A 57,671-nucleotide genomic window follows, 5' to 3' on the forward strand; every position below is an offset into this window, starting at 1 on the left:
AGCATTTGTTGGTACCGGCGGGAGCCTTCTGGATGTATCAGTTTTGGACACGACGGTATTAGATCTACAGGCATTGACATTAACAGGTGACTTAACAGCGACAGGCGCAGGCTTGACGCAGAGTGGTTCATTAGCGGTAACAGGAACAACAGATATAACCGCCGGAGCGGGAAATAACATTACTTTAACAACTGCTACAAATGATTTTACCGGTGGAGTGAGAATAGTAAGTGGAAATGATGTAGGCATTACAGACACAAATGCTTTGGTATTGGGGAATGCAAACGGTGTGAGTGCAGTAAGCGGAGATCTGATAGCTGTTGCCAGCGGTGCTATAACACAAAGCGGAGCATATTCTGTAACAGGAACAACAGATGTAACAGCCGGAGCGGGAAATAACATTACTTTAACAACTGCTACAAATGATTTTACCGGTGGAGTGAGAATAGTAAGCGGGAATGATGTGAGCCTTCGCGATACTGATGCAATGGACTTAGGCTCTTCAACAATATCAGGGACCCTAACATTGCAAACGGGTGGAGACCTGACGCAAAGCGGCGCTTTAACAGTAACTGGTACGACAAGCATCACTGCAGGCGCAAACGATGTAACATTTTCTAACACCAGTAATGATTTCACAGGAGCAGTAACTGTTGTCTCCGTAAAAGACTTAAGCCTGATAGACGCTAATGCAATGAGCTTGGGCGCTGTCACATCAACAGGAACAGTTGATGTTGCTACCCTAACCGGTGATTTAACACTTACCGGTGCCATTAATACTACCGACGCTACCGCAAGCGCTGTAAAACTTAATGCAGGCAAAAGTACGGCTGTTGGTATCTCAACCGGAGGCAGTATAATTATTAATGGAGGTGCTGTTGCTGTTGGTGTCGGAGGGCGGGCTACATTTTATACAGGAAGCGTTAGCGGCAGCACAGGCCTGACAGCTTGTGTCGGATCAGGCAGCGGTAGATTTCGTTATAATAGCGATGAAATAGTGACCAATTATACTACCGCATTAGGAACAGGCGATTATGCTATATATAGAGAAGAACCTACAGCAACCGTTACGGCTAAAGATGAAACTTTTACGTATAGCGGAGTTCCGTATTCCGGAGGAAACGGTGTTACAAAAAGCGGACTTGTTAATGGAGACACATCGACCATAACATTCAGTGGAACACTTACTTATTCCGGAACATCTCAGGGAGCCACAAGTGAGGGAACATATACGATTATTCCTAGTGGATATACTTCACTTTTGGGATACGGCATAGCTTATGTTAATGGAACCTTGACGATTAAATACAAAGCAGTCCCAAGCGGTGTAACCAGCACTGAATTCAATAAAGCCAAAAACGTCGTCGCATCATTATACAACACTATCTCATCTTTATACAGCGTTCAGTGGTGTATCAACGGAACACAGGAAGGCATGTTGCTCTTTAATACCGAACAATCCGAAGATTCTACAAAAGAGATTTATAATGAAGGACCTTTCTCCGGCAGCAATTCTATAGAAGCTATTTCCTCATATCGACTTATTATAGATAGGTTGAAACCATAATAGAGTGGAAACAGCAATTATTTAAAGAATATCCCGATTTATCGGGATATAACACTCAAATAAATTTACTTTTCCCAACGCTATTTAAGGTTAATATAATCCTAGTAAATCGGTGGATTTTATAATGTTTAAAATTCTAAGATTTTCTATGTTTCTTGCCTGTATTATATTTTCTCTTTTTATCTTATCAGGTAATTCATCCTCTTGGGTTTTCTCCCAAAGCGAGCTACCATTTGGAAGGCGGTCCATACCGAACCCAAATACTATTTCATATATTGAAACATTTTCGGATTTTTTAAGATCTTAAAAAAGTTTTTAGCCATAAAGCCCATCATCATCAGACCAATTTGCATATTATTGCCATAAAAGAACGTAGGATAGTTAAGAGGTCGAAAGATCTCAAAATATTTTGTTAATGTTTCCGCATCCATTGTTATCGGATACATCATCATTTTAGCTACCTGGTTTACGGCGGTTTCAATGTCTTTATTAATGAAATGAGAAACGTTATTGAGCGATTCTTTTGAAAAATCATTTCTATCAAACGCTTTTTTGAGCTCTTTTCCGGCATAGATACCGTTTGCCAGTGAGTTGATATTGCCTAATTGTGCGCCTGCTACCCAGGTGTCACCGATTGCCACGGCACCGTCTACTGCATTGTCCTTACAGAGGTCACGCACTCTTAATCGTGTGCCTTTTTGAGTTATAAATTTCAATGAGTCCGGATTATTTCCAAAGTATTTTTTCACGCGAGAATCACTTTCGATAAATACTTTCAGGTAATGATCCATCGGTTTCTTTAATGAGTAGTATTTCGTGTTTGAATAGAGTACCAGAGACATTTCAACATTGTTTGCAATACCGATACCTGCAACAGCCGGGGGAAAATCTTCATCAAGCTTTAGATCTCCCATTACGAAACTGTAACCGCTTTTGAGGCCTTGTGGTTTTTCGAAAACGAACGTTTGATATTGTACATACCCTTGCGCGTTCTTGTTTACCGGTATTTTGGCTTTTTCAGAGAGGTTTGCCAGTATGCCATCAGCAGTAACGACCACCTTTGAGTGCACATTGGTGCCATCCAAAAGAATGCCTCCGACGATTTTCCCGTCATCATAGATAAAGTCTTTTACTTTAGTATTGTAAAAGAGGTGGGCGCCGCTATTTTGCGCCTCATCAGCAAGTTGGTGTACGAGTGCGTCTTTTGAAGCTACATAACCCGTCATTCCTTTTTTAAACGTATCATCAAAGCAGTATCCGTCGGGTCCGTCCGCTGTCAGCCATTCCATTTTTGAATGTATAAAGTCATCTTTGAGCTTAAACTCAATTTCCGGAAACTCTAAAAAGCCTTCAGTTTTCTTCATGGTTGTTGCACCCGGAAAACTGAAGAGTATACCACCGTCAGCATGATGTGAAACATTCCTGTTTGGTAATCGTTCAAACACTGCAGTATTGAGACCCTCTCTTGCGCAGCTAATGGCTGCACCCAGACCTGCAGGTCCCGCACCGACAATAATAACGTCGTATTCAGGCTCTATGGTTTGGTTCTGTTCAGTCTGGATCTCATCTTCCTTCATATTGGGGAGAGGAGCTTTTTTGTTAAATACCGCATTAGATTCACACACGTCTTCGCAACCGTAACAACTCATACATCTATCATGGTCCGCTACGTACATTTTTTTGTTTTTACCGAGGGCCAATATCATCTGTGGGCACGTTTTTATACATGCTTTACATCCTGTACAGTTTTCAGATACGGTTACGATTGCCATGTGATACCTCCTTATGTTCTGATGCGAGCAGTTTATCCAAAAATAGACATAATGTATACCCATTTCCGGAGAGAGTTTTTTCGTAATGTGTGGGTGTAATAATGTGCATATTTTTTGCTTTGTAGGATGCATAGATAAGCTTATAATTAAATTGACCGTCATTTGCTATAAGGTTATATCTATTTAATGTTGGCAAATCTTTAGAGAGGTAAATATGGCAAAAGAAGAAGCTATTGATTGTGTAGAATGCGGAGCTAGGTGTTCTAAAGATGAGTGCTCTATTATTGACAATAAGACACTGTGTTACAGGTGTCTATTTGGGGATGTTTCTCCTGTTAGTTTCTATCCGATCGGTTTTGTTTTAAATGAACAGGACAGAGATAGCAGTGATTTTGGCTTGTCTAAAAAGGGCAATGTGTCTCGCATTGAGCTATTTGATTCGCAAAAGAGATTTATGTACAAACTGGAAGAAGAGAGTGGTCTTACGGTGGTGTATTATTTGCATAAGTCCCGAATGGTACGGTCGAAATTTAAACGTGGATATGATGGTAAAAAAGTGGGGGTATTCGCTTCACGTACGCCGGATAGGCTCTCAAGAATTGGTATTCAAGATGTTCAGCTTCTTGAAGTCAGTGGAACCATGTTGGTTGTTGAAGGGCTAGATGCGGTTAATGGTACGCCTGTATTAGATATTAAAATGAGATGGAAAAAGAAGTAACAGCTTTTCCTTTACATAAACACACTTTCAATGGATACAAAAGGAGTGCTGATGCATAAAACAGGATTGGCATTAGGAAGCGGCGCGGCTAGAGGGCTTGCTCATATCGGCGTTTTAAAGGCACTTCAAGAAGAAAATGTCGATATAGACATGATAGCCGGTTCGAGCATAGGGGCGCTTGTCGGTGCGTGCTATGCCACCTCTGGTGACATAACTTTTCTCGAAGAGATAGCGCTCAAGGTCGATTGGAAACAAATGTTCCGTCTTACGGATCCGAATTTTGCGTTCCTTTTCAGGGGAGCTATTCACGGAAAGAAGGTAAAAGAGCTATTAAAAAGCATCATTGGCGACATAGAATTCAAGGACCTGAAGATTCCGCTTTCGATTGTCGCGACCGACGCGAATACCTGCGAAGAGATCGTTATACACGAAGGGTCGGTTGTTGAAGCGGTGAGAGCCAGTATCTCTATTCCGGCAATATTCATGCCCGTAAAATATTCCGGCGGTGATGCACGTACGGGCGTAATAAAAGAGCGGTACCTGATCGACGGAGGGATTGTTAATCCGATACCGATAGATGTAGTTAAAGATATGGGCGCGACATTTGTTATTGCGTGTAATGTGATAAATGACCCAAAAACCCTCCCGATTCCGTTCAAGAAAAAAGAAACGATAAAGGTTCCGGTGGTGAAAAAGAAAAGCGACAGTGTCATATTTGAAAGAGTGAATAATGTGGTTATGAGCATCATGGAAGACAACGCCGATGCGGTCAGTGCTTTACAGGAAATTGTAGGTACACTCAAAAAGAAGCTTAATAGCAGGAAGCAGCCTCTTGAACCTCAAATGCCGAATATGTTCGAAACTATTGCCCGGACGATAATGGCAATGGAATATGAATTAGCAAAATCTAAGGTAAAGGACGCAGATATTGTTATAACTCCAGACACGTCTTTTGTCGCTCCGTTAGAGTTTTTCCGCGGTAAAGAAACTATTGCGCAAGGGTATACCGCTGCACGAAATATTCGGGACACTCTTTGTAAAATTTTATAATGCAAGTATATATAATTAAATAATCCTTCGTGCCGGTAAAAATAGGAATATTAGAAGAATAGCAAGGCGCGTTGGTAAAAGATAAAAACGGCATACCTGAAATCAGACTATGTAACTTTGAATTTCTCAAAAGAATATAGATTTGTTCAGTATACTTTATATATTTGTCTTTTACGTCATTCTTTACTGTGTTACCATCTCACTAGTTGTAAGTAACGGTTCATATTATATATACGGGGGTCATAATGAACAAAGTGCGACCATTTTTTAAGATACTACTTTTTATAGCCGTGATGTTCTATGTTGTTGCAACTGCGTATATGATGAGCGATCTTTATTTCAAGTTTGGTGAGATGGATCACGTTATGATGCATTTGAGACGAGCACACGTACAAAAGTAATGAGATCAAATTAAAGACGGCTCTATAAACTATCGGACCGTTTTTTTGTGTTTCGTTGTACAGCCATAATAATTTCTACTACGTGGGAACAATTTGTAAATATGCGATTTTTAGATCATTGTCCTTTTCGTATATCCTTTCAACCAAACAGTCTATATTTCAATGCTTTTTTAATTGCACTATCTTAATAATATAAAGGGGATATCATATGCTACATAAAAAACATAAAGCAAAAAAATCTGGATTGCAAGATGAGATGTTGTATCCGACATTCGGTTCACGCGAGTTGAGTGCGCCAGTGCCAAAATATACAATGCCAAAAAAAGAAATGACCTCACGTGATGCGTACCAGCTTGTACATGATGAACTCATGCTTGACGGCAATGCACGGCTCAATCTTGCAACATTCGTAACGACGTGGATGGATCCTGAAGCAAACAAATTGATGGCTGAAACATTTGATAAGAATATGATTGATAAAGACGAATATCCTCAAACCGCGGAGTTGGAAATGCGCTGTGTCAATATATTGGCGGATCTCTATAATGCGCCAAATGAAAAAGATGTGGTTGGCTGCTCTACAACGGGATCAAGTGAAGCTGTCATGCTTTGTGGTATGGCTTTTAAGTGGAAATGGAAAGAGCGGATGAAAAAGAAGGGTAAGCCTACAGATAAACCGAACTTGGTTATGGGTGTAGATGTCCAAATATGTTGGGATAAGTTTTGCCGTTATTGGGAAATCGAGCCACGGCTCATTCCTATGGAAAAAGGCCGTTATAGTATTACGCCGGAAGAAGTATTAAAAAGATGTGATGAAAATACGATTGGTGTTGCAGCAATATTAGGGACAACATTTACCGGTGAATATGAGCCCATTAAAAAAATAGATGATGCCCTCGATACATTTAATAAAAAAACAGGATACGATATACCTCTTCATGTTGATGCTGCAAGCGGAGGATTTATAGCTCCGTTCCTGCAGCCAAAACTTCAATGGGATTTTCGTTTAAAATGGGTTAAGTCAATCAATGTATCGGGACATAAATACGGTTTAGTGTATCCCGGTGTTGGTTGGGCTCTCTGGCGTGATAAAGCGGAGCTTCCGGAAGATCTTGTGTTTCATGTGAATTATCTTGGTGGTGATATGCCGACATTTGCGTTAAATTTTTCCAGACCGGGAAATCAAATCGTAGCTCAATACTACAATTTTTTGCGGTTAGGATTTGACGGGTATAAACGCATACAACAAGCGTCTCAAGACGTAGCGGTGTATTTATCGGGTAAAATTGAAAAACTTGGACCGTTTGAGTGTCTCACACGCGGTAAAGATATACCGGTTTTTGCATTTAAGATCAAAGACAAGGCAAAAGTAAATTATACGGTTTTTGATATATCAGAGATGTTGCGGCATCGTGGCTGGCTTGTCCCGGCATATACGTTGCCTGAAAATTGTGAGGATATGGCAGTGTTGCGTATTGTTGTTAAAGAAGGGTTTAGCCGTGATATGGCAGAGCTTTTACTTGAAGATATTAACCGTATTCTTGACCATTACAAAAACCAACCAGGGTATAAACCAACAACGAGAAAGACAAAAGGAAAAATACGCTGTTAAAGAGTAGTGTAATGAATAGTAAGGAGGGTGTATGAAAAAGTTAGTATTATTGTCTTCTTTATTTGTCTTGATGCTGTGCGGTTCTGCATATGCCTTTGGGCCAATACCACGTGTTGGAGCTGAAAATCAGGCGTTTCAAAAAAATTATGAGTTAAGACGGGAGAAAGAAAAAAGCAAGCCTTCTATTGAAATCCTGGATGAGAAGGAAGGTGCTGAGCCGAGAAACACCCTGTTTCAGCCAAATCGCGAAGAAAAACCAACGTCAGAGAAAAAGGCTGAGTAATAATGAATTCTTTTAAATGGTTTAAAGAGTATTATGTAACGATTCAACGTAGTCTGACACAGCACATGATACTTTTGATACTACTTGCATCAGGTGCGATATTTGCCACGAGCTATTTTTATGGTTCACGCATCGCTATTACTCATTTTTCTCAAAGTCACATAAAAAGTTCTCTAGATCAAACCGAAGCCGAGCTTAATCAATTATTTGATTCTGTGAAAAGGAATCTCTTTGTTGCTCGTGATTGGGCTCAAGAAGGGTTATTGGATCACAGTGATCCAAAAGCGCTCAACCTCTTGTTAATCCCTTTGCTGAAAGAAAACCCAAATGTATCTTCCATACTGTTTGCAGATGTAAAAGGAATAGAGTATTTGCTGCTCCGCGCAGATAAACTGTGGAAGAATCGCCTTACGAACATCCCAGAGAGAGGACAGCGAACACAATGGATGAGCTGGAAAGATGCTCAGACGTTACTTGATAAATGGGAAAAAGTTTTAGATTATGATCCTCGAAAACGACCATGGTTTAAGGGCGCATTGACTCTTACTGATGAAAATGAGATATATTGGACTGAGCCATATACTTTTTTCACTACACAAGAACCAGGTATTACAGCATCAACAATAGTGGGAGATGCGGATATTCAATATGTGGTGGCATATGATGTTCTGCTGCTTGATATATCAAAATTTACGACACAGTTTGCCATTAGCAAGCACGGTATGGCTTTTGTTACTACCGAAGACGGTAAAGTTATCGGTCTACCAAAAAGTGAACGTTTTGTTACTGATACACAGATAAAGCAGAAAGTATTCACGTCGTACCAGTCACTCGGTATAATGCCGCTCAAGAATCTTTTTGAAGCGCAACAAAAGCTTTTGCCGGCAGAGAAGGTTAAGCCATTTCATTTTACCAGCGAAGATGTGTCGTGGTGGGGCGGGAGCCGGGTATTTACCGTTGGGAATCTCAGGCTATTAATCGGTGTTGCTATGCCTGAAAAAGATATTTTGCCTTGGCTCTACAAACAGAGGATTATTATATTATTTATTATTGTTGTGACTATTGTCTTAGCAATATTTTTGGCCCGTTATGTTGCCCGTAATTACAGTCGGCCTCTTGAAATACTCGCCCAGGAGGCACGGCGTATCCGTGACCTTGATCTCGATAAAGATATGGCGCACATTAATACTCGTATTGTAGAGGTGAAGGAGCTCGTTGATACGCAGGCTCAGATGCTTTCAGCGCTACAATCTTTTTCAAAGTATGTTCCTCTTGAAGTGGTTAAACAACTAGTGAAAAAGGGTGAAGTTGCAAAAATAGGGGGTACCACAGAGGAGTTGACAGTACTCTTTACGGATATACAGGGATTTACCTCAATAGCTGAACAGATGTCTCCTGAAGGTATAACATCTCTCATGGAAGAATATTTTGAAAGCATGATCGAAGTGTTACGAAAACATAACGCGACAATCGATAAGTTTATAGGGGATGCCATAGTTGCTTTTTGGGGTGCGCCGCTTCCGGATATTCATCATGCACAGCACGCGGTATGCGCAGTATTGAACTGTCTTAAAGAATTAGAAGCTAATAATGTACGCTGGGTGCAAAAGGGGTTGCCGGCTTTGCCTACACGATTTGGTCTTGCAACAGGATCGATGACGGTCGGAAATGTTGGGGCACGTTCACGTTTAAGTTATACCGTTTTGGGTGATACGGTTAATTTATCAAGCCGTATTGAAGGATTGAATCGTTTTTATGGAACAGGCGCTCTTGCAGCAGAAACGGTAAAAAATAAGACAGGCGAAGAGTATGTCTGGAGATTGGTTGATACCGTTAACGTAAAAGGGAAAAAGAATGCGGTGAAAATATATGAGCCTATTGGTAGATCAGGCGACGTGTCCGAGGAGAGAATAGTATCTGTAAAGAAATATGAAGAAGCTTTGAGAATGTATTCTGATAAAAAATTTAAGAAAGCATCTGTTGTATTAGAAGAATTAATAAACAAAACCCCGAGTGATTCAGCGACAAAACGATTACTGCATTTATGTAGGCAATATCTTACCAATCCTCCGGACGATTCATGGTCCGGCATTACGCAATACAAAGATAAATAGTAATCTCCATGATTCGTTAGGGCTGATGAAATCAACTATATCGCAACATCTGGGGATTTTAAGAGCACAGGGAATTATTCATCCACAGAAAAATGGTGTTAGAACATGTTATAAAGTGGTGGATAAAAGGGTTCAAAAACTTTTAATACTTCTTCAAAAGGAGGTTGCAAAATGAAAAAAGTAATAATCGGTCTTGTTTTTGGTTTTGTTATTGGTATAGCTGTATGTGTAGGCGCGTCAGTTGTTTTAGTGCCTAAATATGTGCTTTTAGTAAAGGAAAGTAAATACACGATAGATGAAACGATTAAACATTTAGCGAAGGCGATAGAAAAAGAAAAATGGCATGTCCTTGTTGAGAGTGACGTTAATGAGTCATTATCTAGAGCTGGGGTGAAGTTAAAGCCAAAAATAAAGATAATTAAATTTAGCAAAGCGGAATATGCAAAAGAAATATTAGAAGATCATAGAGAATTAGCATGTATGATGCCGCCTTCTATTGCTGTTTATGAGGGGGAAGATGGTAAGGTATATATTTCCAAAATGAATATGGGTCTAATAGCGAAGATATATGGCGGTGTTGTAAATAAGATTATGGGAGAGAAAATTTCCGTAGATGAAAACAGAATTATTAGTGCTGTTGTTAAGAGAGAAGAATGTAACGTGATCTGTGGAAAAGTGGGGCATGAAAACAAATAATATAGCACATTACGTGGTGTTTTATCCGAAAATATTACAGGGGCATTGATTGCGATTACCATATTTTTAGGAGCTATTGTCTCTTTAATTAAGATTGATACTGTTTCTTAAAGATACCTTTCACCAAGTATGAAACTTTACTGTATGACATACACTGACGTTGTAAGAGAGTGGTTAAAAAACTTATTGACATATATATCGTTATATCGTAATATAACAATATAACGATAGAAGGAGCAAATATGAACTACGAAAAAAAGAGTGAACTCTTAAAGGCGTTAGGGCATCCTGTGCGGTTGCGTATAGCATGCGGTTTACTGAAGCATGAATGTAACGTTAATAAGATTGTCGATTCGTTAGGACTGCCGCAATCAACGGTATCACAGCATCTGGGAATACTAAGATCGCAGGGAATAATTCATTCACACAAAGATGGAGTGAGAACATGTTATAAAGTTATTGATAAAAATATCAAAAAACTGTTACGCGTAATAGAGAGTGAGGTAGATGTATGAAAAAATATATTGGTGGAGTAGTTGTCGGAATGATTGTATGCGGCATTTCAGTGTTTGTTCTGATGCCGAGACTCATGATCGTTGTTAAGGAAAGCAACTATACGGTAGACGAAACCGTAAAGCGATTAAAAGAAAAACAGTGCGGTGCAATTTGCGGAAAGGTGAATTATGAAAGGGAATAAAGTAACAGAATATGCATTGATGCATCCAAAACTTATTATCGGGATAATGATTGCGCTGACACTGGTTCTTGGCGCGCTTATACCGATGATTAAAATTGATACTGATCCTGAAAACATGCTTTCGAAAAATGAAGCGGTACGTGTTTTTCACGACAAGATGAAAAAGGAGTTTGCGTTTCATGATATGGTAGTTCTGGGTATTGTTAATGAAAAGAATCCTAACGGTGTTTTTAATCCTGATTCGCTTAAAAAAATATACGAGTTAACCGAATATACAAAAACACTCAGGTGGCAGGATAAAGATGATCCTGAAAAACAAGCAGGTGTAATCGAGGTAGATCTTATAGCTCCTTCTACTGTCGATAACATAGAGCAAGGTGGGCTCGGTGTTGTTAACTTCAGCTGGTTGATGAAAGAACCGCCTGACACGCAAGTTGATGCGCTGCTTATACGTGACCGTGCTCAAAGAATACCGTTTCTTAAAGATACGTTACTTTCAGATGACGGGAAAGCACTGTGCCTCTATATTCCTCTTACATCAAAAGATCTCAGTCATAAGGTGTATACAAGCCTGAAAAAGAAAATCGGAACATTAAACGGTGATGAACAATATTATATTACCGGGCTTCCTGTCGCAGAGGATACCTTTGGTGTGGAAATGTTCGTGCAGATGGCAGTATCGGCACCGCTTGCCATGTTTGTTATCTTTCTTTTGATGCTGTATTTCTTTCGCAAACTGGTGCTTATTATCTCTCCGATGATAGTTGCCATGGTCTCTGTGATATGGACAATGGGGCTTTTGATCGGTACGGGAAACACGGTCCACATAATGAGCTCAATGATACCAATATTTATAATGCCGATTGCGGTACTTGATTCGATACATATTTTATCAGAGTTCTTTGAGCGGTATCAGCAGTATAAAGATCGTAAAGATACTATACGGGTTGTTATGAAAGATCTTTTCAAACCAATGTTGTATACATCTCTAACATCTGCCGCAGGTTTTGGTTCACTTGCCTTGACCCCTATCCCGCCGGTGCAGGTGTTTGGAGTATTCATAGCAATCGGTGTTATGTCCGCATGGGTGCTTACAATCATCTTTATTCCGGCATATATAATGCTTTTACCGAAAAAATCGCTGGAAAACTTTGGGGCGACGCATCATGAAACTGGTGTCCCAAACACGTTTATTGGAAAATTGATGTTTGGTATGTCGTATTTCACGTTTAAAAGGGCAAAACTCATTATTGTCATGTCGTTAGTACTCTGTGTAATAGCGATTTATGGTATCAGTAAAATTCAGATCAATGATAATCCTATTCGTTGGTTTACTCCATCACATCCGATACGTGTGGCGGACCGTGTGTTAAATCATCATTTTGGCGGTACATATATGTCATATTTAACGCTTCAGTCCGATCAAAAAGATGTACCTTTGCATACGTTTATAGATGAATTATTGGAACGTGTAAAGAATGATGATGTCAATAGTGCGATCTACGACCAATTTAAAGATGAAGCCGAAAAGAATAAAGGTCAAGAATTGACCAAAGAACGGTTTTTAGAAAACATGACCGAATCTTGTGAAAAGAAGATAGATTCTGCCGGTGAGGATACCATAGATCAATGGGAAGATCTGGCTTATTTTGTTGATAAGGAAAAACAGCGTGGACAGGTGTTTAAAGATCCTAGAGTATTAAACTATATAACGGATCTTCAAAAAGCACTTCTGAAAACAGGTTTTGTTGGTAAATCTAATTCCCTTTCAGATATCGTAAAAACGGTACACAGGGAGCTCCTTTTAGGTAAAGACGAAGAGTTTCGCATACCTGATACGAGTGATGCGGTTGCGCAATGTTTGCTGACATTTCAAAATAGTCACCGGCCGCATGATCTGTGGCATTTTGTATCAACAGACTATAAAAAAACTGCTTTGTGGATACAGCTGAAAAGCGGTGATAATAAAGATATGTCGCAGATGGTTGATTATATAGATCAGTATATAAAGACACACAAGCCGCCGGTACCGTTATCATTTAATTGGTTTGGTCTTACCTATATTAATGTTGTATGGCAGCAGAAGATGGTTAGTGGTATGATGCAGGCTTTTATTGGCAGTTTTCTCGTAGTATTTTTGATGATGACCTTTCTCTTCAGGTCAGCGTTATGGGGCTTTTTATGTATGATTCCCTTAACGGTTACGATCGGTTTTATTTATGGCGCGATCGGTCTTGTAGGTAAAGATTATGATATGCCTATAGCGGTATTGTCTTCACTGACACTGGGGCTGGCAGTGGACTTTTCTATCCACTTTTTGTCCCGTGCACGGGTAATGTATGAAGAATTTGGCAGCTGGAAAAAAACGGTGACAAAAGTATTTGGTGAACCGGCAAGAGCTATTGCACGAAACGTTATAGTTATTGCAGTCGGGTTTTTACCTCTTCTTGCGGCACCGTTGATGCCGTATAAAACTGTAGGGGTGTTTTTGGCGGCAATATTAGCTGTATCGGGTATCGCTACTTTGGTTATTTTGCCCGCTATGATTAAAGTATTGGAAAAATATTTATTCGGTAAAGATATGTCACAAGTAAAACTTGCGTGTAACTGTGCTACGTGTGGTATTATGATCGCTTCACTCATAGTATTTGTAGCGCTTAATATCCATCAATTTGCGGGAATACCATGGAGCAGTCTTATGTGGTATGTTGTACCGAGTTTTATACTAGTGCCGTTTGGGTGCTGTTTAATGCGCAGGAGATGCAAAACCGATACAATTGAAAACAAAGGAGAGAAGTCATGAAAAAGATTTTATTAATGATGGTTGGGATTATATGTCTTACGTTTTTTACGAATGTATCGTATGCCGTTACCGTTGATGAAATAGTTGATAAAGCAAATAAAATGGCGTTTTATCAGGGAAAAGACGGTAAAGCGCGCGTTGAGATGACTATTACTGACAATCAGGGGAGGACTCGTATGCGTGAGTTCACCATATTGCGCTTAGATAAAGAAGACGGCGGTGAACAGAAGTTTTACGTTCATTTTAAAAAACCGGCGGATGTACGCAACATGGTATTTATGGTATGGAAACATATTGGTAGTGACGACGACAGGTGGCTTTATCTACCGGCGCTTGACCTTGTAAGAAGGATATCGGCAAATGATGAAAGAACAAGCTTTGCGGGATCAGATTTCCTGTATGAAGATGTTTCCGGTCGCGGAATAGAAGAAGATACGCATGAGCTTATTGAAGAAACCGATAAATATTATATCTTGAATAATGTGCCTAAAGAAAAAAGTGCGGTAGAGTTTGCCTCATACAAGGTATGGGTGGACAAAAAGAATTTCCTACCGACAAAAATTGAGTATTATGATCAGGGCGGGAACAAATACCGTATTATTGAAGCTTTGGAGGTCAAAGATATACAAGGATATCCTACGGTAGTGAAATCAAAGGTGTCTAATCTTAAGACTGGTGGCAATACTGTTTCAGAATTCAAGAAAGTGCAATATGATGTTGGTCTTGGAGATGATGTTTTTACTGAGCGGTATTTACGAAGAGCACCGCGAAAATGGGTGCGTTAGAAAATGGGGCTGAAGATAAAAAAGAGTGTATATTGCTTAATCGTTGTGGCGTTTTCTGGGTTGGTTATTTCTCAAGGTGTATCAGCTGAGGAAATAGATAAAAGCCCTTCGTTTGTAACAACAATGCAAGAATATTATCAGGAACATTTTACGCCGATAAAAGGTTTTCTCGAAGGTAATTACGGTCAGCGGCTCACGCCAAAATCAAATACGAAACATTCAGTATTTAATATGGCTGAGCAGCGTCTACAGCTTGAGACAGCATATTATCCGCATTTCCCCGGGTTTCTTGAAGATTGGGCAACCGAGTTAAAATATCGTGGAGAACTGTTAGTGGATGAGTACGTTGGAAATATCTCGTACAATACACGTGAGTTTAGTTTGTTTACAAACCCGATGGAGTTTTTTGATGTCAAGGCTGGCCGGCAGATCCTTACTTGGGGGGTTGGGGACTATATCTTTATTAATGATATGTTCCCAAAAGATTACATATCTTTTTTTATCGGTAGGGACGATGAATATCTAAAAGTACCGTCTGACGCGGTGAAGACATCTTTTTATACACCGATAGTCAATATTGATGCGGTTTTTATCCCGTGGTTTCAGCCGAATATTGTCATGAGCGGTGACCGGTTATCATTTTATGATCCATATAAAGGAAGAATCACAGGTCAGGAATCTGAGCGATACTTACGCAAACCTCCTCATCAGTTTGAGCAGACAGAAATAGCTCTGCGACTTTTTAGAACTGTCGATCGGTATGAACTGGCAGGGTATTTCTTCCGGGGTTTTTATAAAAATCCCAGAGGATTTAAGAATAATAAGGATGAACAGTATTATCCGCCGGTATTGGTGTTTGGTGGCAGTGCGCGTGGACCACTTTTTAACGGTATAGTAAGTACAGAAGTTGGGTATAAATACAGTCTTGATAATAAGGACGGCACAAACAGAATGCTTGAGAACTCATCGGTACAATATCTGGTGGGGTACGCACAAGATCTGAAAAACGATATTAATATCGTTTTTCAGTATTACGTAGAGCAAATGCTGGAATACAGCAGATTTAAGAGAAGTCTGATGCCGGGAGATTATAAACGCGATCATTTTAAGCAGCTTCTGACATTTTCGTTCAGGAAAGATTTTTTCCAGCAGACATTACATGTTAATTCATTTATATTTTTCTCACCGACAGATGTGGATACCTATTGGCGCCCTTCGGTAACCTATGACATTAATGACCGGCTGAAAGCGACACTCGGAGCAAATCTTTTTTGGGGAGAGAACGATTACACAGAGTTTGGTCAGGCAGAAGAAAACAAGAACATATATGTACGCGTAAGGTATAGCTTCTAGGAACTTCGTTCCCTTTATTTAAATAACCACTAGAAATAGGGACAGTGCCTATTTCTAAGCATTTTAATTATTATTACGAGAAAGGAACACATATGATAGAAAGATTATTGAGGGGTATCTCAGGAGGTCTTATTCTTATCAGTTTAGCCTTAGCGTATTTTGTGAGTATTTGGTGGCTTTTATTTACCGCTTTTATCGGAGTGAATCTCTTGCAATCAGCATTTACTAACTGGTGTCCGATGATAACCATCCTTAAAAAATTAGGGATGCGTTAAACAGCGATAGCTTTTGCATCGCCCCGATTTATCGGGGCGGTGCAAGTAGTATGACAGTCCCTATTTAAATCTAATGTGTGTTGAACGTTTTTGCCAGCTTGGTTCAACTTTTACGTGAGAGATCTTTTCTGAATAAGGGATTTCTGTTTTAAAAAAAGTGTACTGTTCAGGCCTGAGATTGCGTGGCGATGTAGTAAAATAAGTCTGTTCCAATAAATTGTTATCTTTATCATAGAACTGCACGGTGAGCTTGACGTCTTTTGCGACTTCTAATCCCATGTTTTCAACCATACCCTTAACGATAAAGGTGTCTCCCTGACGGTAATTATATTCTTCTAAGACCTTTATTATAGCCGAATTAATTTCATTATAAGTGCTTCCTAGATTTTGTGCATATACTAATCGTGCAAGTATTTTTAGTGTGGGGTCAAACTGGCCCGCATTCCAAAATGCTTCTTTAGCCTTGTCAAGTTGTCTGGAATGATAATAGGCTTTACCTAACCTGAAGTATGGTAAAGCCTTTTTGGGATTTTCGTAAACTAATTTGGAAAGATATTGTATAGCATCAGAATAGTTGTTTTCACGCAATTTAAACAGTCCGTAATCATAGAGCGCTTCTTTGTTATCAGGTTCTATCTCTAATATGGTGTCTAATGATGCGTATGCGCTATCAATATCACCATTGTAATAGTATGCGTTTGCTATGAACAGCAACGTGTTTATGCGTATTGCGGTATCGGCAGTATTCAGCGTAAGCGCTTTTTTGAGTGTATCTATACATTTGCTGAAATCGCCTTTTTTATAATACAATGTTCCTAATCTTTTATAACCGTTGATGTTTTCAGGAAAAAGTTCACACAATTTCTTATAGTTTTCCTCAGCCGCATTCCAGTCTTTGAGTTTTTCATTGCAGACACCCATATAAAACAAGCCGATCGGTGAATCAGGTTTAATATCTGATATTTCTGTAGCGTATTGTAATGCCTCCTTATAATAGGAGTCTTTATTTAGTGCTATGATCAATTTTTCGTACGTTACAGGATTATCAGGATTTTCGTTAACTACTTCCTGTAATCTTTTAATTTCAGGGGAATAGTCCGGACCTTTAGCGCAGGAGTAACAGATCAGAGAAGCTGCAAGAAATATACATGCTACAGAGATAAATCTAGATGTGTGCATAATACCCCCATTGTTTTATGTTTTGACAGGGTAAATAAACTAAACATAAATATACCATATCAAGAATAATAGTCCATGCAAAACAGATATGGTCTCAAAAAAGGGGATCGCTCCCATTTAGTTGAAAAATGACATTCTTTACTTGCCAAAGTGAAAAAATTTAGATATAATCACTAAAGTCCAAGGGGATATGTAGCCAAACAAGGTTTTATAAGGGGTAGTTTTGAGTAAATTTTCATTTGATGCAGTAGTGTTTGATCTTGATGGTGTCATTACAACCACTGCAAAGGTCCATGCGACCTCTTGGAAGATGGTTTTTGACGAATATCTCCATTTCAGAGAAGAGAAATATAATGAACCGTATAAAGAGTTCACGATTGACGGTGACTATCTCCAGTTTGTTGATGGTAAACCCCGCTATGATGGCGTTAAAAGCTTCTTAAAATCAAGAAATATTAGAATTCCTTTCGGCGCAATGACTGATCCGTCTGATAGGGAAACGGTATGCGGGATAGGAAATAAAAAGAATGACACTTTTCGTACAGCACTTGATAAAGAAGGTGCTGATGTCTATCCTTCTACGATAGCATTTATCAATTCTTTACATGAAAAAGGTATTAAAGTAGGAGTTGCCTCATCGTCACGCAATTGTCTTCCCATACTCCAAAATGCGGGTATAGAACACCTCTTTGAAACACGTGTTGATGGGGAGGTATCACTTAAGCTTCATCTTAATGGAAAACCTGAACCGGACATATTTGTTTTAGCGGCAAAACAGTTGGGGACGATTCCCGCACGGGCAGTTGTGGTAGAAGACGCTAGCTCTGGAGTGCGTGCCGGTAGGAACGGTGGGTTTGGTTTGGTTTTAGGTATTGCCAGAAAAGATAATGTAGCAGAGCTTAACCGTAATGGTGCAGACGTTGTTGTGTGTGATATGGAGGGAGTGACGTTAGGATGTGTCGAAGAGTGGTTTCATAAAACTGCTCGGCCACTTTCTTCTTCGTGGGATACTCGGGGCTCACAAAGAGACCTTGTTGGCATGGAATCAGAAATGAAATGCGTAGGGACAATCAACCCCTGTTATTTTAGGCCGGCCAAATGGGCTTTTTTTGGTAAGAAAAAACCGGTCATTTTTCTTGATTATGACGGGACACTTACCCCGATCGTTGAAAGACCAGAGCTCGCGGTGATATCTGAGGATATGCGCCAAACCGTAAAACAACTTGCCGAAAAGTATACCGTTGCTATCGTTAGTGGCCGAATGAGAGAAGATGTACAGAATCTACTGGGTATCGAAAATATATTCTATGCAGGCAGTCATGGTTTTGATATTGCTGGTCCTGGTTTTTCAATGGTACAGCATGAAGCCGAAAAAACGATTCACATTGTCGATAAAGTTATAGTCCATCTCAAAAAAGAGCTTGGAACCATTGATGGAGTGATTATTGAAGAGAAAAAATTCTCTGTAGCAGTGCATTATCGGTTAGTCGATGAAAAACATTTACCGCAGATCATCCGTGTTGTTGAAGAAGTAGTAAAGAGTGAGCATTCTCTGCGGCTTATGAACGGTAAAAAAGTATTTGAGATTTTGCCTAACATTGAATGGGATAAGGGTAAAGCTATTCGGTGGATAATGAGCGCATTAAAGATTACGTGGTTGAAATCATCTGTGATATATATCGGTGATGATGTAACTGATGAAAACGCATTTCGATTTATTCGTACACGGGGCACAGGAATACTCGTTGATGAATCAACGAGACCGTCAGCTGCAGATTTTCAAGTATCAATACCTGATGAGGTAAAGACCCTTTTTGAAAAAATCATTTCAAGCTCTTAACCAAAAAAAGTCAAAAGATACTTCCTGTTGGAAACTTACGTATAATCATTTCGATCCTGTTCAGGAAGGGTTACGGGAATCACTGTGCACTCTTGGGAACGGGTATTTTGGTGTACGCGGCGCTGTGATTGAAACACCTGCGACCCGTATTAATTATCCCGGAATGTATATGGCCGGAGTGTTTAACAAGATCCCGACCCCTATAGCAGGCAAAAACATATATAACGAAGATTTTGTAAACTGCCCGAACTGGCTTATCCTCACATTTAAAGTCGGCACCGGTAACTGGAACAGAGTCTCTCTACGTGAAATCCTCTCATACGAACAAGTGCTCAATATGCAAAGCGGTATCCTCACCAGAAAGTATCGTATTCAAGACCAAGAAGGTCACAGGACAACAGTTGAGACACATGTTATTGCAAGTATGGCTGATCCGCATTGCGGGGCAATTAAATATACCATTATTCCCGAAAACTATGATGATACTGTAACGGTACGGTCGGTGCTTGATGGTACGGTACAAAATACTGGTGTTCCACGGTACAAAGAACTAAATTCTCAGCACCTCACACTCGATAAAATTGGTCGTATGGGAAAAAATGGCGTGTATCTTTCAGTGAAAACAAGTAGATCACGTGTCATAATCGTCCAGGCTTCAATTTTTCGTGTATTTAAAGGAGCAAGTGAGATTCATCCGGCGGTACACACAGAAATTATTCAGAAGAAAAAGATATGTCAGGAACTACACTTTCATGCCCAGAGGAAGAAAAAGTATACATTTGAAAAGAGTGTCTCAATATATACGTCACGAGACAAAAATATACGCAACCCGCTTAAAGCAGCATGTGATTCAGTAAAAAAAGCACCGCGATTTGACCAAGTATTTAATCAGCATAAAAAAACATGGCGAAAACTCTGGAAGATGTTTGATATCGAGATAAGCGGTGATACCTTTTCCGAAAGGGTGTTACGTCTCCATACATTTCATCTTTTACAAACCGCCTCCATACATAATCAGAATATAGATGCAGGACTTCCTGCACGAGGATTGCATGGCGAATCTTACCGGGGACATATTTTTTGGGATGAAATATTCGTTATGTCGTTTTTCTATCTCCAGGAACCGCTTATCGCAAAAGCGCTTTTGATGTATCGATATAATCGTTTACCGGAAGCACGGAAATATGCCGCGAAAAATAAATATAGAGGATCAATGTTTCCGTGGCAAAGCGGCTCAACAGGTGTTGAGGAAACACAAACTATACATTTAAATCCCATATCAGGTAAGTGGGGTCCCGACTTCAGTTGTATTCAGCGGCACATTTCCTTTGATATTGCTTATAATGTATGGCAATTCTGGAAACATACAAATGATATTGAATTTTTATATAAATATGGCGCTGAATTAATCCTATCAATAGCACAGTTTGGCGGAAGCCTTGCTTATTATGATAAAAAAGACGACGCGTATCATACAAAAGGTATTATGGGCCCGGACGAATTCCACGAACGCTTACCCTTATCATCAGAACCGGGGGTAAAAGATAATGCATATTCAAATATGATGATTGTCTGGACTTTGTTAAAAGCACAAGAAGTTTTACAAGTGTTATCTCCTAGTCAGCAAAGAAATATACTTAAGAAAGTAGGGGTAAACGAACAGGAGTTAAAACGATGGGATGATATTACCCGTAAAATGAATATCGTCATGAATGATGATAATATTATTAGCCAGTTTGACGGGTACTTTGACCTTAAGGAACTTGATTGGGAAAGCTATAGAACAAAATACGGAAATATTCATCGTATGGACAGAATTTTGAAATCTGAAGGAAAATCACCCGACGAGTATAAGTTAGCGAAACAGGCTGATGTTTTGATGCTTTTTTATCTCTTTCCTCTTGATGAAGTGAAAGAGTTGTTTGAACGGTTAGGCTATCAGATGAACATAAATATTCTCCGGAAGAATTATGATTATTATGAGAAGCGAACAAGTCACGGATCTACGCTCAGCATGATTGTGCATTGTTATATCGCCTATATGTTAGGTAGAGTTCGTGAAGGGTGGTCGTGGTATACCAATGTTCTCAAATCAGATTTGAATGATACACAGGGAGGAACCACTGCAGAAGGAATACATACGGGAGTTATGGGTGGATCAATTGATATAGCAATGCGCCGTTTCGCGGGAATTGATATACGGTACGATCACATAAAGGTTGATCCGCATCTTCCACGATTGTGGAACTCTGTCCGGGTGCAATTTATATTTAAGGGAACAGTATTTATTTTTACGGTGACAAAAAGTTCTCTTACAATAGAGATACGAAGCAAAAAAACAAAGAGAAAATCTTTCCCTCTTGAAGTACAGGGAAAAAGTTACCGTGTGTTGTATGGTGCGAAGCGTACGATACCTTTAAAAAAGAAGTAAAGGAGGGTGATTATATGACCCAGGAAAAAAGAGTCCTTATAGTTGATGGTGACGCAGTATTGTCTGAAGTGCTTGAAGCCCGGTTATTAAAAGAGGGGTATTTAGTCGATTTTGCACATAACGGCAAAGATGCTATTGATGTATTGAATTCTACCTGGATTGATTTGATTGTCATGGAAATTGATCTAGATGGTGATATGAACGGATTTCAGCTTTTTAAGATATTAAAAGAGGACAAGGATTTTCAACGTATACCGGTTATTGTTCAGACGAGTAAAGCTGCAATGCGGGAATCATTTGAAACGATGGGTGTTGACGAGTATTTTGTAAAGCCGTATTCAGTGAAACTGCTTATTGATGAAATAAAAGATATTTTAACAAAAAAGATTTTAGTTTTAGTGAGCGATAAAAAGTCTGCAGATGACATTATTAGTAATATTGATAAATACGGTTTTCAGATCGATCTAATGCACGATATACACACCTATAGTTATCATGCACTATCGTTCAGATATTGCATTGCCATTGTTCAGTATAAGATGAGTACCAATATGGATGACACCCCTATACACATTGTCCGCAGAGGTGTTAAAAATACTCAGGTGCCGGTCATTGTTTGTAGCGCATTAAAGAAAAGTGAGATGAATAAAAAAGAAGCGCAGGAAGCAAAAATTGTTAAAGGAAGATGCACCAAACTGCATGCATGCGAATTTATGTATAAAGACCACTTTAAGAAACAGTTTCATGAAGCAGCAGTAAAACATCTAAAAATGCATTGTATAAATCCTCTCGTCTAAAAGGAGGCAGGTATGGCACAGAATAGTACAAGTAAGTTGAAGGCATTTACACGGAAACTAAAAGCTGTTAAAGCAGGCGATATTATGACAAAACATGTCATAACGACTACTGAGGACGCGCATCTGGCAGATGTTGCCGAGATTATGTTAGAGTCACGCATAAGCGGTATGCCGGTTGTTAATAAGAAAGGCAAAGTAATCGGTATTATTACTGAGAACGATTTATTTGTTGTTATGGACATGATCAAATCCGGCGATGTTATGGAAAACGGAAAACTTGCGGTATCAAACCCCACGGTACGGTTTAGCATGTCTACAGAAATATCCCAGGTAAAGAAAACGACCTCATTAGATGAAATACTTGTTATAATGAAATTTCGCAACAAACATACTATACCGGTGTTTGATAAAGGAAGAATGGTTGGTGTGGTAGGTAGGCGCGATGTCTTTAAGAGCTTTTATAATATAGTTAAAGAACTTTATTTGTAGTAGTATTGTAAATAGTAAGGAGCCTCAGGTAATGGGAAACAGTGATAACAGAAATCCGAATTGTGCGTGCACCTATCCGGGCTGTCCGCGGCACGGTATTTGCCGCGAATGTGTAGCGTACCACCGAAAGAACGGTGAGCTTACCGCATGTTATTTTGATAAAGAAACCGAAAAAACGTATGACAGATCAATAGATAATTATATGCAAAACAGATAGATGAAACCTATCTATAAAGGGCTAAATAAAGGAGGCATAATGAACACTTTTTCAAAGATTGTATGTGTTGTTTCTTTAATGGGTATGATGTGTGTGGGATGTGCTCCGAAAGAAATTGGAAGCTATAAGGAATATCCTAATGCAGACAGAGCTACAGCAATGGAAGTGCAAGAAGATAAAAGTTTTCGTTTGCCGGCAGAAGCTGACGAAGGTTATGACGAAATCGGCACCCCTGAATGAAATTAAAAAGGGGACTGTCCCATTTATTTTGAATAAATAGGGACTGTCCCCTTTTTAAACTATCCTATTCTCTTACCGCCGCGGTGTACCATAGTAATCCTTCCTAGATTTTCTAGGAAAATCCTCAAAAATGGGATAGTTTCCCCTACGGGGACCAAATTCTTGGAAACGCTACCCGTTTCCTAAGGGCGGCTGGCAAAAGCCACTGTCTTTCGAGCCTCACAAACATATAGCCAAACAACCATATTTTTGATATATAGGAGTGTGGCACTCAAAAGAGAATGTCTTCAAATTTCTACAGTAAGCAATCTACATAGGCGTGGATAAAAAGGTAACGAGGAGGTTGTCATGCCCAGAAGAAGTGATATTCACAAAGTATTGATCATTGGATCAGGACCAATCGTCATTGGTCAGGCATGCGAGTTCGATTATTCGGGCACACAGGCATGTAAGGCATTAAAAAAAGAAGGGTACGAAATAGTACTCGTTAATTCAAATCCTGCAACAATCATGACCGATCCCGGAATGGCTGATAAGACTTATATTGAGCCTTTAAACGTTAAAAGTTTAGAGAAGATTATAGAAATAGAAAAACCTGATGCGTTATTGCCTAATCTTGGCGGGCAAACAGGATTAAATCTTTCATCAGACCTCAGTAAAGCGGGAATCCTTAAAAAACATGGAATAAAAATTATTGGTGTTCAGGCAGATGCCATTGAGCGTGGTGAAGACCGGCTCGCGTTTAAAGAGACAATGAATAAACTCGGTATACCTCTTCCCGCATCAGAAGTATGTCTTACCGTTGAAGAATGTGAAAAAGTTGCTGAGAAATTAAACTATCCGGTTGTGGTACGACCAGCATTTACTATGGGTGGTACCGGTGGTGGCCTTGTGTATAATGTTGAAGAATTACGCACAGTCGCAGCGCGCGGTTTAGCAGTAAGTCTTATCCATCAGGTACTGATTGAAGAATCTGTGCTTGGATGGGAAGAACTTGAGCTTGAAGTTGTTCGTGATGAGAAGAATCAGAAAATTACCGTTTGTTTTATTGAGAATATCGATGCGATGGGCGTTCATACCGGCGACAGTTTCTGTTGCGCCCCCATGTTAACCGTGCCGGAAGAATTGCAGAAGAAAATGCAGGATTATTCATATAAGATCGTAGAGGCGATCGGAGTTGTTGGCGGTACAAACGTTCAGTTTGCGCACAACAAACAGGATGATCGCTTAGTGGTTATCGAGATAAATCCGCGCACATCGCGTTCATCTGCACTGGCGTCGAAGGCAACAGGATTTCCTATTGCATTGGTTTCAACCAAGCTTGCTGCGGGTTTCACTATGGACGAGATACCGTATTGGAAAGAAGGGACACTCGAAAAATATGTTCCAAGCGGCGACTATGTTGTAATAAAGTTCGCACGATGGGCATTTGAGAAGTTCCCGCAAGCGAAAGATATCCTCGGGACACAGATGAAAGCCGTCGGCGAAGTAATGAGTATCGGCAAAACGTTTAAAGAAGCGTTTTTAAAAGCGATACGATCCTTGGAAATCGGTCAGTTCGGTCTTGGTTATGCGAAAAACTTTAATGAATTGTCTCTTGACCGTATCAAGCAGTTAATAAGTTATCCTTCAAGCCAACGCATTTTTCTTGTGTATGAAGCGCTCAGAAAAGGTATGACTGTAGATGAGCTTTACAGTATCACCTATATCGGTACATGGTTCTTAAATGAAATGAAAGAGCTTGTAGAGTACGAAGAGGAGATTCTTTCCACTTCATTTGACCAGGTACCCGATGATAAATTCCTTAAAGCGAAAGAATGGGGTTTTTCAGACAAGTATTTGGCAAAGATATTTAAGGTAGAAGAAAAAGCAGTGAGGCAAAGACGGGTGGCTCTCGGTAAGATAGCTCGTTACGAACCGGTACCGGTAAGTGGTGTCGAAAACGCGTACTATTATTATTCAACCTATACACCGGGAGAAGATCTTGTTCCGGTAACAAAGAACAAAAAGATAATGATACTTGGCGGAGGCCCGAACAGAATAGGGCAGGGCATTGAGTTTGATTATACCTGTGTCCACGCGGCATTTGCTTTGCGTGATGAAGGGTATGAGTCAATCATGATCAACTGTAATCCTGAAACAGTATCAACTGACTATGACACGTCAAACAAACTGTATTTTGAACCGCTTACGGTTGAGGATGTGCTAACGATATATGAAAAGGAAAAACCTGAAGGTGTTATTGTTCAGTTTGGCGGACAGACACCGCTTACAATAGCACAGGAATTAAAAGATAATGGTGTAAACGTGTTTGGTACAACACCGGAAAGCATTAATTTTGCGGAAGATCGTGAACGATTCAGAGAGAAGATGATCGAGCTTGGCGTTCTCCAGCCGGAGTCAGGTATAGCACGGTCACTCGATGAAGCGTTAGTCATATCTCGAAAGATCGGATATCCATTAATGGTTCGGCCGTCATTTGTGCTCGGCGGACGCGGTATGGAAATCATCTATGATGAAGAGAGACTCCGCAAATACGCACTTGAGGCAATAAATGTTAGTCCGGAATATCCAATGCTTATTGACCGATTTCTTGAAAAAGCGATGGAGGTAGAGGTTGACGCGTTATGTGACGGTAAAGAGACATTTGTTGCTGCTGTGATGGAACACATTGAGCATGCGGGTGTACACTCAGGTGATTCGGCATGTGTCATCCCGTCGCGAAACATTAAAGCAGAGCATTTGAAGATCATTGAGGATAATACCGCACAGATTGCAGAGGCGCTGAATGTAGTTGGTCTCATCAATATCCAGTATGCGATTTCCGATGATAAAGTATATATTCTTGAAGCAAATCCGCGTGCATCGCGTACAGTACCGTTAGTATCAAAGGTACGTGGAGTGCCGCTTGCGCGTGTCGCGACACAGCTCGTAATGGGTAAGAAAATAAAAGATTTCCCCGAGCTCAAACAGAGTAAGATGCAGTTTATCGGTGTGAAAGAAGCAGTGTTTCCGTTCAATATGTTCCCTGAAGTAGATCCTTTATTAGGCCCTGAAATGAGAGCAACGGGTGAAGTGATGGGAATGAGTGATAGTTTCGGTCTTGCGTTTTATAAGGCTCAGGAAGCGACGGGTGCGATTCTTCCGGTAAAAGGCACTGTGCTTTTAACTGTTTCAGACAGTGAAAAAGACACCTTAGAGCCAATAGCAGCTGAGCTGGTAAAATGTGGGTTTAATATTCTTGCAACTGAAAATACCTGTAAGTATCTTAAAGAAAAAGGTATTGAAGCTAAAGAGATCAAGAAACTGCATGAAGGAAGACCAAATATTGCAGATGCTATTACCAACGAAGAAATACAGCTTATCATCAATACGCCTGCCGGTAAAAGCAGCCAGTATGATGATAGCTATATCCGTATGATGGCAGTGCAGCGTAAAATACCGTATGTAACATCAATGGCAGCTGCACAAGCAACGGTAGAAGGTATTAAAGAAGAGTTAAAAGGTGAGATTGCACCAAAAGCTCTGCAAGACTATAAGCAGAAACTTGTCGCAGAAACAGTATAATTAGGTATCCTCACCGCGTAGGTGGCACGCAGTGACTCCTACGCGGTGGGTAGGGTATGATTAAATATTCTGTCCCCTTAATTGTTTCCGAAAAAGCACACTCCACAAAACAAACCAAACGATAAGTGCGACAATGCTTATTGCTAATACAAGATACGAGCCATGAATGATCGCAAGCGGTATAGCGATAGATGTCCACAAGCCGCCACCCATAAACGGTTCGTGCAGAAGTTGTTTGCACCCAAATGCAGTATACGCCGGTGTTTTGTGTTCGGGATCAACAATGCGCAGTAGAAGTAATCCTGTTGCGGTAACACCCATAGATTGTCCCATTTCGACTATGCCTCTTTCAAACCATGCGTCAGGAAGCATTCTTTTTGCGAGAACGAGTATGCAAAAAAGGTTCCAGCCGATACCCGCAACAACAACAAGTATAAGAGGTATCAACCCTTTCATTATAAGTGGGAGAGAAATAATCGATATTGCGGCAACAACAAGAAAATCGAGTGCAGTCGATGATATGCGTTCCATCAGCCCGTGATCGATAATATCGATCTTGATAATCTTTGAAATAAATATCTGAACAATGATTCCCCCCATCATACAGAGCGGGAACAGAGGAAACGCCTTAAAAAATTCGTTCTGTATAGGTGTAAGGAACAGAGAACCGATAAGAACGAGACCTACCTTAAGGACAAAACCAACAAAAATAGCGATACCGACAATAGCGATATGGAGTGCTAAGCTATCCATCGAGCTCGGTGTTGTTGTTTGTCGACCGGCGATAGGACGTTCATCAATATTATAGATCCCTTTTTTCTCACTTTCATTAAGCTCTTTTGTGCCGCATACATATTTTTTTCTTACTGCCCAGTTAATGAGAATGATACCGATTATGATAGCGGTTGTAATACCAAATGTCGCCGCCGCGAGGCAATAATCATCTCCAACAGTCCATTTCAGGAGATCAAACGTTGGTTTTAAACCTGCTGCGGTACCATGTCCGCCTTCAAATCCTACGGGGACAATGACGCCGAAATATTTTGGGACTAGAAAAAGTGGTGCGAGGACAGCTATAGAGATAAAAAGTGCAACGGCATACTGTCCCCACGCAACGATTTGTCCATACACAAGCTGTGGTCCGGCTTCTTTCCATATATAGCGAACCGAGGGGAGTGTCACACCTAAAAACAGTGTCGCAAAAACGATATTGATAAGAAATCCTGGTAAAAAACTCCATCCGGCGGTACAGGAAGCAGGGATATAGTTTTTAACAGTGTGTAGCAGTATAAGTCCTAGAATACCGCCTATGACAGAAGCGGGAAGAAACAAACGTTGAAATAATCCAACTTTTACCCGAAGAAATTTTCCGAGTGCTAACAATAAACAGAGACACGCAAATGATATAACAATAGTCATGAATGTATAATAACACATGAAAAAGGGGACTGTCCCCTTTTTTTCTAATCAATATGCGGAATTGCTCATATCTGCATAAAAAAAAGGGGGACGGCCCCTATTTATTGTGGTATCATATGTACAGAAAGTGTGAAAGATATGATAAAAAATAAGGCATTGTTGGCACAATTTGAAAAAGAGTTTATGAAGAAGCAAAAGCTCAGTATAACCGATAATTTTAGAATGGTAGATGCTTTGTATGATGAAGCACTAGCATTGGGTGCTTTTGGTAGGAAAAGTAATTTTCTTCAAGATATTGATATACCTATAAAAATTGCACGGGTGGTAAATAATGTTTCAGAAGCTCATTGAGAAAGTAGTAAACGAATTAGATAAGGGGACTGTCGCCTTATCTAGCTACAGGTGATATATGAGAGTGATAAAACATATTATATGTGCTGTTATTTTAGTATACATTTTTTGTGTAACGACATCTTGCGTGAGCAATCCCGCTCAGAGCGATTCAGAATACACATCTGTCCCTAATCATACCGCTACTGATACTGATTCTTTGCTCGATACGATCCAGCACCGCGCGTTTGATTTCTTCTGGAATGAAGCTAATACATCTAACGGGCTTGTAAAGGATCGTGCGAACAATTTTAAGCGTGATGATTATCAGATTTCCAGTATTGCTTCTGTAGGTTTTGGTCTTGCAGCACTTCCCGTTGCGGTTGAACGCGGGTGGGTAAGTAGGGATAAGGCACTTAAACGTGCCACTAACACCCTGCGTTTTTTTGCTCGTGAAGCCGAGCATAAAAAAGGTTTTTTCTATCATTTTCTTGGTATGACCTCTGGAAAACGTGTCTCAGATACCGAAATATCATCTATTGATACAGCGATCTTACTAGCAGGTGCCGTTACTGCTCGTGAATACTTCAAAGATCCAAAAATAACTGAGTATGTAAAAGAGATTTATGACCGTATAGATTTTCAGTGGATGATGAATAAGGGTAAAACGTTTAGTATGGGATGGAAACCGGCGTCTGGTTTTATAAAAGAGCGCTGGTCCGATTATAATGAAGGGATACTTTTAGTTCTTCTTGCGATAGGTGCCGATGGAAATGCGATATCAAGTCAGTCATGGAACGATATTTTTAGAAAAAAAGGTGTTTATAAAGGTATAACGATTATACAGTCACCGCCGCTTTTCACGCATCAGTATCCGCAGTTGTTTTTTGATCTGCGTGACAAACATGATGAGTATGCCGACTATTTTAAGAATTCGGTTAATGTAACAAAGTGTAATTATTTTTTCTGCATGAATCATGCCCAGCAATATAAAACGTTTGAAAAAGGTTACTGGGGGTTAACTGCCTGTGATGGACCTCTCGGATATAAAGCCTATGGCGCAAAACCCGGAGCGGCGGTATACGACGGAACAGTAGCGCCAACGGCAGCTCTTACTTCGATTATGTTTACGCCTGAGCTTTCAATTAAGTTTATGAAGAAACTGTATGTACATGAAAAAGGATGGTTGTGGGGAAGGTACGGATTTGTAGACGCGTTTAATCTTGATTCGCATTGGAAAAGTCCTGATGTTATCGGGATCGATCAGGGAGCGATCCTGCTCGGAATCGAAAATTACCGTACGGGTCTTATCTGGAAACTATTTTCTCAGTCACCGGAATCGATACGTGCTCTTGAAAAGATCGGGTTTAAGCCGGGAACCAAAGAAATTACTTTACCTGTACCTCCTGAATATACGGCAGTTGAGAAAAACGAAGTTTTTTCATGGGATGGTGTTCAACAGATCGATTTGAGCAGTAGGCGTTTACGTGAGGTGGGTGAGATTGATAAGGAGGGTGATCTGTACGCTTCGATACAGTTTGCATGGGACAGTACGTATCTTTACTTTAAAATTATGGTTAGGGATGATTCTCTCGTCACCAAAAATGACGGAGACAAAATTTATAATGATGATTGCTTAGAATTGTTTGTTAACCCTGAAGGTGGCTCCCTGGAATGGGGTAATGTGAAGGATTTTCAAATAGGGTTCAGTCCGGATGGTATGTTAGAAAAAGTAAAGGTGTGGTCGTGGTTTCAAAATCAGGATCCAACGGAAAACGATAATATCGTAACAGATATCATCCAGTCAGATGATGGATATAGCATTGATGGAAAAGTTACCTGGAAATATCTGGGCATTATCCCTAAAAAAGGCAAGACTATACGTCTTTCACCCGCGTTTCATGACAGTGACAATGATAACACTCAAAGTAAGTATAACTGGTATTTCTTTCCTGTAGGGGAAGGGTACGAACTGGGCCGTATTACACTCGAATAATATTTTCTATAAAAAGCATATTTTTTTATTGACAAATGATACAAAAATAGTATCATTAAGCCATGAAACTAATAAATCGTGATACAGATTATGCAATACGCGCTTTGCTTTACATGGCACAGAAACCCGAGAGACTTGTCTCAGTTCAGGAGCTTGTTGATGAGGCTGGTGTTCCTAAAGCATTTTTAAGGAGAATCCTTCAGCAGTTAGGTAAAGCAGGTATTTTAAAATCCATAAAGGGCAAAGGCGGCGGTTTTACTTTGGCTGTATCTGCGAGGCGGATACGTCTTTCAAAAGTGATCGAAATATTACAGGGGAAAGTTTCTTTTAATAAATGTGTTTTAAAGAAAAAAATCTGTCCTAATAAAAAGACATGTCCATTACGTAAAAAGATACTCAAAATTGAAAAGAATGTTGTCGAAGAATTACAGGCTGTAACGATAGCATCACTAATTGAAGGGGATTAAATATGAAAAGAAAAATTATTCGGATCGATGAAGAAAAATGTAACGGATGCGCCCAATGTGCTAAGGGCTGTCCTGAAGGTGCTATTCAGATGATTAATGGCAAAGCAAAGCTTGTCAGTGAAATATATTGTGACGGATTAGGTGCCTGTATAGGTGATTGTCCGGTAGATGCTATTACTATAGAGGAGCGTGAAGCCGACCAGTATAGTGAACGTAAAACAATGGAAAATATTGCGGCTCAAGGAAATGATGTCATAAAAGCCCACCTAAAACATCTTAAAGATCATGGTGAGACGGTCTATTTCAACGAAGCTGTTACCTATTTAGAAGAGAAAGGAATAGATGTGCCTGAATATGAAAACAAAAATTCCGGTCATAGCGCATGTCCTGGGATTAAGACCATGGAATTTGATCCTCAAGCTCGGTCAAAGTCTGATGCGCCTGTCTCTACTCATTCTGAATTGACCCAGTGGCCAATACAGTTGCATTTGATTAATTCTAACGCGCCATATTTTCAGAATGCAGAGCTATTAGTTGCAGCTGACTGTGTAGCTTTTTCATATGGTAATTTCCATCAGAAATTTTTGAAGGGCAAAAAGCTTATAATGTTTTGCCCAAAACTTGATAGTGGTATTGATAGCTATATAGAGAAACTCACTGAGATCTTTAAAAACAATGAGATTAAATCTATAACGATTGCACATATGGAAGTGCCGTGTTGTTCCGGGACAATCAAGGTTGTTGAAGAAGCGCTAAAACGATCCGGTAAAAATGTTATTATAAAGGAATATAATGTATCATTAAAAGGTGAAATAATCTAAAGGAGGATTTTTTATGGATATGTATTGCAGACAATGTGAACAAACGGCTCAAACGAAAGCGTGTACCGTTCAGGGCGTGTGTGGGAAGTCTCCGGAAGTGGCAGATCTTCAGGATCTTTTAATCCACGCGCTGATTGCTGTTAGTATATACGGTCAAAAAGCCCGTGAACTTGGCGTTACAGACAGTGATACTGATAAATATATAATTGAAGGGTTGTTTACAACTATTACGAATGTGAATTTTGATGAGAAGAGGCTTGAAAAGATGATTCTAGCCTCGGGAGCCGTAAAAGAAAATATCAAAAGGCTTTTTTTGGATGCATATAAAAGTAAGAACGGAAAAGAGTTTTCCGAATCGCTTCCTGAGATTGCTCAGTGGAGGCCGGCGTCAAACTTTCAAGAGATGATAAAACAAGGGGAATCTGCCAGAATTGATTCTCTTGCAAGCGATAATGAAGATATCCAAAGCTTAAAGGAAATACTTCTTTACGGCATGAAAGGAATTGCGGCATACGCTGACCATGCGCGTCTTCTTGCTATTGAGGATGAAGAAGTATCCGGATTCTTTTACAAAGGTTTATCCGCGCTTGCTGATACAACATTAGGTGCTGATGAGCTTGTTGCTCTCGTTATGGAATGCGGTAAGGCAAATCTCAAATGCATGGAAATCTTAGACGGCGCACACACCGGCCATTTCGGTCATCCTGTACCGACACAAGTATCGTGGGGAGTAAAAAAAGGTCCTGCAATCATTATTACCGGTCATGATCTTAAGGATCTTAAAGCGTTACTCGAGCAGACTGAAGGAAAAGGTATCAACATATATACTCACGGTGAGATGTTGCCCGCACATGGATATCCGGAACTGAAAAAACATGCGCATCTTGCAGGCCATTACGGCACAGCCTGGCAGAATCAGCAGAAAGAGTTTAAAGATGCTCCCGCGGCGATACTGTTTACTACAAACTGTATCCAGAAACCGCTTGATAGCTATAAAGACAATGTGTTTACGACAGGACTTGTTGCATGGCCTGATGTAAAACACGTTGATGAAACTAGCGGCGAAAAAGATTTTTCACCGGTGATCGAAAAAGCGATTGCACTTGGCGGTTTTTCAGAAGATGCAATAGAAAGAGAAATTACCGTCGGTTTTGGACATAATGCGGTTCTCGGTGTTGCCGGTAAGGTACTTGATCTTGTTGCGCAGAAAAAACTCAGCCATTTTTATCTTATTGGCGGTTGTGACGGTGCAAAACCTGGGAGAAATTATTTTACTGAATTTGCGCAAAAAGTTCCTAAAGACTGCATCATTTTGACATTAGCGTGCGGTAAGTTTAGGATCAATAAAGAAGATTACGGAACTATAGACGGTATACCTCGACTTTTAGATGTTGGGCAGTGTAACGATGCGTATTCGGCGATAAAGATCGCAAGTGCACTTGCAGATGCTCTAAAGTGCGGTGTGAATGATTTGCCATTATCGATGATAATCTCATGGTATGAGCAAAAAGCGGTATGCATTCTTCTTACGTTACTATATCTTGGCATTAAAAATATCAGGTTAGGGCCAACTCTCCCTGCATTTATTTCACCGAATGTACTGAATATTCTTGTTGAGAAATTCAGTATCAAGCCGATTGGTGAAGTCGATGCTGATATTCAAGATACACTCGCAGGTAATTAAGGTTAGTAAAAAGGCTATAGGGTAGCATTGAGTACGTATGAATGACTTGATCTCTATCCTATAGCCTTTTTTATTCCTCTTAATTCTCTTACAAAATACTTGTATTATTATGTAAGTATTTGTAAAATGAGCGGGTTATAATTCATTAACTATAGAGTAAGGGGAGAGGTATGTTTGTAATTGGTAATTTATTTTCAGCACTCGCGACCATTGTTGATATTGTACTGACTATTTTATATTGGCTGATACTGATTCGTACGCTTATTAGCTGGGTAAATCCTGATCCGTATAACGTAATAGTTCAGTATCTTAATAAGTTAACAGAACCAATCCTTAGGCCAATTAGGCGTTTGATTCCAATGAGTATAGGAATAGATATATCTCCTATCATTGCATTTCTTGCGATCATTTTAGTGAAATCATTTCTTGTAAAGACGTTAATGGACCTGAGTACGCGTTTACAATAAATAATATGGAGGAATGTGTATGGCTAAAAAGAAATCGTATTTTGCCACACCTGATCGTTCGCCAACGCAAACGCTTTCCCGTGAACATGATATCGTTGAATGTCATGAATTTTTCTCTAAAGCATCATGGTATTAAACAATAACCGTCAGATTGTTTACTGTAACAACATGCTGTTAATTTATATCGGTATTGCATTCGGTAAAGTGATTGGTAAACGGCCTGGTGAGTTGTTTGGCTGTGTTCATGCAACTGAAATGCCTGCAGGATGCGGTACATCGGTTTTTTGTACGGAATGCGGTGCGGTAAAATCGATTATTTCTGCACAGAATGGTAAGGTGTGGTTTGAATCAAGAGAAGGAAAAGGAACAACCTTTTTTGTAGAGCTAAAAGATTTGAAATAATTAAAGGAGGATACATATGATGCGATCAGGAAATCCTGCACTTATGGGTAATGCGTTTACCAGTGTGCGTGCAGACAGCGCGGCTAATGCTATGACTATTCAGGGCACGGTAAACCGTTCATTTATATTACTTGCGCTTGTTGTGTTTGGAGCGTCACTGGTATGGAAAAACCCTGCTTCAATGGCCCCGTACATATGGCCGGCACTTATTGGCGGTTTTATACTTGCTTTGGTAACAATATTCAAGAAAGAGTGGGCGCCCATCACTTCACCGATCTATTCTTTTGTTCAGGGATTATTTTTAGGATGTATATCAGCAATGTTTGAGAAGATGTATCCGGGGATTGTTGCTCAAGCGGTAGGATTAACGTTAGGGACACTTTTCTGTATGCTTTTTGCGTACAAGACACGTTTAATAAAAGTAACGGAGAATTTTAAACTTGGTGTGTTTGCTGCAACAGGCGGTATAGCGCTTTTTTATTTTGTTGCGATTATTCTCGGATTTTTTGGAGTGCAGGTGCCGCTTATACATCAAAGCGGGTGGATGGGTATTGGTTTTAGTTTGTTTGTTGTCGGCGTTGCTGCACTTAATCTCGTTATTGATTTTGATTATATCGAAAAAGGTGCCGAAGCGGGTGCTCCAAAATATATGGAATGGTACGGTGCATTTAGCATTATGGTCACTCTTATTTGGCTCTATCTTGAGATGCTGCGCCTTCTCGCAAAGATAAGAAGATAACTTAACATCAAGACTAGAGACCCCAGACCAGAGACTACAGACTGAAGACTAAAAACTAAGAACAATGAACGATCCCCTACGGGGACAATACCCAGAAAAATTTACTTGTAAATTTTATAGGTGTAAACTACGAACTACCAGAGGAATAGTATGAAGAAAACGATGCTGATAGTAAGTTGTATTATAAGTGTATTGATATTTACTCAAGTGTGTTATTCGCATTGTCAAATACCATGCGGGATATATGATGATGAAGCGCGTTTCGCGATGATTGCTGAAGACATTACCACTATTGAAAAGTCTATGAATGAAATCATTTCGTTATCTAAAAAGAAAGAAAAAAACTATAACCAAATTGTACGGTGGATAGAGAATAAAGAAGTGCATGCTGATAAGATAATGAATACGGTAACGTATTATTTCATGGCACAAAGAATTAAACCGGTTCCCTCTGAAGATGTTAAAGGATATAAACAATATCAGGATAAAATAACCGTTCTTCATCAAATGTTAGTCTATGCGATGGAATCAAAACAGACAACGGATCTTAAGAATGTGAAGAAACTACGGGAATTACTAAAACAATTTCACGAGCTCTATCATAAACATTCAAATGTAACGTAAAGTTGCTCAAAACCTCATAATCATGATTCGTTAGTGCTGTACGGCACGTGATTTAGGCAGTCTTGCTTTCCTTAGTCTCACTTTTTTCGAAATTTACGATCCCCCCAGATTTTCTCGTATAAATCCTTATCCGCCATTTTTGGAGACCTTGAGCCCTTGACAAACGTGAAGTTATGTGCTACACTATCATTGACAATTAACATTAGCGTAACAATTAGAGGTAAGGAGTCAGAAAATGAAACATGTAAATCTATTCATTAAGTGTATGTCGGTTTTTACCGCGGCTGTATTTTTATTGACATCTACCGCGTGGGCGGCGCCTCAAATGTTTTTGAATTCCGGTAAAAAAATGGTTAATAAAAACACGCTTGCGCCAAAGCCGGTGAATAAACAATTCTCTACGGAACAGTTAGCGGTAATATTGAATCAGGAGACTGATATGCTGGCTATTTTTGATACAGTATTTAGTGCTGTTCAGCATCTACTGGATGAAGGTAAGTCACTTAGTGAAGTCAATAAAGTAGTTGGATCTGATATCAAGGAAAAGGTTGACGAATATAATGATGAAAACAGAGTAGGTAAAAAGCGGATAAACGTGAGGGCTAAAGAGGTAAGGGTTATAGTTTCGAAAAAGAATAATAAGGATATTTATTATATTATTATTCCTTATGATATAGGAGGTAATTTGTTCTCTTATATTGTGAGGAATAAGGAAGCTCCTGTCGATGAAGAGGCAAATGAATTTTTGGAAAAGAACCTGCCGCTTTTAATTGAGTTCCAGAAAGCCAAACCGGGGTTTGAAGTTGAAATCAGAGACATTCCTGAAACTGCGCAGTTTATGCAATTGGTTGATGATCGAATAGCAAAGCTGAACAAAGATGAGATTATTAAACCGAAAGATGGTAAAAAGGGTGGAGGTTCAGGAAGAGCTGGAACGCTTTTTACCAAACGTGGGCCTGTGTTGGTTATGGGGGGTCAGGCACTCTTTTTATTTGCGATATTGCTTGCATTGGGTGGGTGTTTTGGCAAACATTACGCTCCGGAGATCAGTGTTGTCCGGCAAACGGCACCGGCAGTAATTGAGTTTCAGCCGATTGTTGTTACGAAAGATGATTTAGAACAAAAGGCAATAAGTTATTATAAGGCTAATTTTGGTTTTACTCGTAATGGTTATGAATATCCGGCATTTGGACCGAATGATTCAATGAAAATCATTGATACAATAGCAGCACCTAATAACAGTAATATATATTATATTCGCTCAGTAAAGGGCACTTACATGGGCTCGCAGTTATCCGATGTATGGATGTATAACGCTGTGACGAGAGAATTTATCAATCTTTTGCATCACTACAGACCTGACGGCATTACTGAAATTGCTGTATCAAATGACGGTTCTGTATTATATGCGGCAATACGAAATACTGCATGGGCGGATCAATATGGATATGTGTTGATAGATACTGCTACAGGTAATATTATAGAGGAAGAGTCCCCAGCTACGTCGGGATTCCGGTCATCATCAGAATATGGGTTCGACACATCTACAGGTACAGTAACAATTGCCAGTAATCTGCTTCTCCCCGGAGTAAAAAAAGCTGAACCAAGGAAAGACATCATAGCTAAGATGGAAGCCGGATATCTGCAGAAGGATTGCGGTGAAGAGGGGATATCGGGACTGAAGCTTGAAAATAAGACTATAGTATCAGATAAAACATTAAAAGCAGATGATGAATTAACGAAAAAGATAAAGAAGGTTGATGAAGCGGTTGAAAAATTGCTTAAGCCTGAAGCTATAAAAGGATTTATAAATGTGGATGAACTTCCTTCCGGTATGACTGTGGAGAAGTTAATAGGTGAAATGAAAGGCCTATTAAGCGGTAATACCATGGTAAATACTCCAGAAGGCAAAAGGCAGTTAGCAATAAGGTATTTAAAAGGATACACGGTGGGGGACAAGGTAATCTCGCACGCGGGAGTTAAATACGGCTGTGTGTATTTAGCGGAAGACATGGTGAGGAATTCAAATCCGGAGATAGTGGCAAAGATAGAATTACATGAATTATTGCATCATGTCCTTGGTGATTCAAATCACGTGATAATAAAAGAAGAGATGAAGGAAGAGCGTGACGCGGTTATATCCGATATGCTCACGCTAAGTAAAACTGCGAAATATATAAATAATAACCTGATAAAGGGCTTAACAGCAGAACAGGGGAAGGACGTAATCGCGAGTTTAGGTAAGGAATCAGCAAATCAGGATAAGCCGTCGATAATATACGTTACGGTAAGCCCCGATAACATGATGGGATTTAGAGAAGCGGTGATGAAACTCAAAAAGGAGAACCCGAACGCGAGGATAATACTTGTTGGAAGAGACGATTATGTTTGGACAAGCGATTATCGGGCAGGGATTATGAGGGATTATAAAGATATAGTAGCGGGCTTTGTAACCGAGATAGATTTAAATACAAATTATGCCGGCGCGGATTTAGAGGCAAAGGTGGTGGACTGCGCGAATAAGCTGACAGACAAAAAGGTAGATGTAACCGACATAGCGTGGATAAATTCGGCAAATGAGGAGTTTCAGGTGGCGAAGGTGTTTAAGAATATACCGGTAGTAGGACCACAATCTGTGCAAGATGTTGAATTTAACGACGTAAAGGCGCTGTTTGATGTAGCGCAGCTGATGATAAGGGCACACAGGATAGCCGGAGAAAATTTTGATTTTGAGACGGGGACATTTAAGGAGTTGGCAAGTTACTTAGGCCCTGAGTTAGAGAAAAAGTTCCTCTCATCGCTAACCTTACTGGGACTGAATGTAAATGATAAGGTGGCACTTGGTTTAGACGCAATACCTCCGACTCAAAGTGTTACAAAGGATATGCAGATCCACGTCAATTCTCTGAGAGAGATGTTGACAGCGGCATAAAATTAGCGTCCCCTTCGGGGGGGATGCTTCGCTCTAAAGCGTGTAGCGTAGAGTATAAACCCAGTTACACTTCCAAGGTGTAACTGTAAGGGGTTAGTAACAAGGGGGACTAAGAGGAATTAAAAAGTAAATGGTAAGGATCAAGAGAAGAATCACAGGCAAGCTGATCCAATGCTGATTTGAGGTGAAGAAAGATATCGGGTGTTTGTTTTTTTTAGAGAGTTGAGAACGGGCATCAACGTTTCGCGAGTTTTAGCACCGCGTACCATTTTAATGGTCTCCTTTTCTTTGTGTTTTTATCACTAGCATCAACGATGTTCACAACGCCGCGAGAATAGTTGAAACAGGTGCATAATCGAATGTCTTCCGAATCATCTATATCACTTTACATTTATAACAGCCTTGCCATATAATGCCCTCATGAAAAGGTTTATTACTATCATCATAGTCATCTCTTATTTCGCTTCAATTACGCCTCTTTATGCTGAAGTTTTCTACTTCTCAAATGGGGACAAGATAAACGGTCAAGTTGTAAGTGAGAATGACGAGAACTATTCCGTTAAAACTGATGCTATGGGTGTCGTGTCTGTATCAAAAGGATATCTTGCAAAGGTAGTGAGTGAACGCGGGAAAGTGGTCTATCAAAAAAATCAAAAGATCATTACTGGTCCTCAGACACCGACTATGATTGCCGCGAAAGAAAAAGCGAAAAAGCTTTGGAATGCAGAGCTCTCAGCGGGATTTGATTACCAGACGGGAAATACAGAACAGGGTCAGGCAAACGCAAATTTTAAGATATCCCGAAAAACAAAGAAGAATGAGTTTACGGTGAAGGGGACGAGTTATTACTCTGAAACTCACAAAAAAATGGACGCACAGCGCTACGGCGGTTCTGTCCGGTACGCATATAGTTTTGGCAAAACATTAAAATGGTACAACTATTATAAGATCGAAGGCGATCATGACCGGTTTGCGAACATTAATGCCCGCGCCACGCCGAGTGTTGGTATTGGCTACTGGTTTTACGATACAGATGATTTTCAGCTTTTAGCTGAAACAGGACTCGGTGTTACATACACAAATTTTCGTGATGATATGGATGCTAAAACCGAACTTGTCATGATCCCTCGGCTTTTTTTTAAGAAAAAATTGATCGGAAATCTAACAGTTTCAGAAGCTGTGATCGTGTATCCGTCTTTAACTTCTGTTGGAGATTTCCGGCTTCATTCAGAAACTATTCTCGAAAACCCCATCACTGAGTGGCTTGCGATACGTTTCAGCCTCATTGATGATTATAACAACAATCCAGGGCCAAATACAAAGGACAACGATATCAGGGCGATATCTTCGCTCGTATATAAATACTGATTTTGGTCCTTTATTATGTCTTTGACGATATCCATATGATGCTATATAGTATCTTCTTTGTTGTGTATATTTGTGACTAAAGAAATAATAGGGAGGAGATGTTATGGCACAGGTAAAAATCGGTGATACAGTGAAGGTCCATTATACCGGCACATTAAAGGAAGGTAAAGAGTTTGATTCTTCTAAGGGGCGTGACCCATTACAGTTTGCTCTTGGAACAGGGACAGTTATACCCGGTTTTGAAGAAGCTGTTGAAGGAATGGCTAAAGGCGATAAAAAATCTGTAGCGATACCTTTTGATAAAGCCTATGGTCCGCGTAAAGAAGAGATGGTTTTTGAAGTTGAGAAAAAACAGTTTAATGCAGATATCGATCCTGAAATCGGGCAGCAGCTCGAAGTGAAAAGAGAAGGCATGCAGCCACTATTTGTTACCGTTAAAGATATTTCTGAAACCAAGGTAACGCTTGATGCAAATCATCCGCTTGCAGGAGCAGATCTGACGTTTGAAATTGAAGTTATTGAAATTGTATAAATAATTGTAGGGAAAGGAGGCAATATGGATTTTAACAATCCCGATCAAATTATTGAACTTGGCAAAAAGAAGTTTGCAGATTCAAAAAAGTTTATACCGATACTGATCATTGTTGTGGTAGTGATCGTTGCATTGACCGGTATGGTGTATTCAATAGGCCCTGATGAAGTTGGTGTATTAACGCGGTTTGGTAAATATACCGCTACAACTGATCCAGGACTGCACATGAAACTGCCGTTTGGTATTGATAAAGTGAAGCCGGTAAAAGTAAAACGTATTTTTAAAGAAGAGTTTGGATCAAAGTCTACACGTTCGAATATTAGAAGAGGGTATACTACACGGCCATATCTTGACCAGTCATTGATGTTGACCGGAGATCTTAATATATTGAATGTACAATGGATCGTGCAGTTTAGGGTAAAAGACCCGGTAAAACTGCTGTTTTATATTCGCGATCCACTGGACGCGGTACGAGACCTATCAGAAGTTGTTATGAGACGATATGTAGGTGATTATCGTGTAGATGAGGTTTTAACTACAAAGCGTGAAGAAATTGATGATAGGGTACAGGTAGAACTTCAGAGGATATTGGATAGCTATGATACCGGTATACAAGTTGTAACGGTAAAGCTCCTAGATGTAAATCCACCTGATGCGGTTAAGCCTGCATTTAATGAAGTGAATGAGGCAAAACAGGAAAGAGAACGTGTTATTAATCAGGCATGGGAAGCGTACAATAAGGCTATCCCTCGTGCGCGTGGTGAAGCTAAAAAAGTGATACGCCAAGCTGAAGGATATGCACTCGACAAAGTGAACAGGTCAAAAGGTGAAGCTGAACGTTTCGGTATGATTCTCTCAGAATACAAAAAAGCGCCGGAAATTACCAAGAAACGTTTATATCTTGATACGATGTCAAATGTACTTCCTCAAGCTGATCAAAAGTATGTTGTAGACAAAAAACAGTCATCTATTTTACCCCTGATGAATATAGGGAAGAATGCGAAAAAGGGAGGTAAAAACTGATGAAATTAGCCATTAAAGTAATAGCAGGAATAATTGTTTTAGTAGTGTTATCACTAGTTACCGGATTGGTCTATACGGTAAATGAAACACAGCAGGTGGTTATCACACAGTTTGGTAGACCGATAGGTAAGCCGATCACCACAGCGGGTTTGCATTTCAAAAAACCGTTTATTCAACAAACGCATTATTTTGAAAAAAGAATCCTTGAGTGGGACGGTGATCCAAACCAGATACCGACAAAAGATAAGAAATATATCTGGATTGATACAACCGCACGCTGGAAAATAGCGAATGCACTCTTGTTTTTGCAGTCAGTGCACAATGAAATCGGTGCGCAGGCGCGTCTTGATGATATCCTCAATTCTGCAACACGTGATATCATTACTTCTAATCCTCTTGTTGCGACGGTGAGAAACTCCAACCAGATTTTAGAAAAACAAGAAGAAGGAGAAGATATCATTGTTACAGAAGAAGCGGTAGAAAAGATCTCAACCGGTCGTCAGGCTGTAGAGCGGGCAATTCTTAAAAGGGCACGTAAATTAGCGCCGCAATACGGTATTGAACTTGTTGATGTACGTATTAAGCGTGTTAATTATGTTCAGGAGGTACGTAACAAGGTATATGAACGTATGATCGCAGAGCGTAAACGTGCAGCTGAAAGATATCGTTCTGAAGGACAGGGAAGAAAAGCTGAGATTGACGGCCAGCGTGAAAAAGAGATGAAGCTCATTACCTCTGAAGCATACAGAACATCTCAAGGGGTAAAGGGTAAAGCAGATGCCGAGACGGTAAACATTTATGCCGGTGCTTACGGTGCTGATCCAGAGTTTTATTCGTTTCAGAAGACTTTGGAAACCTATGGTAAAACTGTAGATAAGAACACGACTCTTATTATGACAACAGACAGTGATTACTATAAATATATGCAGAATATTCAAGGAGAGTAGTAACACTTAAGATAAGTAGAGTATGTCAGGGGACAGTTTCTAAAAAGGGAGACTGTCCCCTTTTTTTTTCAAGCTTCACCGTCCCGATAAATCGGGGCGGTGGGGTTTTTGAGACTATTCTTATTTTTATTGTTGACAGAAATAGCATAGTATTGTAGTATTGATAATGATAACCGTTATCATTAAATGGAGCGTGTATGAAATATCAATGTGGTAAAACGTCAGACCAGTGGCACGGAAAGATGCGTGGAGGAGGATTTAGACTTACTATTCCTCGTCAGGGAATACTTGATATATTAGGTAATGCATCGGAACACTTAAGCGCTGAAGATATCTATTTAAAAGTTCATCGGAAGCATCCAACGGTAGGGTTAACAACAGTGTATAGAACACTTGAAATGCTTGTGCAGTTGGGCATCATCTCAAAATATGACTTTGGTGATGGACGTGCAAGATATGAAATATCAGAAAGGGCTGATGGGAAAGAACACCACCATCATTTAGTATGTAGCGCATGCGGGAAGGTGACAGATTATACAGATTTTGTGGACGAAGAGGTACAGCTTTTGAAAAAAACTGAAAAAGGTCTTTCCAAAAAGTTTAATTTTAAAATCACAAGTCATGTTTTGCAGTTTTATGGTTTGTGCGAAAAGTGTAAGTAATATTTTTTTTGCAATGTAATGATAATGGTTATCATTAACAAATAAAAAGGAGGTGTTTATTATGCCAAGAGGAGATGGTACAGGCCCAAATGGAATGGGTTCTATGACAGGAAGAGGTGCCGGATATTGTGCAGGACTTCCAAATCCCGGAAATGTTCAAGGTGGTTTTGGTCGTGGAGGTATGAGGGCATTTGGCGGTCGCGCTGGCAGAGGCTATCGTAATATGTTTTATGCAACCGGGTTACCCGGTTCGGTGAGAGGGAGATCTCAGGGTATGGGATACGATCCGATGTATCAAGTATCGCCCGAACAGGAGGTTGACATGATGAAATCGCATGCTCAGAACCTGAAAAGTGAACTCGAAATTTTAGAGAAAGATATTCAGCAGACCGAGCAGGCTCAGAAAAAAGAATAATATAAGGAATGGACCGCATGATAATTACAGGTATAATAATTGTTAATGCCTGTAATTATCGTGTGGCACTAAGAGGAGAATATATGAAAATTGCAATTTCTACAGACAACAACCAGGTAGCGGAGCATTTTGGAAGGTGTCCGTCATACACGATTGTTACGATTGAGTGTAACAAGGTCGTGAAGACAGAAACAGTTAATAATCCCGGGCATGAACCTGGTCAGATCCCGAAATTCCTGCATGATAAGGGCGTGGCATGCATTATTGCGGGCGGGATGGGAATGAGAGCGCAAACATTTTTTCAAGAGTACGGCATACAGGCAATAGTCGGTGTGGGCGGAACAGTTGATGATACGGTTAGCCAATATGTTGAAGGTGAACTTATAAGTGGTAGTAGTTTATGCAGCCCTGGCGCTGGCAAGGGGTATGGAATAGATAAAACGGTGTGTGATCATGAAGATAATGACTCACAGAATGAACAAAAGGAGTGAAAATGAAAATATGTATAACAGCACAGGGAGACAATCTGGATAGCAATGTTGATCCGCGATTCGGCAGATGTCAAAATTTCATTATTGTTGATACGGACACGTTGGATTTTATTGTGCACCAGAATCCCTACATTGACAGTACAGGCGGTGCCGGAATACAAGCCGCGCAATTTGTTGTTGATAAAGACATTAAAAGTGTATTGAGCGGGCATATAGGACCGAATGCGTTTCAGACGTTGCAGGCTGCTGGTGTTTTAATGTATGTATCAGTAGCAGGAACTATTCGTGAAGTGGTACAATCATTTAATGAAGGAAAATATAGACCAACAGCTGCCCCTGATGTTGCGGACAAGTTCGGGTCAGGAAAATAGATAGAGTGGTATACTATGATTATTTCAGTTGCAAGCGGTAAAGGTGGCACGGGAAAAACTACGGTAGCCACGAATCTTGCTTTATCATTAGTAGGTGATGTTCAGCTTCTGGATTGTGATGTTGAAGAGCCCAATGCCCATATATTCTTAAAACCGGATATAAGGGAGCGGATTCCTTCGGTTATTGCAATTCCAGAAATAGATGATGATAAGTGCGATTATTGCGGAAAATGTAAGGATTTTTGTGTGTATAATGCGCTTGCCGTGTTGCCGAAAGGTAAGGACGGAAAAGGGAGTGTTTTGTTTTTTAAGACGCTATGCCATGGATGCGGAGGCTGTTATATTGTGTGTCCAAATGATGCCATCAGCGAAGTTAATCATGAGATCGGTGTTATCGAAAAGGGTGTGTCTGGGAACGTGCAGTTTATACATGGGAAACTTAATATTGGAGAAATATTATCTCCGGTAGTTATCAGGCAGACAAAAGATCATATTGATAAGTCCAAAACAGTGATTATTGATGCTCCACCCGGCACATCGTGTCCTGTTGTTGCGACATTAAAGCAAACGGATTTTTGCATACTGGTCACAGAACCTACCCCTTTTGGATTAAACGATCTGGTTTTGGCTGTTGATGTCCTAAAAAAGATGTCTATCCCTTTTGGGGTTGTTATCAACCGTTCAGATATTGGCGACGATAAGGTCACGCAGTATTGTGAAAAAAATGATATTCCCATTCTTATGGAGATTCCTTTTGACAGAGAGATTGCGCAATATTATTCCGAGGGTATTCCGTTTGTCAACAAGATGGAATCCTATAAAGAAGAATTTAAAGGTATGTACGAGAGGATAGTGAATCTGATATGAAACAGATAGTGGTAATAAGCGGTAAAGGCGGAACCGGAAAGACATTATTGACGGCATCATTTGCATCACTGGCTCGCAGCAAGGTTATGGTTGATTGTGATGTTGATGCTGCTGATTTGCATTTGATTCTTCACCCCTCTGTTAAGGAACAGCATGAGTTTAGAAGCGGGCATACAGCGGTAATTAATAAATCGTTTTGCAAAGAATGCGGCAAATGCATTGATCTTTGCCGGTTTAATGCGATAGATGATACGTACACGGTTGATCCGGTATCGTGTGAAGGGTGCAGGCTCTGTGAATATGTATGTCCTGTCAATGCGGTGAGGATGGAAGAGAATATTTCAGGAGACTGGTTTATATCCGATACTAAATATGGTCCTATGGTTCATGCAAAGCTGGGTATAGCCGAGGAGAATTCAGGTAAGCTTGTGGCTCTTGTAAGGAAAAAGGCCAAGGAGATTGCGGATAAGGGGAATCATGAATACATAATTATTGACGGTCCTCCCGGAATTGGCTGTCCGGTTATAGCATCTTTATCCGGCGTTGATGTGGCGCTTGTTGTAACCGAACCGACTTTGTCAGGTATACATGATATGATGAGGGTGCTTGAGGTCGCATCTCATTTTGACACTGAAGCCAAGGTTGTAATCAATAAATATGATTTAAATGAGAAGAACTCTCAGGATATAAAGGCGATGTGCAGTGAAAAAGGCGTTGAGATTATCGGAATGGTTCCTTTTTCCAAAGAAGCCTGTTACTCTATTGTAAATGCCCTTCCGCTTGTCGAGTATACGAAAGGGCCAATCACGCAGGAAATAATTTCTATCTGGAATAAATTAGAGTAATACAATTAATTATGAACGTATATAAGGGTTTTTTATTTATATAACCTATGAAAACATATCTTGAATGTATCCCGTGTTTTTTTAATCAGGCAATAGAAGCTGCGCGTAATGCCGGTGCGAGCGCAAAAAAGCAGAAACTGATCGTTGATCGTATTGCTCAAGTATTGCCATCGTTTCCTTTTTCAGCAACACCTCCTGAAATGGGGCGCATCATATATTCCATAGTATCTGATATTACAGAAATTAAGGATATATATGCTGAGGTAAAGCATAAAAGCAACGAGCGTGCACTGAGCGTCTATCCGATTGCCAGAAAAAAAGTTATTTCATCGAGTGATAGACTGCTGACGGCATTAGAGCTAGCGGTAAGCGGTAATGTGATAGATTATGGGATAAAAAATAAATTGGATGTTGATGCCGAGCTGAAAAAGATCCTAAAAAAAGAGAAAACGAAGATAAAATCTGAAAAAAAGGGTCTGTTTCAGTATAAGAAATTCAGGCAAGCGTTAAAAGGATCCAGAACGATTCTGTATTGTGTCGATAATGCGGGAGAAATAGTTTTTGATAAGTTATTGATGGAAGAAATACGATTATACTATCCTGATATACGGATTATATGCGCGGTAAAAGCAAAACCTATTATTAATGATGCGTTATTGAGCGATGCATTGTATTGTCAGATGGACAGGGTCTCTGAGATCATATCAAGCGGTTCTGAAGCGCCTGGAACGGTCCTGAAGCAGTGTTCAAAAGAGTTTCGGCGTGTATTTCGAAAAGCGGATATGATTATCAGTAAGGGGCAGGGCAATTTTGAGACATTATCAAAGGTAAGGGGCCCTATTTTTTATTTATTTATGGCAAAATGTCCGGTAGTAGCAAAACACGTGCGAGGTGACATGGGTGATTATATATTGATTGATAACCCTACAGCGATAAAATTATGACAAGATCAATTACTGTTTTAAAAAAGGGGACTGTCCCCTTTTTTATTGAAAACTCCTTAAAAATTGTGTATATATATTTGATATGCCACGAATTGCGCGAATTGTTGCTATAGATTACCCTCATCATGTTGTGCAGAGGGGAAACAGAAAAGAACCGGTTTTCTTTGATGATGAAGATAGATGTAACTATCTTTTCATGTTAAAGAAAAGCTGTCAAGAATTTGACTGTTCTGTGCATGCCTATTGTCTGATGAACAATCATGTGCACCTGTTGGTTATCCCTCATCAAGAAAAATCACTTTCTAAGACCATGCATAAGCTGAGCTTTCAATATGCACAGTATATCAATAAGAAATATGAAAAAAGTGGGAGATTGTGGGAGTCTCGTTACCATTCATCGGTGATTGATCGTAATTCGTATCTTTGGATGGTGTGTAAGTATATTGAGTCTAATCCGGTAAGGGCTCAGATCGTTGCTGAACCATTTGACTATCAATGGTCTAGTGCGAAGATTAACGCGGGCATTGTTACGGATGGATTTTTAAAGACGATATGCACTGATAGTGATAGGGAGCAGTACTCTTCATTTCTCAAACGTGAAGAAGAGATTGAACAAACACAGATGATCAATCGTGCGACTTTTTGCGGCAGACCAATAGGTACAGAGACATTTATGAGTGCACTTGCTGCAAAGTGTGGACTCAAAAGTATTGTAGCTGCAAAGCCAAGAGGACGACCACGGAAAAAATAAAAAAAGGGGACAGTCCCCTTTTAAATGGCGATTTATGAAAAGACTAAAAAAGATAAATAAGCAGACCCGTGAACTTTTTATAAAAAAGGGGACAGTCCCCTTTTTTATATTATGCATGGCCATAATAATGTTAGGAACTGTTGTTTCCTTAAGATCGGCTGATGAGGTTATGCATAAGGTTGCACGCGGTGATAACCTATGGGATATCAGTAAACAATATGATGTCTCAGTAAACGCTATTAAACGAGTTAATAATATCTCAAAACCTGATAGCCTCAAAGTTGGTCAGAACATTCGTATACCTCTTGATATGTCAGCGCGTTTCAATGAATCTTCGAAAGAAATGAAAAAAGATATTATTCATACAATAGATTACGGTGATACATTATGGGAGCTCAGTTTGCTCTATGAGGTGCCATTAAAAACGATAAAAAAAGTAAACAATATTTGGAATACTAAGAAGCTAAAGGTTGGGCAAAAGATCATTATCCCTAATGTGTCCTTCTACGGTTCTGAGTTTTGTATTACACCTCACAAAGAAAAGAAAAAGGATATTTCGCATACTATAATATCTGGTGATAGCCTCTGGTATATTAGTCAGATGTATAATGTGCCTGTAGAGAAGATTGTTCGTGCTAATAAAATATCTCGTTCTAAGGTGCTCAAAAAAGATCAGGAAATAAAAGTTCCTAATGCGCAATATCTTAAGCCGAAAATACCGATTTATGCGAGCAATAAATGGAAATATATTATTATTCATCATAGCGCGACAGATATCGGCAATGCTTTGTGTTTTAACCGCGCGCATATTAGGCGGGGTTTTGTTTCAGGGTTAGGTTATCATTTTGTTATTGATAACGGAACAAAAGGTAAAAAGAATGGGCAAATCGAGGTTTCTCCCAGATGGATAAAGCAGCAGAACGGAGCTCACTGTAAAGCGTCTGCAATGAATTTTAAAGCGATAGGGGTATGCCTTGTCGGCAATTTTAATAGTGATAAGGTATCTAAAGATCAAATGGAATCACTCGTCTATATAGTAAGCACATTAAAAGATTATTACAATATTCCCGCGAGAAGAATTTTGGGGCATGGAAATGTTCGCAAAGCACATACAGAATGTCCCGGCAAACGATTTCCCTGGAAAGAATTTAAACGCCAACTTATGTTGTATGAACGAACTAAAGAAAAAAAATAAGATTCCAGCAAATTATTGCGATTAAAGAAATATACTACGTAGCTCAAACTCCAGGATTTATCATAAACGTACTATAGTCTGAGATCCAAATTTTCTTTAAAATATTTCCCTTGAATTTTTTTTATATACATATAAAATCAAGACAGGGAACCCAGAGAACAAAATGTACCTATTGTATGTTAAGGAGAGTTATACGTGAAGCTTAAAGACACAATTTCATTAGAGCATATTACAATATTGAAGAGCACATCTAAAGAAGCAGCTCTCTTAGAGCTTATTGCTTTGATCGAAAAATCAGGTAAAGTTCAGGATATTTCCGCTTTAAAGGAGAGTATTTTTTATAGGGAAAAGCTGATGAGTACAGGTATCGGCTGTGGTATTGCGGTCCCACATGTGCGTCTTCAGGGCGTTGCGGAGCCGTTTATCCTGATCGGAGTCTGTTATAAGGGGATTGATGATTACGAGTCATTAGATAATCAGCCTGTGAGGATAGGGGTTATGATAATTGCCGGCAAGGAACAGCACCGGGAATATATACAGCTTTTATCAGAAATAATCTCACATCTAAAAAATAAGGAATTTACAGAGTCTCTTATCCAATGCGATACAGTTGGGACAATACATTCGCTTATCATGGAAAAGTGTGATGACTGAATATATAGACCACATCCTTTCAAGAATTTCGTTGATCCATCTCGGTCTTTTAACTTTTTTCGGCATCGCGTTATTGGTGGGAACGATCAGCGGAAAAATATTCCAGAAAATGAGGATCCCGTCTGTTGTTGGCTATATAATAGTCGGTATTATTATTGGTCAAACCGGCCTTAAGATCGTAGATAAACACATGCTGGAGATGCTTCAGCCTTTTAACTACTTCGCATTGGGTCTCATCGGTTTTATGATCGGTGGAGAGCTCAAAAAGAACACCCTTCTTAAGTACGGTAAGCAGTTTTTGTATATTCTCATCTCAGAAGGTGTTATCGCGTTTATTGTTGTAGCCTTGCTGGTAACTTCTCTGGGTATGTTGTTTCTTCCCAATATAAAAATTGCTTGTTCTTTGGGTCTTTTGCTCGGGGCGATTGCATCAGCAACGGCTCCTGCGGCAACAACCGACGTATTATGGGAAAATAGGTCCCGGGGGCCGCTTACCTCAATCATAATGGGTATTGTTGCACTCGATGACGGCCTGTCTTTATTTCTGTTTGCAGTCGCGTCAAGTATTGCGATGAGTCTTATGGGTGATGTGCATACCGGTTTTCTTGGTATGATTCTGTTTCCCCTATATGAGGTTGGTGGTGCGATCCTGTTAGGTGTTGTTGCGGGGTGGGTGCACGGCATTATCTTAAAAAAATGGGTGGATGAAGAAAAAATTCTGGCTCTTTCCATTGGTACAGTCCTTTTAGTTCTTGGTGTCGCCCTCGCGATCAAAGTAGATATCCTGCTTGGAGCAATGGCACTTGGTGCTATGATGATCAATTACTTCCCGCGAAAAAGTAAGGAAGTATTCAGCCTTGTCGGTAAATTTACACCCCCCATATATGTTCTTTTCTTTGTCCTTTTTGGCGCGAAGCTAGATCTCAATCATATGACAATTTTCATGCTTTTGCTTGCGGGCGCATATCTTCTGGGTCGTACCGGCGGTAAGATGTTCGGTGCGTATTTTGGTGCTCGTATGTCGGGGGCATCTAAAAATATACAGAGGTATCTTCCGTTATGTCTGTTCAGTCAGGCGGGTGTCGCTATAGGACTGTCAATTCTTGCTGGTCAGCGGTTTCCGGGAGAGCTGGGAAACGCGATCGTTGTTGTTATAACTACAACGACATTTATTGTACAGATTATTGGTCCGATATGCACAAAGTGGGGTATTACGAAGGCCGGTGAAGTCGGTTTGAATGTTACGGAAGAAGACATCATTCGAATGAGTAAAGCAGAAGATGTTATGGATAAAGACGTTCCCATTATCTATGAAAATATGTTTTTAGCTGAAATACTCAAAGTGTTGGGTAAAAGCAATAATCTGTATTATCCAGTGGTTAATCATGATAAAAATCTTCTCGGTATTATAAGCATTGATAATGTTAAAAATACATTTATGGCAACCGGTTTAGACAGTTTTCTTTTAGCGCATGACCTGATGGAACCTGTTGTGACTCAGGTTGCGCAGGATACGTCGCTTAAAGAAGTCAATGAAATGCTGCACAATTACAGCGTGGAGTTTATTCCGGTTGTAGATGGCAGTAACGTTGTGATAGGGATGGTCGAAGCGCGAGCCATTCATAGATACTTAGCAGAAAAAATCATTGAAAACCAGAGATTGGCCGAAATACCTGTGTGAAAAAAGAAGACACCTATTTGATAATAGGTGTCCCTCTTTTTTTAGTAAATGTTTTATTCTTGTGAAATAGCTTGTACCGGACATGAAGCAACACATGCACCGCAATCAATACATTTTTCTTTGTCGATTGTGTACTGAGGTGAACCTTCTTCAATTGCCTGTACCGGGCATTCCGGTAAACATGATCCGCATGCTATACATTTATCATCGATTTTATATGCCATAAAAGCACCCCTTTCTTTTGATAATATGTATATTTATCATTATTTTTTCAACATTTCAAGAGAAAATATTCGAAAATTGCCTAAAAATGAATGGTTTCCCCTAAGGAGATAGTTTGACTGGCTAATATTCACATAGGAATGCTTGTGACTTTTAAAGTCTTGCTATATGAATATCTTGTATAAATACCGTAAAAAGATATAATAGAGGGGTTTTGTTGGGAATAATATATATCATATTATGGAGGCCTTATGTATACCTTGGTCTTGTTACGTCATGGTGAGAGTCAGTGGAATAAAGAAAACCGTTTTACCGGATGGACAGATGTCGATCTATCGGATAAAGGGGTTGCTGAAGCCCGTTCTGCGGGGCGGATATTGAAAGAAAAAGGTTTTACCTTTGATGTTGCGTATACCTCGGTACTGAAAAGAGCTGTGCGAACATTAGATATTGTTTTAGATGAGATGGATCTTATGTGGGTGCCGGTATACAAGGCATGGCGTTTAAATGAACGTCATTACGGTGCTCTTCAGGGACTGAATAAAGCTGAAACTGCGAAAAAGTTCGGTGAAGAAAAGGTGCATGTCTGGAGAAGAAGCTATGACACCCCTCCACCTGCACTTGAAAAGAGTGATGAACGGTTTCCCGGTAACGATCCGCGCTACAATGATCTTACACCTGATGAGTTGCCTTTAACTGAATGTCTGAAAGATACGGTAGAGAGATTTTTGCCATACTGGCATGATGTTATAGCACGTGATGTAAGAAGTGGTAAGAAAGTCATTGTTGCTGCGCACGGTAATAGTTTACGGGCACTGGTAAAACATGTAGATAAGATTTCTGATAAAGATATTCCGTCACTTGATATTCCTACGGGAATACCTCTTGTGTATGAATTTGACGAGAAATTTGAGCCGGTAAAGCACTATTACTTAGCTGATCCGGAAGAGATCGAAAAAGCTGTTCAGGCAGTAAAAAATCAGTCGAAAGCGAACCAATGACCACAAAAAAGATTATTTCATGGAATGTAAACGGTATCAGAGCTATCTATAAGAAGGGCCTGCTTGATTATATAAACAAGGCTAATCCCGATATTCTCTGTTTGCAGGAAACAAAAGCGACTGCTAGCCAGCTTCCCAAAGATTTGAGAAATATCCCAGGTTATCACGCATATTTTTCTTCTTCCGAGATAAAAAAAGGATATAGCGGGGTTGCAATATATTCTAAGATTAAGCCCGATAGAGTGTTAACAGGTATTGGTGAAAAAGAGTATGACTCTGAAGGAAGAATTCTGGCTGTTGAGTTTGGGGATATCATGCTTTGTAATATTTATTTTCCCAATGGTAAAGCATCTCCTGAAAGGTTAAGCTATAAAATGGGTTTCTATGATGCTTTTCTTTCATTTGTAGAAAAAGAAAAGAAAAAAGGTAAAAAGGTTATCGTCTGCGGTGATGTGAATACTGCGCATACTGAGATTGATCTTGCGAGACCAAAAGAAAATCAGAAATCGTCTGGATTCTTACCGCAAGAACGCTCATGGATAGATAGCTTTATTGGCCATGGGTATAGTGATACTTTGAGAATGTTTCATCCTGAACCGGAGTTATATACATGGTGGGACATGAAAAGCCGTGCGCGAGAACGAAATGTGGGCTGGAGAATAGATTATTTCTTTGTCAGTGATAACACTGCATCTGACGTTAAAAAAGCATATATTGAATCGGATATAGTGGGCTCAGATCATTGCCCCATAGGCATTGATATTAAGCTCAATTGTGCATAAGCGGTCATTTGAGAAGGTGCTGACTAACAGTTTTAGTGTTTACAGGATACATGAATCAGGATACTATTTTTTACTGCTATAGGAGGAGATTATGAGAGTACTTGCATTATGTGGATCGCCACGTGGTGAACATAGTAGTACCTATCACATGTTAAATCCTCTTCTTGCCGGTATGGAAGATGCCGGAGCAAAGACTGAGCTGGTGCTATTAAGTAAACTTAAGATGAATCACTGCACGGGGTGTTATACCTGTTGGACAAAAACGCCCGGTAGCTGTATACATAATGATGGTGTTGATGAAGTGCTCTCAAAATTTGTGGCTGTTGATCTGATTATCTTTGGGACGCCGCTGTATCATTTTACTATGAGTGGGCTCTTGAAAGATTTTATTGATCGTACATTGCCATTGTATGAACCCTGGCTCGTTGAGGACAAGAACAGGCCGGGATTAAGCGGGCATCCTCCACGGTTTTCGTTGCCTGAGTCAGCAATGCTTTTGTGTCCATGCGGATTTCCTGAAATGGGACACTTTGATCCGTTTGTGAAATGGTTTGAAGAATATGTTCGTATTTTTGGTTGGAAATATCTTGGTGCTATTTTGCGGCCGGGTGCAGAGATATTGAGTAAAGATAATTTCCAACATTATTTAAAAGGATATTACGATGACTTGCGTCAAGCAGGTCAGGAGATTGTTCAATTGGGTGGCGTTACTGAAGAACTAGGTAAACGGTTAACGGCAGATTTGTTTCCCGGTGGGGCAGAAACATTCAGAAAAACCGCAAATGACTACTGGGCAAGAATGAGAGGGAAATAAATAAAAATCGCTTTGCGATTTTTATAGATGATCGGTGTTCGTTGATCGGTTATCGTGTGTTTTTTTAGTTTTTTTCGCTAACCAAAAACCGAAAAACGTTTTTTAAGGAGTTGTTATGCTTGGTTACATGATATTGCTTTTTACGTTGGTACCGGTTATTGAGCTGGCACTGCTCATTAAAGTAGGACAAATACTCGGTGTGTTTAATACCATTATGATCGTTATTTTTACCGGTGTTACCGGTGCATGTCTGGCAAAATATCAAGGGCTCGTAGCCTTACAAAAGATACAAGCAGATATGAATCAAGGGAAAATGCCTGGAGATAAACTCTTTGATGGGTTTATTATTCTAGCATCAGGAATACTTCTTTTAACACCAGGACTTATTACAGATTGCATTGGTTTCATGGGACTTATTCCTTCCACACGAACCATATTTAAACGATTTTTGAAGAGAAAAATGAAAGATATGATCGATCGAGGCACTTCAGGAAATTTTACTATAGGGGTTAAGAAATAATAATATGACAAATTTGGCTGAGACGATTTTGGAGTGAAACAAGGAGCGAAGAGTGCCGCGTATCCTGAGCGATACGTAAACGATGAAGGACGCAGTTGCAGCCCAAAAGTGGCCAGCCCCTTCTGGGAGGCTCATCTTTGACCGTCTACTTCGTTGCTCCTCCTTGACGTACCACAAATGGTACGCCAGCGTCGTCGTGCCTTGTATACGGCTAAAATCTGAGCCTCCAAATTAGTCGTATTATTGTTTCTCAACCCCTTATCGGAAAAAGATAAAGGATAAACGAATGGTTGAAAAAGAAAAGATGATACAAAACGATCTTGTAACAGATTATGATACGTTTCTTTTTAGAGAGGGGAATCATCATAACCTGTATGATAAACTTGGCTCACACATGGTTACCATTGATGGCATAAAAGGTACACGGTTTGCTGTATGGGCGCCTAATGCGAAGTATGTGTCAGTTGTTGGTGAGTTTAACGGGTGGAACAAGGACTCTCATCCTTTAGATGCAAGGTGGGACAGCTCAGGCGTGTGGGAAGGATTTATACCCGGGGTGACTAAAGGAACAAAATATAAATATCATATCCGTTCAGGGGTCAATAAATATAAAGTTGATAAGACTGATCCCTTTGCGTTACATGCTGAAATACCTCCTAAAACAGCGTCAATTGTCTGGGATCTTGATTATAAGTGGAAAGATGCTGATTGGATGAAAAATCGGTATAAGCATAATGGCCTTGATAAGCCATGTTCTGTATATGAGCTCCATCTAGGTTCGTGGCGCAGGTGCCCAGAGCAAGGCGATCGCTATCTTTCATATCGTGAAATGGCGCCACAGATCACTGATTATATAAAAGAAATGGGTTTTACCCATGTTGAATTTATGCCGGTTATGGAACATCCGTTTTATGGCTCTTGGGGATATCAAACAGTAGGATATTTTTCACCGACAAGTAGATACGGTACGCCACAAGACCTCATGTATTTAATCGATTATCTCCATCAAAACGGTATAGCGGTTATTCTTGATTGGGTGCCGTCACATTTTCCGACTGATGAACACGGTCTTACCTATTTTGATGGTACGCATCTGTTTGAACATGCTGATCCCAAAAAAGGGTTTCATCCTGAATGGAAAAGTAACATATTTAATTATGGTCGAAACGAAGTGAGAAATTTTCTTATTTCGAGCGCTCTTTTCTGGGTAAAGAAATATCATGCTGATGGACTAAGAGTCGATGGTGTTGCATCAATGCTGTACTTGGATTATGCGCGTGAAGAGGGCCAGTGGATACCTAATGAACATGGTGGCAGAGAAAATACTGATGCGATATTTTTTATCAAAAATTTGAATGAGGTTATATATCAGGCGCATAATGATGTTCAGATCATTGCTGAAGAATCAACGTCATGGCCAATGGTGTCAAAACCGACCTATGTTGGCGGACTTGGTTTCGGGATGAAATGGAATATGGGTTGGATGCACGATACGTTAGAGTATATGTCAAAAGACGCGATATTTCGCAAATATCATCACGGACAGTTAACGTTTAGTATGTGGTATGCATTTACCGAGAATTTTATGTTGCCCCTGTCACATGATGAAGTGGTATATGGCAAAGGATCGCTTGTTAATAAAATGTCCGGAACAGACTGTGAGAAGTTTGCTAATTTGCGTGTGCTTTTCGGATACATGTATGCGCATCCCGGTAAAAAACTCGTTTTTATGGGCGGTGAAATAGCGCAATGGGCTGAATGGAATCATGACAAGAGTCTTGATTGGCATCTTTTGGATTATGGAGCGCACAAGGGAATGAAACGGTGGGTAACAGATCTCAACAACCTGTATAAAAATGAACCTGCGTTATATGAAGTTGATTTTAGTCCCGAAGGATTTGAATGGATAGATTTTCGTGATTGGGAAAGTTGTATTGTCAGTTTTATGCGTATAAGTAAAGAAGCGAAAGAAAAAGTTGTTGTCGTGTTTAACTTTACGCCTGTATCTCGTGCTCATTATCGTTTAGGTGTTCCTGAAAGCGGTATGTGGAAAGAACTGTTAAATAGTGACGCGCTTGAATATGATGGGAGCGGTCACGGAAACTTTGGAGGAATGTACGCAGATACTATTCCGTCTCATGGTAAAGAATTCTCTCTTTCACTAACATTACCTCCATTAAGTGTCTCGTTTTTTAAGAAGCAGGGATAATGTCTATGCGTATTGGGGTACACTATTTAGGTGATGGGACATGTGAATTTGCTGTATGGGCACCGCTGAGAACTACAGTAGATTTGCTTATTCTTTCTTCTGGCAGTGAAACTGTATATCCCATGAAAAAGGATGATAGGGGCTATTGGCACTCTACGGTAGATGGGGTGTCTGAGGGTACGCAGTACCTATACCGGTTAGATGGTGATATCAAACGTCCTGACCCAGCGTCACAATTCCAGCCTGATGGTGTGCATGGTCCGTCACAGATAATTGATCATACTTCTTTTACCTGGAGTGAGCAGTCTTATAAACCGCGTGTTCTTCAAGAAATGATAATCTATGAGTTGCATGTCGGTACATTTACTGACCAGGGCACTTTTGAAGATATTATCACTCGGATTGATGAACTAAAAGATATCGGGATAAACACTATTGAAATAATGCCGGTTTCTCAGTTTCCCGGTGAGCGTAACTGGGGGTATGATGGGACATATCCTTTTGCGGTACAGAATTCATATGGCGGGTCGGAAGGATTAAAAAAACTTGTTGCGGCATGTCACGATAAGGATGTCAGTGTTATTTTAGATGTTGTCTATAATCATTTGGG

The 57,671-nt window shown here is 39.9% G+C and carries 57 protein-coding genes (1 of these 57 running past the window's edge); 52 read left to right on the top strand and 5 right to left on the bottom strand.

Features of this window, described 5'->3' with window-relative positions:
• The coding region (locus P9M13_04095; GenBank protein ID MDP8262468.1) for a hypothetical protein at positions 1 to 1,567 on the top strand (1,567 nt) is incomplete at its 5' end.
• Positions 1,568 to 1,657: 90 nt separating this feature from the next.
• Here P9M13_04095 and P9M13_04100 read toward each other — a convergent pair.
• Both P9M13_04100 and P9M13_04105 read right to left on the bottom strand, forming a co-directional pair.
• Positions 1,658 to 1,816 carry a hypothetical protein gene (locus P9M13_04100; GenBank protein ID MDP8262469.1) on the bottom strand — a complete coding sequence of 53 codons (159 nt, stop codon included), beginning with the start codon at positions 1,814 to 1,816 and terminating at the stop codon, positions 1,658 to 1,660.
• A 14-nt stretch (positions 1,817 to 1,830) separates the two neighbouring features.
• Entirely contained in the window at positions 1,831 to 3,339 is a 1,509-nt protein-coding gene (locus P9M13_04105; GenBank protein ID MDP8262470.1) for an FAD-binding protein, read from the bottom strand.
• Positions 3,340 to 3,553: 214 nt separating this feature from the next.
• Here P9M13_04105 and P9M13_04110 point away from each other — a divergent pair, with 214 nt between their 5' ends.
• From P9M13_04110 to P9M13_04170, 13 genes are all read left to right on the top strand, one after another.
• Positions 3,554 to 4,057 carry a TrmO family methyltransferase gene (locus P9M13_04110; GenBank protein MDP8262471.1) on the top strand — a complete coding sequence of 168 codons (504 nt, stop codon included), beginning with the start codon at positions 3,554 to 3,556 and terminating at the stop codon, positions 4,055 to 4,057.
• Positions 4,058 to 4,108: 51 nt separating this feature from the next.
• Entirely contained in the window at positions 4,109 to 5,107 is a 999-nt protein-coding gene (locus P9M13_04115; protein ID MDP8262472.1) for a patatin-like phospholipase family protein, read from the top strand.
• 245 nt (positions 5,108 to 5,352) lie between these two features.
• Positions 5,353 to 5,508, top strand: a complete 156-nt coding sequence (locus P9M13_04120; GenBank protein ID MDP8262473.1) for a hypothetical protein — start codon at positions 5,353 to 5,355, stop codon at positions 5,506 to 5,508.
• A 208-nt stretch (positions 5,509 to 5,716) separates the two neighbouring features.
• The gene (locus tag P9M13_04125) at positions 5,717 to 7,120 is read left to right on the top strand and encodes a glutamate decarboxylase (protein ID MDP8262474.1); all 1,404 of its coding nucleotides are present in this window, start codon (positions 5,717 to 5,719) and stop codon (positions 7,118 to 7,120) included.
• A 31-nt stretch (positions 7,121 to 7,151) separates the two neighbouring features.
• Entirely contained in the window at positions 7,152 to 7,403 is a 252-nt protein-coding gene (locus P9M13_04130) for a hypothetical protein (GenBank protein ID MDP8262475.1), read from the top strand.
• Positions 7,404 to 7,405: 2 nt separating this feature from the next.
• Positions 7,406 to 9,517, top strand: coding sequence for an adenylate/guanylate cyclase domain-containing protein (locus P9M13_04135; GenBank protein MDP8262476.1), 2,112 nt, complete (start codon positions 7,406 to 7,408; stop codon positions 9,515 to 9,517).
• A 171-nt stretch (positions 9,518 to 9,688) separates the two neighbouring features.
• Positions 9,689 to 10,213, top strand: coding sequence for a DUF302 domain-containing protein (locus P9M13_04140; GenBank protein ID MDP8262477.1), 525 nt, complete (start codon positions 9,689 to 9,691; stop codon positions 10,211 to 10,213).
• Positions 10,214 to 10,455: 242 nt separating this feature from the next.
• The gene (locus P9M13_04145) at positions 10,456 to 10,728 is read left to right on the top strand and encodes a metalloregulator ArsR/SmtB family transcription factor (protein ID MDP8262478.1); all 273 of its coding nucleotides are present in this window, start codon (positions 10,456 to 10,458) and stop codon (positions 10,726 to 10,728) included.
• A complete protein-coding gene (locus P9M13_04150; GenBank protein ID MDP8262479.1) occupies positions 10,725 to 10,910 on the top strand; it encodes a hypothetical protein in 186 nt (61 codons plus the stop codon). The genes P9M13_04145 and P9M13_04150 overlap by 4 nt, the downstream gene beginning before the upstream one ends.
• Entirely contained in the window at positions 10,897 to 13,713 is a 2,817-nt protein-coding gene (locus P9M13_04155; protein MDP8262480.1) for an MMPL family transporter, read from the top strand. Before P9M13_04150 ends, P9M13_04155 begins: the two co-directional genes overlap by 14 nt.
• Positions 13,710 to 14,498, top strand: a complete 789-nt coding sequence (locus tag P9M13_04160; protein MDP8262481.1) for an outer membrane lipoprotein-sorting protein — start codon at positions 13,710 to 13,712, stop codon at positions 14,496 to 14,498. Before P9M13_04155 ends, P9M13_04160 begins: the two co-directional genes overlap by 4 nt.
• A 3-nt stretch (positions 14,499 to 14,501) precedes the next feature.
• The gene (locus P9M13_04165; protein MDP8262482.1) at positions 14,502 to 15,851 is read left to right on the top strand and encodes a hypothetical protein; all 1,350 of its coding nucleotides are present in this window, start codon (positions 14,502 to 14,504) and stop codon (positions 15,849 to 15,851) included.
• Between the two features lie 92 nt (positions 15,852 to 15,943).
• Positions 15,944 to 16,126, top strand: a complete 183-nt coding sequence (locus P9M13_04170; protein ID MDP8262483.1) for a DUF2892 domain-containing protein — start codon at positions 15,944 to 15,946, stop codon at positions 16,124 to 16,126.
• 60 nt (positions 16,127 to 16,186) lie between these two features.
• Here the strand turns inward: P9M13_04170 and P9M13_04175 are convergent, their stop codons facing one another.
• A complete protein-coding gene (locus P9M13_04175) occupies positions 16,187 to 17,305 on the bottom strand; it encodes a tetratricopeptide repeat protein (protein ID MDP8262484.1) in 1,119 nt (372 codons plus the stop codon).
• 223 nt (positions 17,306 to 17,528) lie between these two features.
• Here P9M13_04175 and otsB point away from each other — a divergent pair, with 223 nt between their 5' ends.
• The 7 genes from otsB (at position 17,529) to carB (ending at position 26,886) form a co-directional block, all read left to right on the top strand.
• The gene (gene otsB / locus P9M13_04180) at positions 17,529 to 19,145 is read left to right on the top strand and encodes a trehalose-phosphatase (GenBank protein ID MDP8262485.1); all 1,617 of its coding nucleotides are present in this window, start codon (positions 17,529 to 17,531) and stop codon (positions 19,143 to 19,145) included.
• A complete protein-coding gene (locus P9M13_04185; protein ID MDP8262486.1) occupies positions 19,120 to 21,576 on the top strand; it encodes a glycosyl hydrolase family 65 protein in 2,457 nt (818 codons plus the stop codon). Before otsB ends, P9M13_04185 begins: the two co-directional genes overlap by 26 nt.
• 14 nt (positions 21,577 to 21,590) lie before the next feature.
• Complete coding sequence (locus P9M13_04190) at positions 21,591 to 22,373, top strand: response regulator (GenBank protein MDP8262487.1); 783 nt, start codon at positions 21,591 to 21,593, stop codon at positions 22,371 to 22,373.
• A 12-nt stretch (positions 22,374 to 22,385) separates the two neighbouring features.
• On the top strand, positions 22,386 to 22,862 hold the full coding sequence (locus tag P9M13_04195; protein ID MDP8262488.1) for a CBS domain-containing protein: 477 nt from the start codon (positions 22,386 to 22,388) through the stop codon (positions 22,860 to 22,862).
• Between the two features lie 31 nt (positions 22,863 to 22,893).
• Positions 22,894 to 23,079, top strand: coding sequence for a DUF6485 family protein (locus P9M13_04200; GenBank protein MDP8262489.1), 186 nt, complete (start codon positions 22,894 to 22,896; stop codon positions 23,077 to 23,079).
• 39 nt (positions 23,080 to 23,118) lie between these two features.
• Positions 23,119 to 23,319 (top strand): hypothetical protein, encoded by a 201-nt coding sequence (locus P9M13_04205; GenBank protein MDP8262490.1) that lies wholly within the window; start codon positions 23,119 to 23,121, stop codon positions 23,317 to 23,319.
• Between the two features lie 348 nt (positions 23,320 to 23,667).
• Positions 23,668 to 26,886, top strand: a complete 3,219-nt coding sequence (gene carB, locus P9M13_04210) for a carbamoyl-phosphate synthase large subunit (protein MDP8262491.1) — start codon at positions 23,668 to 23,670, stop codon at positions 26,884 to 26,886.
• A gap of 60 nt (positions 26,887 to 26,946) precedes the next feature.
• On the opposite strand, the gene P9M13_04215 is transcribed toward carB, so the two are convergent.
• Positions 26,947 to 28,323, bottom strand: a complete 1,377-nt coding sequence (locus P9M13_04215) for a sodium/glutamate symporter (GenBank protein ID MDP8262492.1) — start codon at positions 28,321 to 28,323, stop codon at positions 26,947 to 26,949.
• A 120-nt stretch (positions 28,324 to 28,443) separates the two neighbouring features.
• On the opposite strand from P9M13_04215, the gene P9M13_04220 reads away from it, so the two are divergent.
• The 25 genes from P9M13_04220 to P9M13_04340 all read left to right on the top strand — a co-directional run bounded on the left by P9M13_04220 (position 28,444) and on the right by P9M13_04340 (position 51,513).
• Positions 28,444 to 28,656 carry a hypothetical protein gene (locus P9M13_04220; protein MDP8262493.1) on the top strand — a complete coding sequence of 71 codons (213 nt, stop codon included), beginning with the start codon at positions 28,444 to 28,446 and terminating at the stop codon, positions 28,654 to 28,656.
• 58 nt (positions 28,657 to 28,714) lie between these two features.
• Positions 28,715 to 30,631, top strand: a complete 1,917-nt coding sequence (locus tag P9M13_04225) for a glucoamylase family protein (GenBank protein ID MDP8262494.1) — start codon at positions 28,715 to 28,717, stop codon at positions 30,629 to 30,631.
• Positions 30,632 to 30,693: 62 nt separating this feature from the next.
• Positions 30,694 to 31,098, top strand: coding sequence for an Rrf2 family transcriptional regulator (locus P9M13_04230; protein MDP8262495.1), 405 nt, complete (start codon positions 30,694 to 30,696; stop codon positions 31,096 to 31,098).
• Between the two features lie 2 nt (positions 31,099 to 31,100).
• Complete coding sequence (locus P9M13_04235) at positions 31,101 to 31,919, top strand: 4Fe-4S binding protein (GenBank protein ID MDP8262496.1); 819 nt, start codon at positions 31,101 to 31,103, stop codon at positions 31,917 to 31,919.
• A 13-nt stretch (positions 31,920 to 31,932) separates the two neighbouring features.
• Positions 31,933 to 33,603, top strand: a complete 1,671-nt coding sequence (gene hcp, locus P9M13_04240; protein MDP8262497.1) for a hydroxylamine reductase — start codon at positions 31,933 to 31,935, stop codon at positions 33,601 to 33,603.
• A gap of 170 nt (positions 33,604 to 33,773) precedes the next feature.
• Positions 33,774 to 34,070: a YggT family protein gene (locus P9M13_04245; GenBank protein ID MDP8262498.1), complete on the top strand. Its 297-nt coding sequence runs from the start codon at positions 33,774 to 33,776 to the stop codon at positions 34,068 to 34,070.
• A 168-nt stretch (positions 34,071 to 34,238) separates the two neighbouring features.
• Entirely contained in the window at positions 34,239 to 34,472 is a 234-nt protein-coding gene (locus P9M13_04250; protein ID MDP8262499.1) for a hypothetical protein, read from the top strand.
• A gap of 16 nt (positions 34,473 to 34,488) precedes the next feature.
• Entirely contained in the window at positions 34,489 to 35,211 is a 723-nt protein-coding gene (locus P9M13_04255; GenBank protein MDP8262500.1) for a Bax inhibitor-1/YccA family protein, read from the top strand.
• 150 nt (positions 35,212 to 35,361) lie between these two features.
• Positions 35,362 to 35,835 carry a superoxide dismutase [Ni] gene (locus P9M13_04260; GenBank protein MDP8262501.1) on the top strand — a complete coding sequence of 158 codons (474 nt, stop codon included), beginning with the start codon at positions 35,362 to 35,364 and terminating at the stop codon, positions 35,833 to 35,835.
• Positions 35,836 to 36,070: 235 nt separating this feature from the next.
• Entirely contained in the window at positions 36,071 to 38,767 is a 2,697-nt protein-coding gene (locus P9M13_04265) for a hypothetical protein (GenBank protein MDP8262502.1), read from the top strand.
• A gap of 420 nt (positions 38,768 to 39,187) precedes the next feature.
• Positions 39,188 to 40,135, top strand: coding sequence for a DUF481 domain-containing protein (locus P9M13_04270; GenBank protein MDP8262503.1), 948 nt, complete (start codon positions 39,188 to 39,190; stop codon positions 40,133 to 40,135).
• Positions 40,136 to 40,238: 103 nt separating this feature from the next.
• Complete coding sequence (locus P9M13_04275) at positions 40,239 to 40,667, top strand: peptidylprolyl isomerase (GenBank protein MDP8262504.1); 429 nt, start codon at positions 40,239 to 40,241, stop codon at positions 40,665 to 40,667.
• 24 nt (positions 40,668 to 40,691) lie between these two features.
• The gene (gene hflK / locus P9M13_04280; GenBank protein MDP8262505.1) at positions 40,692 to 41,690 is read left to right on the top strand and encodes an FtsH protease activity modulator HflK; all 999 of its coding nucleotides are present in this window, start codon (positions 40,692 to 40,694) and stop codon (positions 41,688 to 41,690) included.
• A complete protein-coding gene (hflC, locus tag P9M13_04285; protein MDP8262506.1) occupies positions 41,690 to 42,637 on the top strand; it encodes a protease modulator HflC in 948 nt (315 codons plus the stop codon). The genes hflK and hflC overlap by 1 nt, the downstream gene beginning before the upstream one ends.
• Before the next feature lie 197 nt (positions 42,638 to 42,834).
• Positions 42,835 to 43,299: a transcriptional repressor gene (locus P9M13_04290; protein ID MDP8262507.1), complete on the top strand. Its 465-nt coding sequence runs from the start codon at positions 42,835 to 42,837 to the stop codon at positions 43,297 to 43,299.
• A gap of 61 nt (positions 43,300 to 43,360) precedes the next feature.
• The gene (locus P9M13_04295) at positions 43,361 to 43,714 is read left to right on the top strand and encodes a DUF5320 domain-containing protein (GenBank protein ID MDP8262508.1); all 354 of its coding nucleotides are present in this window, start codon (positions 43,361 to 43,363) and stop codon (positions 43,712 to 43,714) included.
• Between the two features lie 83 nt (positions 43,715 to 43,797).
• Positions 43,798 to 44,205: a NifB/NifX family molybdenum-iron cluster-binding protein gene (locus tag P9M13_04300; protein ID MDP8262509.1), complete on the top strand. Its 408-nt coding sequence runs from the start codon at positions 43,798 to 43,800 to the stop codon at positions 44,203 to 44,205.
• 2 nt (positions 44,206 to 44,207) lie between these two features.
• Positions 44,208 to 44,576 (top strand): NifB/NifX family molybdenum-iron cluster-binding protein, encoded by a 369-nt coding sequence (locus P9M13_04305; protein MDP8262510.1) that lies wholly within the window; start codon positions 44,208 to 44,210, stop codon positions 44,574 to 44,576.
• Between the two features lie 15 nt (positions 44,577 to 44,591).
• A complete protein-coding gene (locus P9M13_04310; protein MDP8262511.1) occupies positions 44,592 to 45,443 on the top strand; it encodes an ATP-binding protein in 852 nt (283 codons plus the stop codon).
• A complete protein-coding gene (locus tag P9M13_04315) occupies positions 45,440 to 46,288 on the top strand; it encodes an ATP-binding protein (GenBank protein ID MDP8262512.1) in 849 nt (282 codons plus the stop codon). Before P9M13_04310 ends, P9M13_04315 begins: the two co-directional genes overlap by 4 nt.
• 47 nt (positions 46,289 to 46,335) lie before the next feature.
• Positions 46,336 to 47,232 (top strand): ARMT1-like domain-containing protein, encoded by an 897-nt coding sequence (locus tag P9M13_04320; GenBank protein ID MDP8262513.1) that lies wholly within the window; start codon positions 46,336 to 46,338, stop codon positions 47,230 to 47,232.
• 82 nt (positions 47,233 to 47,314) lie between these two features.
• Entirely contained in the window at positions 47,315 to 47,983 is a 669-nt protein-coding gene (locus P9M13_04325; GenBank protein ID MDP8262514.1) for a transposase, read from the top strand.
• A gap of 34 nt (positions 47,984 to 48,017) precedes the next feature.
• The gene (locus P9M13_04330; protein MDP8262515.1) at positions 48,018 to 49,178 is read left to right on the top strand and encodes a LysM peptidoglycan-binding domain-containing protein; all 1,161 of its coding nucleotides are present in this window, start codon (positions 48,018 to 48,020) and stop codon (positions 49,176 to 49,178) included.
• A 195-nt stretch (positions 49,179 to 49,373) separates the two neighbouring features.
• Entirely contained in the window at positions 49,374 to 49,832 is a 459-nt protein-coding gene (locus P9M13_04335; protein MDP8262516.1) for a PTS sugar transporter subunit IIA, read from the top strand.
• Positions 49,825 to 51,513 carry a cation:proton antiporter gene (locus tag P9M13_04340; protein MDP8262517.1) on the top strand — a complete coding sequence of 563 codons (1,689 nt, stop codon included), beginning with the start codon at positions 49,825 to 49,827 and terminating at the stop codon, positions 51,511 to 51,513. Before P9M13_04335 ends, P9M13_04340 begins: the two co-directional genes overlap by 8 nt.
• A gap of 53 nt (positions 51,514 to 51,566) precedes the next feature.
• Here P9M13_04340 and P9M13_04345 read toward each other — a convergent pair whose 3' ends face one another.
• On the bottom strand, positions 51,567 to 51,737 hold the full coding sequence (locus P9M13_04345; protein ID MDP8262518.1) for a 4Fe-4S binding protein: 171 nt from the start codon (positions 51,735 to 51,737) through the stop codon (positions 51,567 to 51,569).
• 249 nt (positions 51,738 to 51,986) lie between these two features.
• Between P9M13_04345 and gpmA the strand changes: the two genes are divergently transcribed.
• The 6 genes from gpmA to treZ all read left to right on the top strand — a co-directional run.
• Positions 51,987 to 52,736 carry a 2,3-diphosphoglycerate-dependent phosphoglycerate mutase gene (gene gpmA, locus P9M13_04350; GenBank protein MDP8262519.1) on the top strand — a complete coding sequence of 250 codons (750 nt, stop codon included), beginning with the start codon at positions 51,987 to 51,989 and terminating at the stop codon, positions 52,734 to 52,736.
• Positions 52,733 to 53,518 carry an exodeoxyribonuclease III gene (locus tag P9M13_04355; GenBank protein ID MDP8262520.1) on the top strand — a complete coding sequence of 262 codons (786 nt, stop codon included), beginning with the start codon at positions 52,733 to 52,735 and terminating at the stop codon, positions 53,516 to 53,518. The genes gpmA and P9M13_04355 overlap by 4 nt, the downstream gene beginning before the upstream one ends.
• 91 nt (positions 53,519 to 53,609) lie before the next feature.
• Positions 53,610 to 54,332: a flavodoxin family protein gene (locus P9M13_04360; GenBank protein MDP8262521.1), complete on the top strand. Its 723-nt coding sequence runs from the start codon at positions 53,610 to 53,612 to the stop codon at positions 54,330 to 54,332.
• Between the two features lie 115 nt (positions 54,333 to 54,447).
• Entirely contained in the window at positions 54,448 to 54,852 is a 405-nt protein-coding gene (locus tag P9M13_04365) for an FxsA family protein (GenBank protein ID MDP8262522.1), read from the top strand.
• Positions 54,853 to 55,138: 286 nt separating this feature from the next.
• The gene (gene glgB / locus P9M13_04370; GenBank protein ID MDP8262523.1) at positions 55,139 to 57,061 is read left to right on the top strand and encodes a 1,4-alpha-glucan branching protein GlgB; all 1,923 of its coding nucleotides are present in this window, start codon (positions 55,139 to 55,141) and stop codon (positions 57,059 to 57,061) included.
• Positions 57,061 to 57,671: the start of a malto-oligosyltrehalose trehalohydrolase gene (gene treZ / locus P9M13_04375; protein ID MDP8262524.1), read on the top strand. It continues 1,231 nt past the right edge of the window; only the first 611 of its 1,842 coding nucleotides appear in the window; the start codon lies at positions 57,061 to 57,063; the stop codon falls past the right edge of the window. Before glgB ends, treZ begins: the two co-directional genes overlap by 1 nt.

It is taken from the genome of Candidatus Ancaeobacter aquaticus, assembly GCA_030765405.1.
Classification (GTDB): domain Bacteria; phylum Auribacterota; class Ancaeobacteria; order Ancaeobacterales; family Ancaeobacteraceae; genus Ancaeobacter; species Ancaeobacter aquaticus.

Bases quoted from the DNA above. Each gene is read 5' to 3' on its own strand.
- P9M13_04100 (MDP8262469.1), bottom strand. From the start codon at position 1,816: ATGGACCGCCTTCCAAATGGTAGCTCGCTTTGGGAGAAAACCCAAGAG.
- P9M13_04105 (MDP8262470.1), bottom strand. From the start codon at position 3,339: ATGGCAATCGTAACCGTATCTGAAAACTGTACAGGATGTAAAGCATGT.
- P9M13_04110 (MDP8262471.1), top strand. From the start codon at position 3,554: ATGGCAAAAGAAGAAGCTATTGATTGTGTAGAATGCGGAGCTAGGTGT.
- P9M13_04115 (MDP8262472.1), top strand. From the start codon at position 4,109: ATGCATAAAACAGGATTGGCATTAGGAAGCGGCGCGGCTAGAGGGCTT.
- P9M13_04120 (MDP8262473.1), top strand. From the start codon at position 5,353: ATGAACAAAGTGCGACCATTTTTTAAGATACTACTTTTTATAGCCGTG.
- P9M13_04125 (MDP8262474.1), top strand. From the start codon at position 5,717: ATGCTACATAAAAAACATAAAGCAAAAAAATCTGGATTGCAAGATGAG.
- P9M13_04130 (MDP8262475.1), top strand. From the start codon at position 7,152: ATGAAAAAGTTAGTATTATTGTCTTCTTTATTTGTCTTGATGCTGTGC.
- P9M13_04135 (MDP8262476.1), top strand. From the start codon at position 7,406: ATGAATTCTTTTAAATGGTTTAAAGAGTATTATGTAACGATTCAACGT.
- P9M13_04140 (MDP8262477.1), top strand. From the start codon at position 9,689: ATGAAAAAAGTAATAATCGGTCTTGTTTTTGGTTTTGTTATTGGTATA.
- P9M13_04145 (MDP8262478.1), top strand. From the start codon at position 10,456: ATGAACTACGAAAAAAAGAGTGAACTCTTAAAGGCGTTAGGGCATCCT.
- P9M13_04150 (MDP8262479.1), top strand. From the start codon at position 10,725: ATGAAAAAATATATTGGTGGAGTAGTTGTCGGAATGATTGTATGCGGC.
- P9M13_04155 (MDP8262480.1), top strand. From the start codon at position 10,897: ATGAAAGGGAATAAAGTAACAGAATATGCATTGATGCATCCAAAACTT.
- P9M13_04160 (MDP8262481.1), top strand. From the start codon at position 13,710: ATGAAAAAGATTTTATTAATGATGGTTGGGATTATATGTCTTACGTTT.
- P9M13_04165 (MDP8262482.1), top strand. From the start codon at position 14,502: ATGGGGCTGAAGATAAAAAAGAGTGTATATTGCTTAATCGTTGTGGCG.
- P9M13_04170 (MDP8262483.1), top strand. From the start codon at position 15,944: ATGATAGAAAGATTATTGAGGGGTATCTCAGGAGGTCTTATTCTTATC.
- P9M13_04175 (MDP8262484.1), bottom strand. From the start codon at position 17,305: ATGCACACATCTAGATTTATCTCTGTAGCATGTATATTTCTTGCAGCT.
- P9M13_04190 (MDP8262487.1), top strand. From the start codon at position 21,591: ATGACCCAGGAAAAAAGAGTCCTTATAGTTGATGGTGACGCAGTATTG.
- P9M13_04195 (MDP8262488.1), top strand. From the start codon at position 22,386: ATGGCACAGAATAGTACAAGTAAGTTGAAGGCATTTACACGGAAACTA.
- P9M13_04200 (MDP8262489.1), top strand. From the start codon at position 22,894: ATGGGAAACAGTGATAACAGAAATCCGAATTGTGCGTGCACCTATCCG.
- P9M13_04205 (MDP8262490.1), top strand. From the start codon at position 23,119: ATGAACACTTTTTCAAAGATTGTATGTGTTGTTTCTTTAATGGGTATG.
- carB (MDP8262491.1), top strand. From the start codon at position 23,668: ATGCCCAGAAGAAGTGATATTCACAAAGTATTGATCATTGGATCAGGA.
- P9M13_04215 (MDP8262492.1), bottom strand. From the start codon at position 28,323: ATGTGTTATTATACATTCATGACTATTGTTATATCATTTGCGTGTCTC.
- P9M13_04220 (MDP8262493.1), top strand. From the start codon at position 28,444: ATGATAAAAAATAAGGCATTGTTGGCACAATTTGAAAAAGAGTTTATG.
- P9M13_04225 (MDP8262494.1), top strand. From the start codon at position 28,715: ATGAGAGTGATAAAACATATTATATGTGCTGTTATTTTAGTATACATT.
- P9M13_04230 (MDP8262495.1), top strand. From the start codon at position 30,694: ATGAAACTAATAAATCGTGATACAGATTATGCAATACGCGCTTTGCTT.
- P9M13_04235 (MDP8262496.1), top strand. From the start codon at position 31,101: ATGAAAAGAAAAATTATTCGGATCGATGAAGAAAAATGTAACGGATGC.
- hcp (MDP8262497.1), top strand. From the start codon at position 31,933: ATGGATATGTATTGCAGACAATGTGAACAAACGGCTCAAACGAAAGCG.
- P9M13_04245 (MDP8262498.1), top strand. From the start codon at position 33,774: ATGTTTGTAATTGGTAATTTATTTTCAGCACTCGCGACCATTGTTGAT.
- P9M13_04250 (MDP8262499.1), top strand. From the start codon at position 34,239: ATGCTGTTAATTTATATCGGTATTGCATTCGGTAAAGTGATTGGTAAA.
- P9M13_04255 (MDP8262500.1), top strand. From the start codon at position 34,489: ATGATGCGATCAGGAAATCCTGCACTTATGGGTAATGCGTTTACCAGT.
- P9M13_04260 (MDP8262501.1), top strand. From the start codon at position 35,362: ATGAAGAAAACGATGCTGATAGTAAGTTGTATTATAAGTGTATTGATA.
- P9M13_04265 (MDP8262502.1), top strand. From the start codon at position 36,071: ATGAAACATGTAAATCTATTCATTAAGTGTATGTCGGTTTTTACCGCG.
- P9M13_04270 (MDP8262503.1), top strand. From the start codon at position 39,188: ATGAAAAGGTTTATTACTATCATCATAGTCATCTCTTATTTCGCTTCA.
- P9M13_04275 (MDP8262504.1), top strand. From the start codon at position 40,239: ATGGCACAGGTAAAAATCGGTGATACAGTGAAGGTCCATTATACCGGC.
- hflK (MDP8262505.1), top strand. From the start codon at position 40,692: ATGGATTTTAACAATCCCGATCAAATTATTGAACTTGGCAAAAAGAAG.
- hflC (MDP8262506.1), top strand. From the start codon at position 41,690: ATGAAATTAGCCATTAAAGTAATAGCAGGAATAATTGTTTTAGTAGTG.
- P9M13_04290 (MDP8262507.1), top strand. From the start codon at position 42,835: ATGAAATATCAATGTGGTAAAACGTCAGACCAGTGGCACGGAAAGATG.
- P9M13_04295 (MDP8262508.1), top strand. From the start codon at position 43,361: ATGCCAAGAGGAGATGGTACAGGCCCAAATGGAATGGGTTCTATGACA.
- P9M13_04300 (MDP8262509.1), top strand. From the start codon at position 43,798: ATGAAAATTGCAATTTCTACAGACAACAACCAGGTAGCGGAGCATTTT.
- P9M13_04305 (MDP8262510.1), top strand. From the start codon at position 44,208: ATGAAAATATGTATAACAGCACAGGGAGACAATCTGGATAGCAATGTT.
- P9M13_04310 (MDP8262511.1), top strand. From the start codon at position 44,592: ATGATTATTTCAGTTGCAAGCGGTAAAGGTGGCACGGGAAAAACTACG.
- P9M13_04315 (MDP8262512.1), top strand. From the start codon at position 45,440: ATGAAACAGATAGTGGTAATAAGCGGTAAAGGCGGAACCGGAAAGACA.
- P9M13_04320 (MDP8262513.1), top strand. From the start codon at position 46,336: ATGAAAACATATCTTGAATGTATCCCGTGTTTTTTTAATCAGGCAATA.
- P9M13_04325 (MDP8262514.1), top strand. From the start codon at position 47,315: ATGCCACGAATTGCGCGAATTGTTGCTATAGATTACCCTCATCATGTT.
- P9M13_04330 (MDP8262515.1), top strand. From the start codon at position 48,018: ATGAAAAGACTAAAAAAGATAAATAAGCAGACCCGTGAACTTTTTATA.
- P9M13_04340 (MDP8262517.1), top strand. From the start codon at position 49,825: ATGACTGAATATATAGACCACATCCTTTCAAGAATTTCGTTGATCCAT.
- P9M13_04345 (MDP8262518.1), bottom strand. From the start codon at position 51,737: ATGGCATATAAAATCGATGATAAATGTATAGCATGCGGATCATGTTTA.
- gpmA (MDP8262519.1), top strand. From the start codon at position 51,987: ATGTATACCTTGGTCTTGTTACGTCATGGTGAGAGTCAGTGGAATAAA.
- P9M13_04355 (MDP8262520.1), top strand. From the start codon at position 52,733: ATGACCACAAAAAAGATTATTTCATGGAATGTAAACGGTATCAGAGCT.
- P9M13_04360 (MDP8262521.1), top strand. From the start codon at position 53,610: ATGAGAGTACTTGCATTATGTGGATCGCCACGTGGTGAACATAGTAGT.
- P9M13_04365 (MDP8262522.1), top strand. From the start codon at position 54,448: ATGCTTGGTTACATGATATTGCTTTTTACGTTGGTACCGGTTATTGAG.
- glgB (MDP8262523.1), top strand. From the start codon at position 55,139: ATGGTTGAAAAAGAAAAGATGATACAAAACGATCTTGTAACAGATTAT.